Source organism: Rhizobium phaseoli (genome assembly GCF_003985125.1).
Taxonomy (GTDB): Bacteria; Pseudomonadota; Alphaproteobacteria; order Rhizobiales; family Rhizobiaceae; genus Rhizobium; species Rhizobium phaseoli.
Genome location: NZ_ML133567.1, coordinates 1 through 56496, shown reverse-complemented (window position 1 = coordinate 56496; position 56496 = coordinate 1). Strand labels below are relative to the sequence as shown.

Annotated in this window: 54 protein-coding genes, 1 tRNA gene and 1 pseudogene (1 of these 56 only partly in view); 28 read left to right on the top strand and 28 right to left on the bottom strand. The window is 62.0% G+C overall.

Going from position 1 to position 56496, the window contains the following annotated elements:
- Positions 1-705, bottom strand: the 5' portion of a protein-coding gene (locus tag EFD56_RS05860; protein WP_085743351.1) for a cell division protein FtsX. The gene continues 303 nt to the left of window position 1, outside the view; only the first 705 of its 1008 coding nucleotides appear in the window; the start codon lies at positions 703-705; its stop codon lies off the left edge, out of view.
- Positions 698-1357, bottom strand: a complete 660-nt coding sequence (ftsE, locus tag EFD56_RS05855) for a cell division ATP-binding protein FtsE (protein WP_004671394.1) — start codon at positions 1355-1357, stop codon at positions 698-700. The genes EFD56_RS05860 and ftsE overlap by 8 nt, the downstream gene beginning before the upstream one ends.
- A 206-nt stretch (positions 1358-1563) precedes the next feature.
- On the opposite strand from ftsE, the gene EFD56_RS05850 reads away from it, so the two are divergent.
- The 3 genes from EFD56_RS05850 (at position 1564) to EFD56_RS05840 (ending at position 3389) form a co-directional block, all read left to right on the top strand.
- Positions 1564-2205, top strand: a complete 642-nt coding sequence (locus EFD56_RS05850) for a hypothetical protein (RefSeq protein ID WP_085743708.1) — start codon at positions 1564-1566, stop codon at positions 2203-2205.
- Positions 2206-2316: 111 nt separating this feature from the next.
- A complete protein-coding gene (gene hpt / locus EFD56_RS05845; RefSeq protein ID WP_037141970.1) occupies positions 2317-2859 on the top strand; it encodes a hypoxanthine phosphoribosyltransferase in 543 nt (180 codons plus the stop codon).
- A 170-nt stretch (positions 2860-3029) separates the two neighbouring features.
- Positions 3030-3389 (top strand): response regulator, encoded by a 360-nt coding sequence (locus EFD56_RS05840; RefSeq protein ID WP_003543311.1) that lies wholly within the window; start codon positions 3030-3032, stop codon positions 3387-3389.
- A 76-nt stretch (positions 3390-3465) separates the two neighbouring features.
- Here the strand turns inward: EFD56_RS05840 and EFD56_RS05835 are convergent, their stop codons facing one another.
- The 4 genes from EFD56_RS05835 to argH all read right to left on the bottom strand — a co-directional run bounded on the left by EFD56_RS05835 (position 3466) and on the right by argH (position 9390).
- Positions 3466-6117 carry a TIGR02302 family protein gene (locus tag EFD56_RS05835; protein WP_126904927.1) on the bottom strand — a complete coding sequence of 884 codons (2652 nt, stop codon included), beginning with the start codon at positions 6115-6117 and terminating at the stop codon, positions 3466-3468.
- A 241-nt stretch (positions 6118-6358) separates the two neighbouring features.
- On the bottom strand, positions 6359-7627 hold the full coding sequence (gene lysA, locus EFD56_RS05830; protein ID WP_126904926.1) for a diaminopimelate decarboxylase: 1269 nt from the start codon (positions 7625-7627) through the stop codon (positions 6359-6361).
- An 11-nt stretch (positions 7628-7638) separates the two neighbouring features.
- Positions 7639-7833 carry an LPS translocon maturation chaperone LptM gene (lptM, locus tag EFD56_RS05825; protein WP_004671378.1) on the bottom strand — a complete coding sequence of 65 codons (195 nt, stop codon included), beginning with the start codon at positions 7831-7833 and terminating at the stop codon, positions 7639-7641.
- Between the two features lie 153 nt (positions 7834-7986).
- The gene (argH, locus tag EFD56_RS05820) at positions 7987-9390 is read right to left on the bottom strand and encodes an argininosuccinate lyase (protein ID WP_085743348.1); all 1404 of its coding nucleotides are present in this window, start codon (positions 9388-9390) and stop codon (positions 7987-7989) included.
- Positions 9391-9416: 26 nt separating this feature from the next.
- On the opposite strand from argH, the gene tlpA reads away from it, so the two are divergent.
- Positions 9417-10079: a thiol:disulfide interchange protein TlpA gene (gene tlpA / locus EFD56_RS05815; protein WP_004671372.1), complete on the top strand. Its 663-nt coding sequence runs from the start codon at positions 9417-9419 to the stop codon at positions 10077-10079.
- A 181-nt stretch (positions 10080-10260) separates the two neighbouring features.
- On the opposite strand, the gene EFD56_RS05810 is transcribed toward tlpA, so the two are convergent.
- From EFD56_RS05810 to EFD56_RS05780, 7 genes are all read right to left on the bottom strand, one after another.
- Positions 10261-11142 (bottom strand): 3-hydroxybutyryl-CoA dehydrogenase, encoded by an 882-nt coding sequence (locus tag EFD56_RS05810; RefSeq protein ID WP_004671370.1) that lies wholly within the window; start codon positions 11140-11142, stop codon positions 10261-10263.
- A 240-nt stretch (positions 11143-11382) separates the two neighbouring features.
- Positions 11383-12312, bottom strand: coding sequence for an electron transfer flavoprotein subunit alpha/FixB family protein (locus EFD56_RS05805; RefSeq protein WP_085743347.1), 930 nt, complete (start codon positions 12310-12312; stop codon positions 11383-11385).
- A gap of 25 nt (positions 12313-12337) precedes the next feature.
- Complete coding sequence (locus EFD56_RS05800; protein ID WP_126904925.1) at positions 12338-13087, bottom strand: electron transfer flavoprotein subunit beta/FixA family protein; 750 nt, start codon at positions 13085-13087, stop codon at positions 12338-12340.
- Positions 13088-13272: 185 nt separating this feature from the next.
- A complete protein-coding gene (locus tag EFD56_RS05795) occupies positions 13273-14061 on the bottom strand; it encodes a rhomboid family intramembrane serine protease (protein WP_085743345.1) in 789 nt (262 codons plus the stop codon).
- A 33-nt stretch (positions 14062-14094) separates the two neighbouring features.
- A complete protein-coding gene (locus tag EFD56_RS05790) occupies positions 14095-14673 on the bottom strand; it encodes a cob(I)yrinic acid a,c-diamide adenosyltransferase (RefSeq protein WP_004671743.1) in 579 nt (192 codons plus the stop codon).
- 272 nt (positions 14674-14945) lie between these two features.
- Positions 14946-15149, bottom strand: a complete 204-nt coding sequence (locus EFD56_RS05785; protein ID WP_126904924.1) for a twin transmembrane helix small protein — start codon at positions 15147-15149, stop codon at positions 14946-14948.
- Positions 15150-15163: 14 nt separating this feature from the next.
- On the bottom strand, positions 15164-15997 hold the full coding sequence (locus tag EFD56_RS05780) for an SDR family oxidoreductase (RefSeq protein WP_085743344.1): 834 nt from the start codon (positions 15995-15997) through the stop codon (positions 15164-15166).
- Between the two features lie 75 nt (positions 15998-16072).
- On the opposite strand from EFD56_RS05780, the gene EFD56_RS05775 reads away from it, so the two are divergent.
- Complete coding sequence (locus tag EFD56_RS05775) at positions 16073-16996, top strand: YihY/virulence factor BrkB family protein (protein ID WP_037114094.1); 924 nt, start codon at positions 16073-16075, stop codon at positions 16994-16996.
- Here EFD56_RS05775 and gluQRS read toward each other — a convergent pair.
- Entirely contained in the window at positions 16961-17842 is an 882-nt protein-coding gene (gluQRS, locus tag EFD56_RS05770; RefSeq protein WP_064822856.1) for a tRNA glutamyl-Q(34) synthetase GluQRS, read from the bottom strand. The genes EFD56_RS05775 and gluQRS overlap by 36 nt on opposite strands.
- Here gluQRS and EFD56_RS05765 point away from each other — a divergent pair.
- Together EFD56_RS05765 and EFD56_RS05760 are read left to right on the top strand one after the other, a co-directional pair.
- Positions 17841-18533, top strand: a complete 693-nt coding sequence (locus EFD56_RS05765) for a DNA-3-methyladenine glycosylase family protein (RefSeq protein WP_085743343.1) — start codon at positions 17841-17843, stop codon at positions 18531-18533. The two genes, gluQRS and EFD56_RS05765, sit on opposite strands and share 2 nt — an antisense overlap.
- Before the next feature lie 111 nt (positions 18534-18644).
- Positions 18645-19202, top strand: a complete 558-nt coding sequence (locus EFD56_RS05760) for an HNH endonuclease (RefSeq protein WP_004671754.1) — start codon at positions 18645-18647, stop codon at positions 19200-19202.
- Positions 19203-19311: 109 nt separating this feature from the next.
- On the opposite strand, the gene EFD56_RS05755 is transcribed toward EFD56_RS05760, so the two are convergent.
- Together EFD56_RS05755 and EFD56_RS05750 are read right to left on the bottom strand one after the other, a co-directional pair.
- Positions 19312-19827: a disulfide bond formation protein B gene (locus EFD56_RS05755; protein WP_085743707.1), complete on the bottom strand. Its 516-nt coding sequence runs from the start codon at positions 19825-19827 to the stop codon at positions 19312-19314.
- Positions 19828-19952: 125 nt separating this feature from the next.
- On the bottom strand, positions 19953-20543 hold the full coding sequence (locus EFD56_RS05750) for a YqaA family protein (RefSeq protein ID WP_010003194.1): 591 nt from the start codon (positions 20541-20543) through the stop codon (positions 19953-19955).
- A gap of 196 nt (positions 20544-20739) precedes the next feature.
- On the opposite strand from EFD56_RS05750, the gene EFD56_RS05745 reads away from it, so the two are divergent.
- Positions 20740-21030, top strand: a complete 291-nt coding sequence (locus tag EFD56_RS05745; protein WP_037114112.1) for a hypothetical protein — start codon at positions 20740-20742, stop codon at positions 21028-21030.
- Between the two features lie 64 nt (positions 21031-21094).
- Here the strand turns inward: EFD56_RS05745 and EFD56_RS05740 are convergent, their stop codons facing one another.
- Entirely contained in the window at positions 21095-22843 is a 1749-nt protein-coding gene (locus EFD56_RS05740; protein WP_126904923.1) for a cation:proton antiporter domain-containing protein, read from the bottom strand.
- Between the two features lie 212 nt (positions 22844-23055).
- On the opposite strand from EFD56_RS05740, the gene EFD56_RS05735 reads away from it, so the two are divergent.
- Both EFD56_RS05735 and EFD56_RS05730 read left to right on the top strand, forming a co-directional pair.
- Positions 23056-23340, top strand: coding sequence for a hypothetical protein (locus EFD56_RS05735; protein ID WP_064819107.1), 285 nt, complete (start codon positions 23056-23058; stop codon positions 23338-23340).
- 166 nt (positions 23341-23506) lie between these two features.
- Entirely contained in the window at positions 23507-23794 is a 288-nt protein-coding gene (locus tag EFD56_RS05730; RefSeq protein WP_064819487.1) for a hypothetical protein, read from the top strand.
- A gap of 118 nt (positions 23795-23912) precedes the next feature.
- On the opposite strand, the gene EFD56_RS05725 is transcribed toward EFD56_RS05730, so the two are convergent.
- Both EFD56_RS05725 and EFD56_RS05720 read right to left on the bottom strand, forming a co-directional pair.
- Positions 23913-23997: transfer RNA gene (locus tag EFD56_RS05725), tRNA-Leu, on the bottom strand.
- A 125-nt stretch (positions 23998-24122) separates the two neighbouring features.
- Positions 24123-25418: an MFS transporter gene (locus EFD56_RS05720; RefSeq protein ID WP_085743341.1), complete on the bottom strand. Its 1296-nt coding sequence runs from the start codon at positions 25416-25418 to the stop codon at positions 24123-24125.
- Positions 25419-25544: 126 nt separating this feature from the next.
- Here EFD56_RS05720 and EFD56_RS05715 point away from each other — a divergent pair, with 126 nt between their 5' ends.
- Positions 25545-26129: a TetR/AcrR family transcriptional regulator gene (locus EFD56_RS05715; protein ID WP_126904922.1), complete on the top strand. Its 585-nt coding sequence runs from the start codon at positions 25545-25547 to the stop codon at positions 26127-26129.
- Positions 26130-26131: 2 nt separating this feature from the next.
- On the opposite strand, the pseudogene EFD56_RS05710 reads toward EFD56_RS05715, so the two are convergent.
- Positions 26132-26928, bottom strand: a pseudogene (locus tag EFD56_RS05710) (class I SAM-dependent methyltransferase).
- Positions 26929-27093: 165 nt separating this feature from the next.
- Positions 27094-28074, bottom strand: a complete 981-nt coding sequence (locus EFD56_RS05705; RefSeq protein WP_126904921.1) for an aldo/keto reductase — start codon at positions 28072-28074, stop codon at positions 27094-27096.
- 221 nt (positions 28075-28295) lie between these two features.
- Here EFD56_RS05705 and EFD56_RS05700 point away from each other — a divergent pair, with 221 nt between their 5' ends.
- The gene (locus EFD56_RS05700) at positions 28296-29927 is read left to right on the top strand and encodes an AMP-binding protein (protein ID WP_126904920.1); all 1632 of its coding nucleotides are present in this window, start codon (positions 28296-28298) and stop codon (positions 29925-29927) included.
- A 4-nt stretch (positions 29928-29931) separates the two neighbouring features.
- On the opposite strand, the gene EFD56_RS05695 is transcribed toward EFD56_RS05700, so the two are convergent.
- The 3 genes from EFD56_RS05695 to secA all read right to left on the bottom strand — a co-directional run bounded on the left by EFD56_RS05695 (position 29932) and on the right by secA (position 35517).
- Positions 29932-31209, bottom strand: a complete 1278-nt coding sequence (locus tag EFD56_RS05695; protein WP_012485371.1) for a GNAT family N-acetyltransferase — start codon at positions 31207-31209, stop codon at positions 29932-29934.
- Positions 31210-32625, bottom strand: coding sequence for a lipopolysaccharide biosynthesis protein (locus EFD56_RS05690; protein ID WP_085743338.1), 1416 nt, complete (start codon positions 32623-32625; stop codon positions 31210-31212).
- Positions 32626-32802: 177 nt separating this feature from the next.
- A complete protein-coding gene (secA, locus tag EFD56_RS05685; protein ID WP_126904919.1) occupies positions 32803-35517 on the bottom strand; it encodes a preprotein translocase subunit SecA in 2715 nt (904 codons plus the stop codon).
- 246 nt (positions 35518-35763) lie between these two features.
- On the opposite strand from secA, the gene EFD56_RS05680 reads away from it, so the two are divergent.
- The 6 genes from EFD56_RS05680 (at position 35764) to EFD56_RS05655 (ending at position 39941) form a co-directional block, all read left to right on the top strand.
- On the top strand, positions 35764-36645 hold the full coding sequence (locus EFD56_RS05680) for a peptidylprolyl isomerase (RefSeq protein WP_004671783.1): 882 nt from the start codon (positions 35764-35766) through the stop codon (positions 36643-36645).
- Positions 36646-36705: 60 nt separating this feature from the next.
- Entirely contained in the window at positions 36706-37947 is a 1242-nt protein-coding gene (gene argJ, locus EFD56_RS05675) for a bifunctional glutamate N-acetyltransferase/amino-acid acetyltransferase ArgJ (protein WP_126904918.1), read from the top strand.
- Positions 37928-38734 (top strand): GNAT family N-acetyltransferase, encoded by an 807-nt coding sequence (locus EFD56_RS05670; protein ID WP_126904917.1) that lies wholly within the window; start codon positions 37928-37930, stop codon positions 38732-38734. Before argJ ends, EFD56_RS05670 begins: the two co-directional genes overlap by 20 nt.
- Positions 38731-39159 carry an 8-oxo-dGTP diphosphatase MutT gene (mutT, locus tag EFD56_RS05665; RefSeq protein WP_126904916.1) on the top strand — a complete coding sequence of 143 codons (429 nt, stop codon included), beginning with the start codon at positions 38731-38733 and terminating at the stop codon, positions 39157-39159. Before EFD56_RS05670 ends, mutT begins: the two co-directional genes overlap by 4 nt.
- A 229-nt stretch (positions 39160-39388) precedes the next feature.
- Positions 39389-39706, top strand: coding sequence for a hypothetical protein (locus EFD56_RS05660; protein ID WP_004671792.1), 318 nt, complete (start codon positions 39389-39391; stop codon positions 39704-39706).
- A 67-nt stretch (positions 39707-39773) separates the two neighbouring features.
- On the top strand, positions 39774-39941 hold the full coding sequence (locus EFD56_RS05655) for a Flp family type IVb pilin (protein ID WP_004671794.1): 168 nt from the start codon (positions 39774-39776) through the stop codon (positions 39939-39941).
- A gap of 17 nt (positions 39942-39958) precedes the next feature.
- Here EFD56_RS05655 and EFD56_RS05650 read toward each other — a convergent pair whose 3' ends face one another.
- Positions 39959-40843 carry a methyltransferase domain-containing protein gene (locus EFD56_RS05650; protein ID WP_004671796.1) on the bottom strand — a complete coding sequence of 295 codons (885 nt, stop codon included), beginning with the start codon at positions 40841-40843 and terminating at the stop codon, positions 39959-39961.
- 175 nt (positions 40844-41018) lie between these two features.
- On the opposite strand from EFD56_RS05650, the gene EFD56_RS05645 reads away from it, so the two are divergent.
- The 4 genes from EFD56_RS05645 to EFD56_RS05630 are packed head-to-tail and all read left to right on the top strand — an operon-like array spanning position 41019 to position 43377.
- Complete coding sequence (locus EFD56_RS05645; RefSeq protein ID WP_064828533.1) at positions 41019-41795, top strand: ComF family protein; 777 nt, start codon at positions 41019-41021, stop codon at positions 41793-41795.
- Between the two features lie 31 nt (positions 41796-41826).
- The gene (gene grxC / locus EFD56_RS05640; protein ID WP_010002303.1) at positions 41827-42084 is read left to right on the top strand and encodes a glutaredoxin 3; all 258 of its coding nucleotides are present in this window, start codon (positions 41827-41829) and stop codon (positions 42082-42084) included.
- A 10-nt stretch (positions 42085-42094) separates the two neighbouring features.
- A complete protein-coding gene (locus tag EFD56_RS05635; protein ID WP_064828532.1) occupies positions 42095-42952 on the top strand; it encodes a carbon-nitrogen hydrolase family protein in 858 nt (285 codons plus the stop codon).
- Complete coding sequence (locus EFD56_RS05630) at positions 42949-43377, top strand: DUF1178 family protein (protein WP_004671803.1); 429 nt, start codon at positions 42949-42951, stop codon at positions 43375-43377. The genes EFD56_RS05635 and EFD56_RS05630 overlap by 4 nt, the downstream gene beginning before the upstream one ends.
- 55 nt (positions 43378-43432) lie before the next feature.
- Here the strand turns inward: EFD56_RS05630 and ubiG are convergent, their stop codons facing one another.
- The gene (gene ubiG / locus EFD56_RS05625; RefSeq protein ID WP_085743334.1) at positions 43433-44179 is read right to left on the bottom strand and encodes a bifunctional 2-polyprenyl-6-hydroxyphenol methylase/3-demethylubiquinol 3-O-methyltransferase UbiG; all 747 of its coding nucleotides are present in this window, start codon (positions 44177-44179) and stop codon (positions 43433-43435) included.
- Between the two features lie 295 nt (positions 44180-44474).
- On the opposite strand from ubiG, the gene EFD56_RS05620 reads away from it, so the two are divergent.
- The 6 genes from EFD56_RS05620 to clpB all read left to right on the top strand — a co-directional run bounded on the left by EFD56_RS05620 (position 44475) and on the right by clpB (position 53978).
- A complete protein-coding gene (locus EFD56_RS05620; protein WP_004671807.1) occupies positions 44475-45749 on the top strand; it encodes an aspartate kinase in 1275 nt (424 codons plus the stop codon).
- Between the two features lie 89 nt (positions 45750-45838).
- A complete protein-coding gene (gene ptsP, locus EFD56_RS05615) occupies positions 45839-48106 on the top strand; it encodes a phosphoenolpyruvate--protein phosphotransferase (protein WP_004671809.1) in 2268 nt (755 codons plus the stop codon).
- Positions 48107-48135: 29 nt separating this feature from the next.
- Positions 48136-49215 carry a peptide chain release factor 1 gene (prfA, locus tag EFD56_RS05610; protein WP_085743333.1) on the top strand — a complete coding sequence of 360 codons (1080 nt, stop codon included), beginning with the start codon at positions 48136-48138 and terminating at the stop codon, positions 49213-49215.
- Positions 49212-50072: a peptide chain release factor N(5)-glutamine methyltransferase gene (prmC, locus tag EFD56_RS05605; RefSeq protein ID WP_037114104.1), complete on the top strand. Its 861-nt coding sequence runs from the start codon at positions 49212-49214 to the stop codon at positions 50070-50072. The genes prfA and prmC overlap by 4 nt, the downstream gene beginning before the upstream one ends.
- Positions 50073-50415: 343 nt before the next feature.
- Positions 50416-51126: a DUF4167 domain-containing protein gene (locus EFD56_RS05600; RefSeq protein ID WP_126904915.1), complete on the top strand. Its 711-nt coding sequence runs from the start codon at positions 50416-50418 to the stop codon at positions 51124-51126.
- A gap of 251 nt (positions 51127-51377) precedes the next feature.
- A complete protein-coding gene (gene clpB / locus EFD56_RS05595) occupies positions 51378-53978 on the top strand; it encodes an ATP-dependent chaperone ClpB (protein WP_004671816.1) in 2601 nt (866 codons plus the stop codon).
- A 99-nt stretch (positions 53979-54077) separates the two neighbouring features.
- Here clpB and EFD56_RS05590 read toward each other — a convergent pair whose 3' ends face one another.
- Together EFD56_RS05590 and EFD56_RS32910 are read right to left on the bottom strand one after the other, a co-directional pair.
- Complete coding sequence (locus EFD56_RS05590) at positions 54078-56018, bottom strand: M23 family metallopeptidase (protein ID WP_126904914.1); 1941 nt, start codon at positions 56016-56018, stop codon at positions 54078-54080.
- Between the two features lie 143 nt (positions 56019-56161).
- On the bottom strand, positions 56162-56496 hold a 335-nt coding region (locus EFD56_RS32910; protein WP_206513410.1), incomplete at its 5' end, for a hypothetical protein.

Genomic DNA, 56496 nt, shown 5'->3' with positions numbered 1-56496 from the left:
GAATTCGGTGGCGACGAAGGAACTTTCGGCGCCGACGAAATGCAGCACTTCGACGATGTGCCGGTTACCCGACAGCGCGCCGCGTGTGGCGAAGACGACAGTGAGCACCATTGCCGAAAAGACCAGGAGCAGGACGCCGGTGCCGATCAGCACCGTCGTGTGCGCCATGGACACGAGCCGGTCGACCCAGGTGCGGTGATCGTCGAGGCTCGCCTGCGGAATGCTGTCTTTCAGCAGGCCGCGCATTGCATCGAAATCCGGCGGGTTGCTCTCGTCGATGGTGATGACGACGAGCCGGGGGACGGGCAGATCCTTGAGGTCGAGACCGGGGCCGAGCCACGGTTCGAGCAGACGGGCGGTGGCTGCCTCGTCGACGATCTGGCCGCTCTTGGTGCCGACGAATGTCAGCGCCAGGTCGCGCGCCTGAGTCAGCGCCTTTTCCATGTCGAGATTGTCGTCAGGCTTGATCTGGATGGTGATCTCGCGGGAGATCTGACTCTCCCAGCTCGCCGCCGTCGAACGCACCATGCTGACGCCGCCGAGCGTCAGGCAGGCGAGAAAGGCCATGATCGATATTACCACCATCAGGGCGCTGCCCTGGATATTGGACGGCGGCAGGATCGGCGCGGTCGGGCGCACGCGCATTTCCGGCCGCTTCTGCTGGGCCGGCGTCTTCTCCCGGTTGCTGGATGGGGGCTCAGTCATAGATATCGAGATGCCCTTCCGAAAGGATCATGCGGCGGGCCTCCACCTGCTCCATCAGCGCCAGATCGTGGGTCGCGATCACGACCGCCGTGCCGAGCCGGTTGAGCTCGAGGAACAGATTGAGCAGGCGCCGGGCCATCGGCGGGTCGACATTGCCGGTGGGCTCGTCGGCCAGCAGGACTTCCGGCCGGTCCATCAGAGCCCGGGCAATGGCGGCGCGCTGCTTCTCGCCGCCGGAAAGCACCGGCGGCAGCACGTTGATGCGTTCGCCAAGGCCAACCCATTTCAACAATTCCAGCACGTCGGTCTTGTAGGAGCTTTCCTCCTTGCCGCGCACCCGTAAGGGCAACGCGACATTCTCATAGGTGGTGAGATGATCGAGCAGGCGGAAATCCTGGAAGACGATGCCGACGCGCCGGCGCAGCAGCGGCAGCTCGGGACGGGGAATTTCGGAAATGTCGCGCCCGAACATGCGGATCAGGCCCCGCGTCGGCTGCAGCGACATGAAGAGCAGCCGCAGCAGCGATGTCTTGCCGGCGCCCGACGGGCCGGTCAGGAACTGGAAGGATTTCTTCGGAATGTCGAAGGTCAGGTCCCGGAGGATTTCCGGGCCCATGCCGTAGCGCAAACCGACATTCTCGAAGTGGATCAACGGGCAGCTCAGTCTGTTCTTGGTTTCACCGCGTGACTTGTTAACCAACACCGTTAACAGCCGGTAAATTTTGCCGGAAAGACGCCCGTTTGATGGCGATCTTTGCGAAGCATTAACCATTAAAATTTACGACTGAGCAGGATTCGTTTCAATGCCAAGATTAGCGCTGGCAGCGAAACCATGTGGACATCTGCGAGGCAGTCACCATGGAAGCATCCTTCTTCAGCCGCCGGACACCGGGCCAGGCCTATGATTTCCTGCCGCCCGAACCCGTAAGCCGCCAGTACCGCAATCCGCGCCCGGCCGATATTGCCGACGCCGAATTCGTCACGCTCGGCAAGGTGCGGCCGCGGGAGTTCACTGCAAGGACCCATAACGACAACCGCAAGCGGGCAGGCACACAGCCACCGCTTCGGCTGGCGATCGCCGCTTCTCTTCTGCGGGAAACGGAGACCTGGCTGCAGCGCGCGTCGATGCGCAGCTTCGCCATACTGGTGCTGGCGCTTGTCGTGCTCGTCTTCGGGCTTGCGGGTGGCTTCTCCGGTCTGTCGGGCAGCCGAGTCTATTCCGGAGCGCCGCTGCATTTCACCCATGTGACGGCGACGCCGCGTGATGCGAACGGCATGCGCGTGCTCGTCATCAACGGCATCATCGAAAACGATAGCGGCACGACGCAGACGCTGCAGCCGATCCGCGCCGATCTCGTGACCGACGATCGGTTGACCGCGAGCATCGTCATCAACCCGCCTGTCGACGTCATCTATGGCGGCCAGAGCCGGGGCTTTTCGGCGCGCGTCCAGCATGCCGGCGGACCATTGCCGGAAGTCCGGCTTTCGTTCCTGCCTTAGCCGACTTTCCTGCCACAGGTCGTGGCAATCCGGTTAATTTCCTGGCTGGCGAGGCTGTTTCAAGCGCGCATATGTGCTAACGGCTTACCCTTCTTTTCAGGGAGCAAGCCTATGCCTGTCGTGCGCGGAAAAAACATCGAGCCGCTGTTCACCGCCGATCAGATCGCCGAACGCAATCATGCGATGGCGCGGGAGATCGCCAACGGTCCGACCAAGGACCTGCTCGTCATCGCCGTGCTCAAGGGCTCCTTCATTTTCGCCGCCGACCTGATCCGCGCCCTGCATGACACCGGGCTTGCCCCGGAGGTCGAGTTCATCACGCTGTCGAGCTATGGCAGCGGCACGGTCTCGCAGGGTGTGCGCATCGTCAAGGATATCGACAGCGATGTGCATGGCCGCGACGTCCTGTTGATCGACGATATTCTCGAATCCGGCCGGACGCTGCTTTTTGCCAAGGAGCTGCTGTTCGAGCGTGGCGCACGCAACGTCACGATCGCCGTGCTGCTCGACAAGCGCGTCAAGCGCAAGGAAAAGCTGGAGGCCGATTATGTCGGCTTCGAATGCCCCGACTATTTCGTCGTCGGCTACGGCATGGATGTCGCCTACGCCTTCCGTGAACTGCCCTTCGTCGGCGTGGTGACCGGCGACGCCTGAAAGATCGGGAGGACCGCAGCGCCGTCGCACGTCTGAAAAAGACGCGCGGGGCGGTGCTGTCGCTCGAGACGGGTTGTTAACCATTCCGTCCATCGCTTCGCCATCTTTACCGATCGAAAAGGAAAGTCTGGTGATTTCCGTCGCGGGGCTGAAGACGGAGCAATGCACATATGGCAAGAATTCTGATTACGGAAGACGAGGACTCCCTGCGGTCTTTCGTAGCCCGGGCGCTCAGGCTCGACGGTCATGAGACCGATGAGGCGGCCGACGGCGCCGAGGGACTGGAGAAGCTCAAGGACGGCGTCTACGATCTGCTGCTGTCCGATATCCGCATGCCTGTCATGGACGGCATCGAACTTGCCCATCAGGCAAAAGACGCCTTTCCCGGCCTGAAAATCCTGCTGATGACCGGCTATGCCGAACAGCGCGAACGGGCCGACGATCTTGCCGAGAAGATCATCGACGTCGTCGCCAAGCCATTCGCGCTTCCCGATATCCGCAAGGCGGTTGCCCGGGCGCTCGTCGCTTAAAGCGCGTTCACTCTTCGGAATTTCACGCGTAACCCCGGAAATCGATTGCGATTTTCGGGGTTACGCGCTCGAGAGCCTATTGGATATCCAGCAGCCGTTCGAGATATCGCCGTTCCATTTCCTGCGGCGGATTATTGCTGAGCTTTTCGCGAATCGCGTCGAGAATTTCCCGTGCCCGCTGAACGTCGATCTCATCGGGCACCTTGACGCTGTCGTCGAATTCCGGCCCCTGGATACGGCGCGGCCGGCCGAGCGGGTCGCGGCCGTTCTGCTCGCCCTGGCCGACCTGGCCGTTCGGGCCCTGGCCTTGCTGGCCCTGCTGCGCCTGCATCATCTGGTTCATCATGTCACGGGCGCCTTGGCGAAGCGCTTCCAGGGCGCGGCCCTGGTTTTCGATCGCCGGTTGGCCGTGGCCCTGGCCGAGTTCGCGGCCGGCGCCTTCCATCTCGCGCTGCGCCTGACCGAAACCGGGGCCGGGCTTCATGCCCATTTCGCCCAATTTTTTCTGCAACTCACCCAGCTGCTTGCCAAGCCCGTCCTGCTCAGCGCGCAGCTGTTTCAACGCCTCGCGCAGCTGTTCGGCCGTCATTTGGTCGGACGGCTGCTGGCCTTCCTGGCCTTGCTGACCCTGTTGCTGCTCCTGCGGCTCGCCGTTTTCGCCGGGGGCCATCTCGTCGAGCAGCGGATCGTTTTCGCCCATATCGGGTTCGCCGCGCTGCATGCGGTCCTTGAGCTGCTGATCGAGGCGGAAGGTCTGTTCCATCAGCTTCTGCTGGTCGCGCAGAATTTGGCCGAGCTTGTCGATCTGCTTGCGTGCCTCACTATTCTCCTGGCTCTGCTGACCGCGCTGCGGCCGGCCAGCCTGCAGATTGTTCATCATGCGCTGCAATTCCGACAGCATCTGCTGGGCCGCGTCACGGTTGCCGGAGCGGGCGAGATTTTCGATCTGGTCCATCATCCGCTCCAGATCCTGCTGGCGCAGGATGTTCTGGGCGTTCTGGTTTTGCTGCGTCGGCGCATTCTGCATGCGCTGGGCAAGCTCGCTCAGATAGTCCTGCATTGCCTTGCGCAACTCGTCCATCAGCTTCTTGATCTCTTCGTCCGGCGCGTTGCGGTTCAATGCGTCGGCAAGATTCTGCTGGGCCTGGCGCAGCTTGCGCTCGGCAAGGGATAGATCGCCGTCCTCCATGCCGAGAGCGATTTCCCAGAGATATTGGGCCGTATCCTTGAGCCCCTCCTCGCCCCTTGCGAGTTTCATCCGCGCCAGGGCGGATTCCAGCAGCAGGTAGTTGGTGAGCTTGGGGATGGTCTCCTCGGGGCGGATGGTCAGCGCCTCGTTCAGCGCGATCGCCTGCGGCATCCTGCGGGTGTCGAGGGCGAAAACCTGCCGTTCCTCGGCGACGGCCGCGGCAAGCGGCTCGTTGAAGGGCCGCGACGGCAGCGTCATCTCGTGCGGCGGACTGCGGCCGGTCTGGCCGGCTCCGTCCTTGGCAACGAGCGTCACGCGCACGCGTTTGCCGGCGAGCGGATGTTCGGTCAGGTTCCTGCTGGTCACACCCTTGGCGTCGCGGGCGTTGCGGCGGGGAATATCAAGCCTGTACTCCGGCAATGGGTAGAGAGGCGTTGCATTCGGATCAGTTTCGACCGGCACGATCTCGGCATGAGCCTCTTGGACGCCGTAGTCGTCCTTGACGGTGAAACCAATTTCAAGCGCGCCGTTGACGCTGGGCTTCGGCAAGCCGTCAAAGGCAATTTCCGGCGCCTTGTCGGGAAGGATGTCGAAGCTCCAGCGGCGGCCGTTGACTTCGAGCGCGCCGTTCTCCTCGAGCTTCATCGCATGCGTCTGCGCGACGGCGGGCTGGCCGGCCGTTGCGGCATCCGCCGGGTTGCCGGCTGTCGCAGTTGTCTGGCGCGGGCTTGCGTCCGCCTGCACGGCGATATCCTGCGCCTGACCATTTGCCTTGCGGAACACGACCTTTTCGGCGGTCTTTCCGCCGCTGACGCGTACGGTGAGGGCGGAAAACTGCGGAATGCCGATCGGCGCCTGTTCACTGCCGTCGGCGGTCAGGTAAACCGGCGCGCGGCCGGTATAGGAGGGTGGCGTCACCCAGGCGTCGATGCGCACCGCAGGATCGACCGTCACCTGTTCGGGTGCTGCCTGCAAGGCGTCACTGATCGAACCGCCATTGATCGACAGCGAATAAGCGTAGGCGGTGACCAGCACCAGAGCCGGAATGGCGCGAAGGGCGAAACGGTCATGCCCGGCAATGTCGGGCCTCGGCATGCCCGCATCGAGCGCTGCGATCTTTTCGGCCATGCGCAACTGGTGCTCGCGCCAAAGCGCCCGGGCGAAGGGCGCATTGAAGGCCGGTTCGTCTTCCTGGACGGTGACCGGCTGGTGCGGCAGGCCGTTGCGCTCTTCCAGCATGCGGTCGGCTTCGGCGATCCTCGGCCAGCGCAGATTGCGGAAAGGAAGAAGCGCGACGAGCAAAGCGAAAGCGAAGGCGATCAACAGAAGGATGCGCAACCAGTCGGGCGCGCTGCGGAACACACCGAACCAGGAGGCGGAGAGATAAAGCGCGACGACCGACAGGACCGTCACCAGAGGCGGCAGCAGCTGCTCGCAAAAAAGCACGACGCGCGCCAGCAGACGTTTTGTCGTCACCAGCCGGGCAAGGGCAGGGCGGAGCGCAAATGCACCCTTCTTCTGCCTGAAGGGGCTTGTCATCGGTCCGGTCTCCGCGATCTCAAGTGGAACAGAGGGCGCTTCCGGCGATTGCGAGGCAATATGCTCATGCTGACAAGGATAACACTCTTTGTGGCGAAGGCGAGGGCGGGCGGCCGGCAATACCGGCTTTTCACGTTTATTCGCCAAAAAGTGATGCTCTACCTTGAAGCGCGTCGCGATTTTTTCAGGTTGCTTCCCGCGCTTCAGATCTTTGTTTTATGCATGTCTTGCGCAACAAGCTTCAGTCGAGCCAGGCGGGAACAGAGTCGAGGCTGATCAGCTCGGCATAGGTTCGACGCGGTCGTATCGCATGGAAGTCGCCGCCCTTGACCAGGACTTCGGGGACCAGCAGGCGGCTGTTATAGGTGCCGGCCTGGACGGCGCCATAGGCGCCGGCCGTGCTGACGGCCAGCAGATCACCGGGCTTCGGCATCGCCATTTCGCGGTCGAGCGCCAGATAGTCGCCGGTCTCGCAGACGGGGCCGACGACGTCGGCGCGGATGCGCGGCGCGTTCGCCGCCGAAATCGTCACAGGGCGGATTTCGTGATAGGCCTCGTAGAGGGTCGGGCGAATGAGATCGTTCATCGCGCCGTCGACGATGACGAAGGTCTTTTCGCCGCCGTCCTTCACATAGAGCACCTCGGTCACGAGGATACCGGCATTGCCGACGATCAGGCGGCCGGGCTCGGTGATGACCTTGCAGTTCAGATCGCGCAGCTGGTTCTTGACGATCGCCGCATAGGCATCCGGCAGCGGCGGCGGATTGTTGTCGTCCTTATAGGGGACCCCGAGGCCGCCGCCGATGTCGACGTGATCGATCGTGTGGCCATCGGCGCGGAGCGTCGCGACGAGGTCGCGCAGCAGCTTGAAGGCGTCATCGAAAGGCTGCAGCTCGGTGATCTGGCTGCCGATATGCATGTCGATGCCGGTGACGTCGATGCCTGGCAGCTTGGCGGCATGGGCATAGATCGCGCGGGCGCGCTCCCAGGAGATGCCGAACTTGTTTTCCTTCTTGCCGGTTGAGATCTTCGAATGCGTCTTGGCGTCGACATCCGGGTTGATACGGAAGGAGACGGGAGCCTTCTTTCCGGCGCTGACGGCGCGCTGGTTGAGGATTTCAAGCTCGGGTTCGGATTCGACGTTGAAGCAGTAGATGCCGGCCTCGAGAGCGAAATCCATCTCGGATGGGGTCTTGCCGACGCCTGAAAACATGATGCGGCTTGCCGAAATGTCGGCTGCGAGCGCGCGGCGCAGTTCCCCTTCCGAGACGACGTCGATGCCGGCGCCGAGGCGACCCAGCGTCTTCAGTACCGCCTGGTTCGAATTCGCCTTCATCGCGTAGCACACCATCGAGTCCATATCGACGAAGGCTTCGGAGAAGACCCGGTAATGGCGTTCCAGGGTCGCGGTGGAATAGACGTAGAACGGCGTACCGACCGCCTTGGCGATCTCGGGAACGGGAACGTTCTCGGCGTGAAGGATGCCGTCGCGGTACTCGAAATGGTTCACGGGCTTATGCCTTAAAGAAGAGGATCGAGAAGGAAGGGCTTGTCAACGGTTCCCGGCTGTTTCGTCGGCTTGGAAACGTCGCCTTCTTTCGTTGCCGCAGCACTCGGCGGATCGAGATCGCCTTTGCGCCCGCATCCGGCAACGGCAAGGCCGATGACGGCGATGACCGCCGTCAAGCGAATGAGGTGCGGCAAGCTCTTCTGCATGGATATCCTCTTGTGCGAGATATGGCGGACATCATTCGTTCCGAACGATGGACCTCTTCATAGCGAAGTTTCTCCGCCTTGTGCACCCTGATTGTTGGACGGTCTTTCCCCGTGCGAGGGAAGGGCGAAGCGGCTTTTCGCCTCGCCTTTCTTTCAGTTGCGGGCGCGCCAGAAGGCGATCTGCTTGCGCACCTCGGAGGGTGCGGTACCGCCGAAGCTCTTGCGGCTGGCGACCGAGGCTTCCACCGTCAGCACGTCATAGACCTTGTCGGTGATATCCGGATGGATCGCCTGCAGGTCGGCGAGCGGCAGTTCGGCAAGGTCGCAGCCCTTGCTTTCGGCCAGCGCCACGGCGCGGCCGGTCACGTGATGGGCATCGCGGAAGGGCAGGCCGGCTTCGCGCACCAGCCAGTCGGCAAGATCGGTCGCCGTCGAGAAACCAGAACCGGCCGCCGCCTTCATGCGCGCGGTGTTGACGGTCATGTCGCGCACCATGCCGGTCATGGCGGCGATCGCCAGTTCCAGGCTCTCGGCCGCGTCGAAGACCTGTTCCTTGTCTTCCTGCATGTCCTTGGAATAGGCGAGCGGCAGGCCCTTCATGATCGTCAGCAAGGCGATCAGCGAGCCGTTGATGCGCCCGGTCTTGGCGCGCACCAGTTCGGCCGCATCCGGATTCTTCTTCTGCGGCATGATCGAGGAACCGGTCGAAAAGGCGTCGGACAGGCGCACGAAACCGAATTGCGGGGTCGACCAGATGACGATCTCTTCGGCCAGGCGCGACAGATGCATGCCTGATATCGCGGCGATCGCCAGAAATTCGATGGCGAAATCGCGGTCGGAGACGGTGTCGATGGAGTTGCGGGTCGGCTCGCGGAAACCCAGCGCCTTGGCCGTCATATGGCGATCGATCGGATAGCCGGTGCCGGCAAGGGCGGCCGCGCCGATCGGGCTTTCGTCCAGATGCTCGATGGCGTGGCGCACACGCGAGCGGTCACGGCCGAACATTTCGACATAGGCCATGCAGTGATGGCCGAAGGTGACGGGCTGGGCGGTCTGCAGATGGGTGAAGCCCGGCATGACGCTTTCGGCATGTTCCTCGGCGCGGTCGAGGAAGGCGGCAATAAGGCCGGTCAGCATCTTCTCGGTCTTCTCAAGCTCTTCCTTCACCCAGAGGCGGAAGTCGAGCGCCACCTGGTCGTTGCGCGAGCGGGCGGTGTGCAGCCGGCCGGCGGCCGGTCCGATCAGCGTCGCCAGGCGCGCTTCGATGTTCATATGGATGTCTTCGAGCCGGCGCGAGAATTCGAAATTGCCGCTTTCGATTTCTGACAGGATCGTGTTTAGCCCGTGAACGATCTTGTCCTTATCGTCCGACGAAATGATCCCCTGATGGGCGAGCATCGTCGCATGGGCGATGGAACCGCGGGTATCCTGCGCGAATAGTTTCTTGTCGAAACCGATCGAGGCATTTATCTCCTCCATGATCGCGTCCGGGCCGGAGGCGAAACGCCCGCCCCACATCTGGTTGGAGGATTTGGTGTCCGTGTTGCTCTCGGCCATGAAAGATGCCCGTCCTGGAGAATGAAATGGCGACAAAAAAACCCTTCGGCCTGCCGTCCGTAAAACTGATCGCAATCGCCGCCGTTGCAGGCGTTATTGCCGGTGCGGCAGCGGTATACGTGAAGGAGACGGGGATTGGCAATGGCATCGGCAATACGGCTTCGGCAGAATGCCCGCTGGCCAGGGAACGCGCCGCCAATCTGGCGCCGCTGATGAAGGGGCAGGTTGCCGCGATGGTCGCCGCCAACGAGCCGCGCAAGCTGGCCGGGGTGTCCTTCAATGGCCCTGACGGCAAGCCGCTGACGCTCGACCATTTCGCCGGCAAGACCGTGCTGCTCAATCTCTGGGCCACGTGGTGCGTGCCCTGCCGCGAGGAGATGCCGGCATTGAACGCACTGGAAAAGCAGATGGGCAGCGACAAGTTCCAGGTCGTGCCGGTCAACATCGATACGGGGGACGACGAGAAGCCGAAGGCTTTCCTCGCCGAGACCGGCGTCGACGCGCTGCAGCTTTACCGCGACAATACGATCGGTGTCTTCAATAGCCTGAAGAAGGAAGGTCTCGCCTTCGGCTTGCCGGTGACGCTGCTGCTCGACGACAAGGGCTGCCTGATCTCCGCCATGAACGGACCTGCCGCCTGGGACAGCGAGGACGCCAAGACTTTGATCAAGGGTGCGATCGGATCGTAAGGATACCGGTCAGGAGTCGCCATTTCCTCTGATCAGGAAAACGCCGGCAATTCCAATAAGTACGCAGCACTGCAGCAGGAACATCGGTGTTTCGGTCGACATGGCGTTTCCCCCGTTCACGGCAAGGAAAGCATGTCGCGGGCGTTCGGTCCATTCGCCCGTTCTGGTGATGCTTGCTTACTTACCGCGTCGGGACGGGCACTTCGCCACGATAGTCGTAGAAGCCGCGGCCGGATTTGCGTCCGAGCCAGCCGGCTTCGACATATTTCACCAGCAGCGGGCAGGGGCGATATTTCGAGTCCGCCAGACCGTCATGCAGCACCTGCATGATCGACAGGCAGGTGTCGAGGCCGATGAAATCGGCAAGCTGCAGCGGTCCCATCGGATGGTTGGCGCCGAGCTTCATCGCCGTATCGATGGCGTCGACCGTGCCGACGCCTTCATAGAGCGTGTAGATCGCCTCGTTGATCATCGGCAGGAGGATGCGGTTGACGATGAAGGCCGGGAAGTCCTCGGCGACGGTAATGGTCTTTTCCAGCGTGCCGACGAATTCCTTGGCGGCGGAGAAGGTCTTCTCATCGGTGGCGATGCCGCGCACCAGTTCGACCAGCTTCATGACCGGCACCGGGTTCATGAAATGAATGCCCATGAAGCGTTCGGGGCGGTCGGTGGCGGCAGCAAGCCGGGTAATCGAAAGAGAGGAGGTGTTGGTGGCAAGCAGCGCTTCCGGCTTCATCACCGGACAAACCTGACTATAAATCTTGCGCTTGACGCTTTCATCCTCGGTGGCGGCCTCGATGACGAGATCGGACGGAGCGAGGTCGTTGACATCGGCCGAGCCTGATATGCGCGACAAGGTCGATTTACGTTCCTCATCCGTCATCTTGCCGTTCGTCACCAGCCGGGCAAGATTGCCATTGATGGTGGCGAGGCCGGATTCGATGCGGTCCTGCGAGAGATCGTAGATGTGGACCCTGTACCCTGCGGCGGCCGAAACATGCGCGATGCCGCAGCCCATCTGGCCGGCACCGATGATCCCAATATTCTTCAACACCGCACTCATCTCCAAACCCCCGCTCGGCAGTCGCCCCCGCGTTGCCGCATTATTTTAGCATTACTGCCGGACGAAAGATCGCCCGGCAGCAGATAAAAGACAATTTTCCAGTCATTCGCAAGTGCGAAAGAAAAGCATCGAGGGCTTTGAAGCGCGTTGCGATCTTTCCGATTCGCTTGTCGCGCTTCAGGTCTTTGCTTTTATGCATATGTCCTCGCAAAGCCGCCGTGCAGTTTTGCGCGGCATGCTTTACAGCGCCTTCTGCAATTCCGGCAGGGCGTCGAACAGATCGGCGACGAGGCCGTAGTCGGCGACCTGGAAGATCGGCGCCTCCTCGTCCTTGTTGATGGCGACGATCACCTTCGAATCCTTCATGCCGGCCAGGTGCTGGATGGCGCCGGAGATGCCGGCGGCGATATAGAGATCGGGCGCCACCACCTTGCCGGTCTGACCGACCTGCCAGTCGTTCGGGGCATAACCGGCATCGACGGCCGCCCGGCTGGCGCCGACGGCAGCCCCGAGCTTGTCGGCAACCGGCAGGATGACCTCCTTGAACTTTTCCGCCGAACCAAGCGCCCGGCCGCCGGAGATGATGATCTTGGCCGAGGTCAGTTCCGGACGGTCGGAGGCCGACAGCGCATCGGCGACGAAACGCGACAGACCCGGATCGGAGGCCGCTGCGATCGCCTCGACCGAGGCCGAGCCGCCTGTCGGTGCCGAAGCGAACGAGGCGGTGCGCACGGTGATGACCTTCTTCGCGTCGCTTGCCTGCACCGTCTGGATGGCGTTGCCGGCATAGATCGGCCGCTTGAAGGTATCGGGGCTGACGACCTCGATGATCTCCGAGACCTGGGCGACATCGAGCAGGGCGGCGACCCGCGGCAGCACGGTCTTGCCGACGGAAGTGGCGGCCGAGAGGATCGTGTCGTAGCTGCCGGCGAGCGAGACGATCAGATCGGCCAGCGGTTCGGCGAGATTGTTGGCAAGTGCATCGCTTTCGGCGAGCAGCACCTTGGCCACACCGGAAAGCTTGGCGGCCTGATCGGCCGCCGCCTTGGCGGCCTTGCCGGCGACGAGGATGTGCACGTCGGCGCCGATCTGGCTTGCTGCCGTCAGCGCCTTGGCGGTCTGGTCGGAGAGGTGATGGCCGTCATGGTCGGCCAGAAGAAGAATGGTCATGAGAATTGCTCCTGTTCCAACCCGATTACAGCACGCCGGCTTCGTTCTTCAGCTTGTCGACCAGTTCGGCGACCGACTTGACCTTGACGCCGGCCTTGCGGCCGGACGGCTCCTCGGTCTTCAACACCGTCAGCCGCGGCGTCGTCGAGACGCCGAAATCAGCCGGGCTCTTCTTGTCGAGCGGCTTCTTCTTCGCCTTCATGATGTTCGGCAGCGAGGCATAACGCGGCTCGTTCAGACGAAGATCGGTGGTGACGACCGCCGGCAGCTTGATCTCGATCGTCTGCAGACCGCCGTCGACCTCGCGGGTGACGGTCGCGCTTCCCTCACCGATCTCGATCTTCGAGGCGAAGGTCGCCTGGGCCGAACCGAGCAGCGCCGCCAGCATCTGGCCAGTCTGGTTGGAATCGTCGTCGATCGCCTGCTTGCCGACGATGATCAGCCCCGGCTGTTCGGCATCGGCGACCGCCTTGAGGATCTTGGCGACAGCGAGCGGCTCGACTTGATCGTCGGTCTCGACCAGGATCGCCCGGTCGGCCCCCATGGCGAGCGCCGTGCGCAGCGTCTCCTCGGCCTTGGCCGGACCGATCGACACCACCACCACTTCCTCGGCCTTGCCGGCTTCCTTCAGCCGCAGCGCCTCTTCCACCGAGATCTCGTCGAACGGGTTCATCGACATCTTCACATTGGCAAGCTCGACACCCGTGCCATCCGGCTTCACCCGGATCTTCACGTTGTAGTCGACAACCCGTTTGACGGGGACGAGAATCTTCATGGGGTCTCCTTCAAGAAAAACTGGCTTCAGCGAGGCTTTTAAGGAAAATGCGCGCTCGAGCGCCGCTTCGATTGTCGAATGGCGACATGGATACGCGTTTTTCCCCCAAATACAACGCTTGCATGACGCAGGCAGGGGATTGCGTCGGCAGTATATGGACGTTTACGTGCACGTCAATATATCTGTTAGCCGCGGCCGCGACCCCAGGGAAGACGCTCGACCCGTCCATCCGCGCCGGCCGCAACAGCCGTACCGGCGCCGGCTTCGTTCCTCACGGCGCGGGGCGTCACGATTTCCCGATCGAAGAGTGGTACGCCGCGACGACGCAGCACCAGGATCAAAACCGCGCCGGCAAGAATGCCGCCGACATGGGCGCCCCAGGAGACGTCGCCATCGGGTGCAATCGCCAGCATGAAGAACTGCTGGCCGATCCACAAAAGCAGCGGCACGAAGGCCGGCAGGGGCAAGGGGACGCGGAAGAACACCAGCACCCAGACCCTGACGCGCGGATGCAGCATGACATAGGCGGCAACGACTCCGGAGATCGCCCCCGAGGCGCCGACCAGCGGCGCTTCCGGGCTCGTCGTCAGCAAGCCGTGGCAAAGCGCGCCGGCGGCCGCGCAGAGGAGGTAGAAAAGCAGGAAGCGCATATGCCCCATCGCATCCTCGACGTTGTCGCCGAAGACCCAGAGGAAGACCATGTTTGAAGCCAGATGCCAGAAGCCCGAATGGACGAAGGCATAGGTGAGATAGGTCATCGGCTCCGGCACGATGTCCAATCCCTCAGCCAACCGAGCCTGTCCGAAGGCGATTGCCGGGATGTAGCCGAGGCCGACGGTCGTTGCCTGGGCAGCCTGTTCGCTCTCCAGGCTGGTGAAGAGCCAGACTGCAACATTGAGCGCGATCAAGGCGAGAGTCACCCACTGAACCTTGATGTGTTTCAGCGTATTGGCGTCGTGAAATGGTATGAACATAAAGGCCCCCCGGCAATCGTGATCGCGGCAAACCTATCTGTTTTTTCCCGGAACCCAAAGCACATCCGCACGACCTCGGTCATTTGCATGGCGGGCGGCGACGAAGAGGAAATCCGAAAGCCGGTTGATATATTTCATCGCGGCCCCGCCGACGATTTCGCCCTCCATGCGCGCCAGCGTGACCATCAGCCGCTCGCCTCGGCGGGCGATCGTGCGAGCCAGATGCAGATGCGCAGCGGCCGGGCTGCCGCCCGGCAGGATGAAGGATGTCAGCGGGTTGAGGTCGGCATTCAGCCGATCGATATCGCGCTCGATGCGCTCGACTTGCGTCTCGACGATCCGCAGCGGCTCGTAGGCCGGCGGCTCGCCGGTGTCGGGCGTGGCGAGATCGGCGCCGAGGTCGAAGAGATCGTTCTGGATCGACATCAGCATGGCGTCGAGGTCGGCCAAGTCTGTCGTGTAAAGCCGCGCCAGGCCGATCGCGGAATTGGCCTCGTCGATCGTGCCATAGGCCTCGACGCGCAGATCGTCCTTCCTGCGGCGCCGGCCGGAAGCCAGCCCCGTCGTGCCGTCGTCGCCGGTCTTCGTGTAAATCTTGTTGAGTTTCACCATGCGGCACCGCCGATCGAGGGGAGGGCGGTAGCGCGCCCCCAAGTTCCGTCATGCTCGGGCTTGACCCGAACATCCACACCGCATCCGTCAGCGGCTATGGGGATCGATCCTCGGGTCAAACCCTGGGATGACGGAGGGTGGGGTTGGCCTCGCCAAATTCGCCCCGGCATACTCACGCACACCGTGTCGGGGTGCTTCTTCAAGCCGGCGCTCACCTCTCCTCCGTCATTGCTGTCCGCGTGCATCATCAAAATCCCTGCTCCGTGGTTTCCTCAGCTCGGGCGGCCACCGCCGGTGATCCAGAGCGTCAGCATGATCAGGATGACGGCGACTGCCTGCAGCAGGACGCGAAGCTGCATCAGTTTGTTGGAAAGGTTGGCGTCGCCGCCCTTCATCATTTTGAAGAGGCCGCGAATCAGCACAAGGGCGACGACGCCCATGACGATGATCGCAAGGATATAGGTGACCGTAGACATGGCATTCAGCTTTCTCAGTCCGTCCAGCGCATCAGATTGTAGAAGAGGTCCGCCGGAAGCAGCCGCTTCAGGAACATGCCCTGTTTAGCCGGAGTCGTTACAGGATAATGTGGCCTTGGATTTTTCACGTTCAATGCGTGTTTCAACACCGCATAGACCGCCTCGGGGCCAAGTTTATGGCGGTTGACCGGCCCCGAACCCTCAAGCCTCGCCAACTGCCTGAGATAATCGGCCGCGTACGGCGAGTTCTCGACGTCGATATTCTCCTTGATCTTTGCCAGCGCATTGGCGGTGAAACGTGTGGCGATCGGTCCCGGCTCGATCAGGCTTACATGGATGCCGCTGCCGTGCAGCTCCATGCGCAGGGTGATGCTGAGGCCCTCGATCGCGAATTTGGAGGCGGTGTAGGCGCCGCGATAGCGGTAGGGGACCACGCCGAGTATGGACGAGCATTGCACGATCCGGCCCTGGCCCTGTCTGCGCATCGACGGAATCACTTGCCGCGTCAATTCGTGCCAGCCGAAGAAATTCGCCTCGAACTGGGCGCGCAGCGATGCCGTCGAAAGATCCTCGACGGCACCCGGCTGGCCATAGGCGCCGTTGTTGAAGAGCGCGTCGATGCGACCGCGGCTGCGTTCGAGAACCGCGCCGACCAGCTCGGTGATCGTCTCGGTTCTGGTATAGTCCATCAAGAAGGTTTCAATGCCGTCGGCTTCGAGGGCCGGCAGATCATCCGTTTTGCGCACCGTCGCAAAGACGCGCCAGCCATCGGCTTTCAGCGCCCGGGCGCAATGAGCGCCGATGCCGGAGGAACAGCCGGTGACGACGATTGTGCGCTGCTCCACCATGGAATGATTCCTGTACAAAATGGGACTCGTTTCCCATATTCGGCCAGAGGATACAATCTGGAAGCCGGAGACGGAATGCGGAAGGTGCTGCGCACGATCTACGACGTGGTCTATGACGCGATCTGTCACATGGTCGAGGACGACGGATTTGCGATGGCAAGCCACGTCGCGCTGTCAAGCCTGCTTGCCGTTTTCCCGTTCCTGATCTTCGGTACCGCGCTTGCAAGCTTTCTCGGCGCCGATCAGTTTTCCTCCACCGCCATCCATCTGATCTTCGACACCTGGCCCGAGGCGATCGCCAAGCCGCTTGCCGACCAGGTGCTGCAGGTTCTGACCATTCCGCGCGGCGGGCTGCTCACGATCTCGGTGCTGGCGGCCGCCTATTTCGCCTCGAACGGCGTCGAGGCGCTGCGGATTTCGCTGAACCGTGCCTATCGGGTGCAGGAAACCCGGCCGTGGTATTTCACCCGCATGGCCAGCCTTGGCTACGTGCTGATCGCGGTCATCATCTTCGCGGCGATCAGCATCCTGCTGGTGGCGGTGCCGTTGGCGCTCGATTATGCCCGGAATTGGTTTCCGCTGTTTGCCGATACGCTCGACATCGTCTTCAGCTGGCGCATCTACGGCACGCTGGTCGTGCTGACCGTCGGCCTGCTGGTCATGCATCTCTGGCTGCCGGCCGGCAAGCGGCGGGTTTTCGACGTCATTCCGGGGGTCTTGCTGACGCTGCTTCTCTGGCTCGCCGGCGCGTTGATCTTTGCCTATTATCTGGCCACCTTCGCCAATTACACCGCCACCTATGCAGGTCTCGCCTCGGTGATGATCGTGCTGATCTTCCTCTATATGGTCGGCGTCATCTTCATCATCGGCGCGGAGATCAATGCGGCGCTGATCAAGTTCCGCGTCTTCCGGATGTTCTCGCACACGCTTTCGATCGTCGGCAGAGAGCGTGTCGAACGGCGCTCAGAGCCCGACAAGGCGGCGAATGTCGGCCCCTGACATGCCCTGGGCACGCAATTCGGCGAGCCCGCTGTCACCTTCGCTCTTCGAAAGCTTGCGGCCATCGGCGTCGAGAATGAGCCGATGATGGTGATAGAGGGGCTGCGGCAGGCCGAGCAGCACCTGCAGCAGCCGGTGCACCGATGTGGCGTAGAAAAGGTCGAGCCCGCGCACGACATGGGTGACGCCCTGCAGCGCATCATCGACGACCACCGAAAGATGGTAGCTCGAGGGTGCGTCGGAGCGCGAGAGGATGACATCCCCCCAGACGCCAGGCTCGGCGGCGATCTCGCCTGTCCTGCTGTCGCCGGTTTCCGTCCAGAACAGCAGTTCACCGATCAGGTCGAGCGCCTTGCGCATGTCGAGCCGCCAGGCATGTTTTTTCCCGGAGGACAGGATGTCCCGCCATTCGGCTTCGGGCCGCTCGCGATCAATCGGCGGATAATGCGGCGTGCCATCGGGATCACGTGGCCAGGATTCGCCCGCTGCCTCATAGGCGGCGACACGCGCCTTCACCTCGCCGCGTGTCAGGAAAGCCGGGTAGACCAGGCCGCGTTCGATCAGCGCATGCAGCGCCGCCTGGTACTCCGGAAAATGTTCCGACTGGCGCCGCACCGGACTTTCCCAGTCGATGCCAAGCCAGTCGATGTCCCTGAGGATGCCGGCCTCGAATTCGGGGGTGCAGCGGGCCTGGTCGATATCCTCGATGCGCAGCAGCAGCCGGCCATGCAAAGCGTCGGCCATATCGCGGTTCAAAAGGGCCGAAAGGGCATGGCCGAGGTGCAGCGGTCCGTTGGGGCTCGGCGCAAAACGAAAGACAGGTTTTTGACGCTCGCTCGTGGTCATGCTTTCTTCTGCCACGGATTTTGGTTTTGAACCACTGGGAGGACGCGTGCAGATCATCCGCAACGACGAGGACGTCAGGCTGGGGCTCGAAGCGTTGCTTCGCCTGGATCCGCGGCTTGCACCGATCGCCGCGGATGCGGGTCCGCTGCCACTGCGGCTGCGCGAACCCGGTTTTGCCGGACTTGCCCATATCATCGTGTCGCAAATGGTCTCGCGCGCCAGCGCCGAGGCAATCTGGCGGCGCATGCTGCCGGCGGATGGCCCGCTGACGGCGGAAGCTTACCTGCTGCTTCACCCCGAGGCGTGGCGGGAATTCGGCCTGTCGCGCGCCAAGGCCGATACGCTGACGCGGATCGCTGACGCGGTTGCCTCCGGTCGCCTCGATCTTTCCGGTCTCTGCCTGAAGCCGCCGGGCGACGCGCTTGGCGAACTGACGGGGCTGAAGGGCGTCGGCCCGTGGACGGCGGAAGTCTATCTGATGTTCTGCGGCGGCCATGCCGACGTCTTTCCGGCCGGCGATGTCGCGCTGCAGAATGCCGTCGGCGCCGCGCTCGGACTTGCGGCGCGGCCGCAAGCGAAGGCGCTTGCCAAGCTCTCGGAAGTCTGGTCGCCGTGGCGCTCAGTGGCAGCCCGGCTTTTCTGGGCCTATTACGCCAGGAAAATGCGCCGCGACATGGTGCCGACCGGCTGATCGGCCACACTCTTCAAATTGCCTTTATCCTCTGAATTTATTGGACTTCACAATCCTGTAACAACCGGCCTAATATACAGGTGCAGATGCCGAATCGATCAGGAGAGTCCCTTGACGATTGCAGTCTCCCCGCAGGCCCTGCCAGCGCTCGTCCTGAACGCTGACTACCGGCCGCTGAGTTATTACCCCTTGTCGCTGTGGTCCTGGCAGGACGCGATCAAGGCGGTATTTCTCGACCGTGTGAACATCATCGCAGAATATGAACATTCGGTTTCCTCGCCGAGCTTTTCGATGCGGCTTCCGAGTGTCGTATGCCTGAAGACCTATGTGCAGCCGTCCCGCAATCCTGCCTTCACCCGGTTCAACGTATTCCTGCGCGATCGGTTCGAGTGCCAGTATTGCGGCGCCCATGACGACCTGACTTTCGACCATGTCATCCCGCGCGCCCATGGCGGCGAGACGACCTGGGAGAATGTCGTGGCGGCGTGCTCGCCCTGCAATCTGCGCAAGGGCAGCAAGCTTCCGAAGCAGGCAGGCATGTTCCCGGCGCAGAAGCCCTACCAGCCGACGGTGCAGGATCTGCACAATAACGGCCGGCTGTTTCCGCCGAACTATCTGCATGACAGCTGGCTCGACTATCTCTACTGGGATACCGAATTGCAGCCCTGATCGGACCCGTCTGCAGCGCGTCGCCTCGACCGTGGCCAAAACCGCGCTTTGGCTCTTTGCTTCCGTGTCGTTATCGATGGCCCGTTGCGGACGCCCGCGATGACTTGCGTCAGGCGGCTTTGCGCACGCCGAGGAAGGCGAAGGCTGCAAGCAGGATCCCCGCAATCACGTTCCAGCCGGCAAAAGACAGGCCGAGCACCCGGAGCGCCGCATCGGTGCAGGATGGGCCCTTGATCGTATTGAGTTCGCCGAGCAGATCGCCGGCATTGGTCGTCATGCTGCTTGCGGTGGTCGAGCAGGTGGCCGGGCCCGGCCAGAAGTGCCATTCGACGCCGGCGTGATAGATGCCCATGCCGGCGGTGACCAGCATCAGGACGCCGGCTGCGAGAAGCATCGCGCGGGAAATCCAGTTCGGCAGGCCGACGAGATCGCAGATCCCTGCCAGAATGGCGATCGGAATCGCATAATAATAGGGCTGGCGCTGCAGCAGGCAGAGGGCGCAGGGAATATAGCCGCCGATATACTGGAAACCGAGGGCGCCGCCGACCACCGCCGCCATGCCGATAGCGAGCAATATGGAATAGACGAAGCCGGGACGGGCGAGCGGCGAGGCGGTGGCAGTCATGGCGGAGCTCCGCGAGAGTTTGGCTTGGAGCAATTCCAGCAAAAGTGTGAAGCGGTTTTGCGTCCGGAATTGCGTAAAATTAAAGAGATAGAGCATCTTCGTTATTCGAAGAAAAACGAAATGCTCTAGTGAGCGAACGAGCGGTAGCCGACATATAGCACGATTGCCGCGGTGGCACCGATGCCGACGAGCTGGCCGAGGCGCTTCTCGATGAAGTCACGGATCGGCTCGCCATAGCGGCGCAGCAGCCAGGCGAGGAAGAGGAAACGCGCGCCGCGTGCAATAATCGCCGAGATAATGAAAAGGCCCAGATTGACGTGAATGACGCCGGACAGGATGGTGACGATCTTGATCGGCGGCAGATGCGCAAGACCTGATGTGACGAGCAGCAGCAGGATCCACTCGTAAGTGACATAGGCCTTCATCTGCTCGAAGGCATCGAGTTTGCCGTAGAATTCGAGAACTGGCCGCGCCACCGTCTCATAGGCGTAAAAGCCGAGCGCCCAGCCGGCGATGCCGCCGAGCACTGAGGCGACGGTCGCAATCAGCGCATAGCGATAGGAGCGCTCCGGTTTGGCGAGCGCCATCGGCAGGAACAGCACGTCGGCGGGGACGAGAAAGACGGAGCTTTCGACGAAGGCGATGACGGCAAGCCAGACTTCGGCCGATTTGCGCGCGGCCAGAGACATGGTCCAGTCGTAAAGTCTGCGGAGCATTCCGTTCCTTTCCTATTGCAATGCAAAAGAGCTTTAGGGGCCGTGCGCGGCGCTGTAAATGCTCGTCCGTGTCCTTCGTGCCACCCGGCGCTTAAAAATTTCGTGATGCGGGCATCGATGTCTCTCCCAAGATTTCATGGGATGGCGAATCGGCCATTCTGCGGCAAGCTGGTTTGAGGGCGACGTGCAGGGTGGCATGAGAATGTTCAAAGTGATCGAAGGCGGCCGCGGTCGTGCCGTTCAGATGGATGACGGGGTCGGAGCGGGACGGGGACCGAACAGGGACGATGTGCGTCGGGAAGCGGCCCGGCGGCTGAGCGAAAGCGGTTATCATCTGTCTCGCGTTCGGGAATTCGCGACCGGTGTGCCGATGCTGGCATCTTTGAAATACCTGTCGCTTCAGATCGACTTCGCAGCCGAGACGTTGTCGCGGCTCGATCCGATCCCGGAGGATTTCCGTTCGGACGGCTATTGGCCGGCAGGCTGAAGAGCCTTGCGCAACGGACTTGCAGGTCGATTTGCCATGCGCCTGACCTAGGAATGTCTGCGCGTCAGGACAAATCCATCGACTTTTCCCATTGCTGACGCAGCACGTTCATCTCCGTGCGCTTCTGGGCCATTTCGCTGACGATCGCGCGCAGATTGGGATGGTGCGACATGAACATGTTGAAATCGCGCCGCTCGAGCACCTCGAACTGGCAGAAGTCGACGGCGATGACATCGGCGGTGCGCCGTCCGCCGCTCAGCAGCGCCATCTCGCCGAAGAAGGCGCCCGGCTCGAGGCGGATCGCGCCGCTGGCGAGCCGCACTTCGACGGCGCCCGAGGATATAAAATACATGCTGTCGCCGCGATCACCGCGGCGGATGACGCGTTCGCCCGGAGGGGCGGACTTTGCCTTGAAGAGCAGCAGAAGCTCTTCCTGCGCGTCCTCGCCGACCTGGGAGAACAGAGGGAAAGTTTCGATCAGCTGCTGCATCTTCAGCTGGTGCTGGCGTTCGCGCTCCTCGCCGAGCGCCCTGATCTTTTCCAGTTCCCTGCCGAGCGTCTTCTGCTTCTTTCTGCCGTAGTTTTCGAAGAGGAGGGGCCATTTCGAATGCATGTATTTCTTCAGGCCGTCGCTCGCGAAGATCACGATCGGGTTGAGCGTGATCGACAGGATCGCGGCGGCAAGGATCAGATCCTGGCCCTCATGCGGCAGAAGTCCGAGCGAGACGCCGAGGCCGGCGAGGATGAAGGAAAACTCGCCGATCTGAGCAAGGCCGCCGGCCAAGGTCAGGCCCATGCTGATCGGATAGCGCAGCAGCATGACGATCGCAAAGGTGATGATGGCCTTGCCGAGGATGATGAGTGCCAGGGCTCCGATCACGGCCAGCGGCTGGCGCACCAGGATCGAGGGGTCGAAAAGCATGCCGACGGAGACGAAGAACAGCACGGAGAAGGCGTTCTGCAACGGCAGCGAATCGGCGGCTGCTCTGTGGCTGAGCTGGGATTCACTCATGACGACGCCGGCGAAGAAGGCGCCTAATGCAAAGGAGACGCCGAAGATCGCCGCTGAGCCGAAGGCGATCCCCAGCGCGATCGCCAGCACGGTGAGCGTGAAGAGCTCGCGCGAGCCGGTGCGGGCGATCATCGTCAGCAGCCAGGGCACGATCCGTGGACCGAGGAAGATCGCCATGGCGGCGAAAGCCGCCACCTTCAACAAGGTCAGCCCGACCGCCAGAGCCAGCGGCAGTTCGCCGAGACCGTGATTGGTCGTATCGACAGCATGGCCGCCGAGCAGTTCTGCCAGCGCCGGCAGCAGCACCAGCGCCAGCACCATTGCCAAATCTTCGACGATCAGCCAGCCGACGGCGACGCGTCCGCTTGCCGCATTGACGAGATTGCGCTCCTCCAGCGCCTTCAGGAGCACGACGGTGCTGGCCACCGACAGGCTGAGGCCGAAGACGATACCGGCGCCAAGGCTCCAGCCCCAGAGCTTGCAAAGGCCGATGCCCAGCAGTGTGGCGAGGCAAATCCGTCCGATCGCACCCGGTACGGCGATGCCGCGCACGGCGAGCAGATCGGAGGCGGAAAAATGCAGGCCGACGCCGAACATCAGCAGGATGACGCCCATCTCCGCAAGCTGGCCGGCAAGCGCGGTGTCGGCGACGAAGCCCGGAGTGAAAGGCCCCATCATGATGCCGGCCACCAGATAGCCGACGAGCGGCGGCAGCCGGAGCCGGTCCGCGCTATAGCCGAGGACCGCCGCGAAAACAAAACTGACGGCGACCGTCGCGATGAGTCCTACTTCCTGATGCACGTCTGGCCTCGCCTGATGGTAACGGTCGCCACATTGGACGAAGCGTAAACAAAATTAAACAGTTGATTTGCGTTTTGAGCGCCTGGTCGGCGCTCCTGTCCGATCGGCAACAGATAATGTCGGCAAAGGATCGCCACGGTCGGCGCGCCACCGATGTTGGAACCAGTTTTAGCTTACGTCGTTGCCCCTTCATCACGAGAAGGAGAAACGATATGCGGAAAATCATCCTGAACTGTACTGTGGCGGCGCTTGCCGCCTGCTCATTTGCAGCCCCTGTTCTCGCAGACAGCGTCTATGTCAGAGAGCGCACCTATGATGATGACGGCTATCGCCAGGAGCGCGTCAGGCCCGGCATCACCATCAGCGAGCGCGGCGTGACCTTTGGTGTCCGCGAACGCGAGCACCGTCGCTATCGCCACGATGGCTGCGAAACCAGGAGCGTCACCCGCCAGACGGAGGACGGCGAGGTTACCAGGACTGTGCGGCGCTGTTACTGATGAAAATATCGGAGAAAAGCGAGGCCCGGTTCCTGCGTGAGCCGGGTTTTCACCTTTTCGTGGCGCTGATGTCGCAATGTGGTGGTGGAAAACCTCCGGCGATGTTATCAGCACGCCTTCGGTCGAAGCGCATTCCCAGCGCAAGGACCCGCACAGGATTTTTAGTATGATTGAGCTTACCCCGTCCCAGATCGCCGGACTCAAACTCGCCAGGGACGGAGATCTCTATCCTCAGCCGGCCAATAAATGGACGCATCAAAACGCGACCGTAACCTACGCAAAAAACGATCGGTGGAAAGAGCGGCCTCAGAAGGTGAAATCGGTCACGGCGAAGACGCTGGGTGAGTTGAAAGAGCCGGGCTTCCTCGAGCGACGCCATCTGGACGACGACGCATCAAAGGATGTCTACGGCATCACCATGGCAGGCAAGATGTGGCTGTTGAAGAATAAATAGTTTCAGTTGGATGCGGATTGTTCCGTATCGGGGATCGAGGCGCGGCGAGTTGAAACCAGTCCGCCTTCGTTCCTGCCGGAACTACGGCTCGCCGAGCCGAAGCTCAAAGAGCGGAGGCTGGTGCCCCATGCCGGGGTCGAACCAGCACTTCTTTCGAAACTCGATTTTGAGTCGAGCGCGTCTACCAATTCCGCCAATGGGGCAACGGATACCGACGAGGCGGGTGTCTAACATGTGTGCGCCCGCGCATGCAAGACGGATGAGCGAAGTTATCGCGGCAATCCGGTGGAGAGATCCGGCCTGTTTCGAGGCCAGATCCTCTTTGCGATCAATGGGCCGCGGCAGGGGCGGCACTCGGCAGGCCTGATTTCTTCAGCGTGATCGCCAGGATCGAGGCCAGCAGGCAGAAGGCGCCGGCGACGAAGAAGGCGGGCAGATAGCTCGACAGTTCCGTGCGCGAGAGGCCGGCGCCATAGGCGGCGGTGGCGGCGCCCAGCTGATGGCCGGCAAAGACCCAGCCGAAGACGAGGCCGGCCTTTTCTCGGCCGAAGCGGTCGGCGGCGATCTTGACGGTCGGCGGCACGGTGGCGATCCAGTCGAGGCCATAGAAAATGGCAAAGATCGAAAGCCCGTAGAAGCTGAAGTCGCTGAAGGGCAGATAGAGCAGCGAGAGGCCGCGCAGGCCGTAGTACCAGAACAGCAGCCAGCGATTGTCGAACCGGTCGGACAGCCAGCCGGAGCCGATGGTGCCGAAGAAATCGAAGATGCCCATGACGGCAAGCACGCTGGCGGCGGCCACCGGCACGATGCCGAAATCGCCGCAAAGGGTGACGAAATGGGTCTGGATCAGGCCGTTGGTGCTGAGGCCGCAGATGAAGAAGGTGGCAAACAGGATCCAGAAGGTCGAGGTCGCCGAAATCTCGCGCAGCGTGGTGATCGGCGTCATCAGGGCAGCGCCGAGCGTCGGCCTGGCCGGTGCCGGCGTCACATGTGCCTCACCCAAAGAGGGCAAGTTGACGTCAGCCGGCCGGTCGCGCATGAAGGCGAGAACGGCAAGGGCGGCGACCATGATCATGGCGCAGACGAAAAACACCGTCGAGCGCCAGCCGTAACGCTCTGTCAGCTCCGCCATCAGCGGCAGAAAGACAAGCTGGCCGGTGGCCGAGCTTGCCGAAAGCATGCCGACGACGAGACCGCGATGCCTGGTGAACCAGCGCGTCGACACCGTCGCGGCGAGCACCATGGCCGTCAATCCGGTGCCGAAGCCGACGACGATGCCCCAGAGCAGCAGGAGCTGCCACAACGTCGTCATGAACAGCGAGCCGACGAAGCCTATGCCGATCAGCGTCAATGCAAAGACGATGACCTTGCGCACGCCGAAATAATTCATGAAGGCGGCGGCAAACGGCCCCATGAAGCCGAACAGGATCAGGCGGATCGCGAGTGCGGAGGAAATCTGCGACGTTTCCCAACCGAATTCGTCCTGCAGCGGCTTAATCAGCACGCCGGGGGCGCCCATGGCGCCCGCCGTCACCAGCATGGTGAGGAAGGTGGCGGCAACGACGACCCAACCGTAATGAATGTTGCGCCGGGCAAGGGTTGAGGCAAGGGCGGTGGAAACCATGAGCGAGATTCCGTTTCGGATTTTCGGGGAAAATACTGGACCGATTTACATGATGGTCATCATATTTCTTGCGTATTGATGATGGACATCATATAATTTGTCAAGCCACTATTTCCGGAGACGATGATGCGGGTCAGCCGCGAGAAATTTGCCGAAAACCGTGAGAAGATTCTGAGTGTAGCCGGCGTGCTTTTCCGGGAAAACGGTTTTGACGGCGTTGGCGTTGCCGACATCATGAAGGCGGCAGGGCTGACGCATGGCGGCTTTTACGGACACTTCGGCTCCAAGGACGAACTGGCGCTTGAGGTCAGCCGCAGGCTGATCGATCGGGTGGAAGAGCGCTGGAAGGAGCATATTGCCAGCTCGCCGGACCGGCCGCTCGAAACGCTTCTCGACCATTATATCCACTGGCGCACGGTTGATGATCCTGGCGGTAGCTGCGTCTTCGCGACGCTGATCCAGGAGGTGAGCCGCAGCCGCGGCGCGGTTCGCGCCGTCTTCAGCGATGGGTTGTCCGTGCTGGTTGACACGCTAGCCGAGATTGTTCCCGGCGACAGCGAAGAGGAACGCCGCGCCAATGCCGCGACGACGCTTTCATCGATGATGGGCGCCGTCATTCTCGCCCGCGCCGTCGAGGACAGGGCCGTCGCCGAGCAGTTTTTGGTGACGATGCGCCGACAACTCGATCCCAAACCCGGCAATCAGAAATAGGCTCAGTCGCGGAAGGCGATGAGGGCGTTACTCTCGACGATCTCGGTGAATTTTCCATCCGGTGAAAGAGCGGCCAATTCGTTTCGCAGCGTCTGCTCGAATTGCATCGTCCTGCCGCCGAGCGCCTGCGGCGACGTGACGGACATGGAGAAGGCGCGGCCGACGATCTCATCGGCATCGATGGTCCGCTCGACGACAATGCCGATGCGTTCCAGGTTGCGGAATGCCGAGCGCAGCAGAAATTCCTCGTGCTTTCCAAAGTCAGGCCCGCGGCGGAACTGCCGCTCGCTACGCATCTCTTCCGGCGACAGGTGTTCGGATACGCTGTCCACGGCCTCGCGCCAGGCCGGCGAGGCGGAGATGTGCCGGTCGCCGAAAAGAACGACAGTTCCTTCCGGCTCAGTCAGCTTGTCCAGCATCGCCAGTGTCGCGGCGCGATCCATCCAGTGGAACGAGCGGCCCATTGCGTCATCTTGAGCGGCCCGAAGGCGGGGCCGAGATCATACGAAGAGCCGAGAATGAATTCGGCGCGGATACCGGCCGCCGCCGCTCCCTCGCGGGCCGCATCCAGCATTTCCGGCTCCGGGTCGAGGCCGGTGACATCGGCGCCGGCAAGGTGGGCGAAGGCGATGCCGATCTGGCCCGGCCCGCAGCCGAGGTCGAGCAGACGGTCGCCGGGGCGAAGGCCGATTCGGCCGGCCACCCGTTCGATCAGTGCGTCGGGATAGGGAACGCGGAAACGGCTGTAATACGCGGCGGTGCTGCGGAAGCGGCGGGGCTCGAAAGGAACGGTGGTCATGGCAAACTATTCCTCAATGTTCCGGCAATCGCTAGGGCCGAACTAGGACTGTCTTGTGATGCCGGACGGCCTGCCGATGCAACGGTGCTGCGACAATTTTGCTCCCTCGCCGCGCGAACGGGAGGGATCTGTTCTGGCGATTGAAGGCCGAAAGCGGGCTGGTGGTTATTTGAAGCCGGCGACGGCATGCGGGATATAGGGTGCTTCCAGTAAGGCGATTTCCTCGGCAGTGAGCCTGACCGTGAGCGAAGCGACAGCGTCCGCCAGGTGGTTCGGTTTGGACGCGCCGATGATCGGTGCGGTCACGACGCTCTTCTGCAGAATCCAGGCGGTGGCGACCTGGGCGCGGGAAATGCCGCGGGCTCTGGCGATGTCGGCTACGGCCTCGACTATTCTGCGGTCGGCATCGATCGATTGGGTGTAGAGCGTCTTGCCGAATTCGTCGGTCTCGCTGCGCGGCGTCGTCTCGTCCCAGTCGCGGGTGAGGCGGCCGCGGGCCAGCGGACTCCAGGGGATGACGGCGATCTTCTGGTCTTCGCAGAGCGGCAGCATCTCGCGCTCTTCCTCGCGGTAGAGCAGATTCAAGTGATTCTGCATGCTGACGAATTCCGTCCAGCCGTTCAGACGGGAGACGTAGAGCGCCTTGGCGAACTGCCAAGCATACATGGATGAGGCGCCGATATAACGCGCCTTGCCTGATTTGACGACGTCGTGCAGCGCTTCCAGCGTTTCCTCGATCGGCGTCGTATAGTCGAAGCGATGGATCTGGTAGAGATCGACGTAATCCGTGCCCAGGCGGCGCAGGCTGTTGTCGATCTCATCGAAGATCGCCTTGCGCGACAGGCCGGCGCCGTTCGGGCCCGGCCGCATGCGGTTGAACACCTTGGTCGCCAGCACGATGTCCTCGCGCTTGGCGAAATCCCGGATGGCGCGGCCGACGATCTCCTCCGAAGAACCGTTGGAATAGGTGTTGGCCGTGTCGAGGAAATTGATGCCGAAGTCGATCGCCTGCTTGATCATTGCCCGGCTTTCCTCTTCCCGCAGGCTCCAGGCATGGTTGCCGCGGCCAGGATCGCCGAAGGTCATGCAGCCCAGGCAGATTTTCGACACTTCGAGACCGGTCTTTCCGAATTTTGCGTATTCCATGAAACGACTCCGTGATGAATCTGACGGTGCTCCCCAGCGGCTTTCCATCATCTAGTGCGGAGCAGGCGAAGGCGCAGGGAGCGCGACGAAGAATTTGTGCTGCATATGCACAATCATCGGTGACCACCTTGAAGCCGCGTTCCGCGCCATTTCGCGCTCCTGCTTGCACATCGGTGCCGCAAGGTGTTAGCTGCTGCAGCATTTTTTACCGGAATCCGACGATGCAATTGCCCTCTCACGATCGCTATGACGATCTCTATCGTGATTTCTCCTGGCGGATTCCGGAGGATTTCAATATCGGCCGCGCCGTCAGCGACGATTGGGCAGCCCGGGCGCCGGAGCGCGTCTGCCTCGAGCATTTCAGCCCCGACGGCCGTCATCGCTCGATGACCTACCGCACGCTCGCCGACCGTTCCTCGGCCTTCGCCAATGCGCTGGTTTCGCTCGGGATCGGACGCGGCGATCGTGTCGCGCTGCTCTTGCCGCAGTGCTTCGAGACGGTAATCGCGCATGTGGCGATCTACAAGGCCGGCGCGGTTGCGCTGCCGCTGGCGCTGCTCTTCGGCGTCGAGGCGCTGGAATACCGGCTGAAGGCGGCAGGGGCCGCGGCCGTCCTCACCAATGGTTTCGGTCTTGATCGCATCCGGCAGATCCGTGACCGCCTGCCGGTGCTGAAACATGTGGTCAGCATCGACGGGGCAAATGACGAGGCGCTGGGATTTGCCGAGCTGGTGGATGCTCACCCTTCGGTCTTCGATGTCGCCGAGACCGGTCCGAACGATCCGGCGCTGATGATCTTTACCTCGGGCACGACAGGGCCGCCGAAGGGCGCGCTGCATGGCCACCGTGTTCTGCCCGGGCATATTCCCGGCATGCAGTTCGCCCATGAGGGCTTTCCGCGTGCCGGCGATAAGGTCTGGACGCCGTCCGACTGGGCCTGGGCCGGCGGCCTGCTCAACGCGCTGCTGCCGAGCCTTCTGCTCGGCGTTCCCGTCGTCTCCTCGCCGGCGCAGAAATTCGATGCTGACATGGCCTACCGGATCATGGCGGAGATGAAGGTGCGCAATGCCTTCATTCCACCGACGGCGTTGAGGCTGATGCGCTCGGTTTCCGATCCGCGTTCGAAATATGATCTCGTGCTGCGCACGATCGGCTCTGCCGGGGAGGCGCTCGGCCGCGAGACCTATGAATGGGCGCGGCGCACGCTCGGCATCACCGTCAATGAATTCTACGGCCAGACGGAATGCAATTTCGTGCTCTCATCGAGTGCTGCCTATGGCGTGACCAGGGCCGGTGCCATCGGCAGGGCGGTACCGGGACACCGTGTCGCGATCGTCGGTGAAGCGGGGGATGAGCTGGCGGCCGGCGAGCCGGGCCAGATCGCCATCGCCAGTCCCGATCCCGTCATGTTCCTTGGCTATTGGAACGATGAGGCGGCGACCGAGAAAAAATTCGTCAAGGGCTGGCTGCTTACCGGCGATATCGGCCGCCAGAATGAAGAGGGCTACGTCACCTTCGAAGGCCGCGACGACGACGTCATCACCTCTTCGGGATATCGCATCGGCCCGGCCGAAATCGAGGACTGCCTGATCGGCCATCCCGCCGTGCAGCTTGCCGCTGCCGTCGGCAAGCCCGATGCCGTGCGGACGGAGATCGTCAAGGCCTATATCGTGCTGGCACCGGGCCATTCGCCGAGCGAGGCGCTGGCCGCCGACATCAGGGAATGGGTGAAGATGCGGCTTTCGATGCACGAATATCCGCGCGAGGTGGAATTCGTCGAGTCACTGCCGCTGACGACCACGGGCAAGGTGATCCGCCGGCTGCTGCGGGAAAAGGCGGCAGCCGAAGGCTGAGGCGTCAACTCCGGCTGGCGAGCGACATGATCTTCTCGCGCAGCATTTTCGCCATGTTGCGCGTGCTGCGGTACATGTGCAGCTGGGCGGCGACCTGGCGCATGTCGCGGTCGCCGTTCTGCGTCAGGCCGATCACCAATGTTCCCATCTCCTCGCGCTCCTGCCAGAAGCGGCTCATGATCGGGTGGTCGGAGACGGCGCAGGAATCGGAGCGGACGATATTGGCGTCGTCGAGATGCCATTCGGTGAGTTCGCTCATCAAAAGCTTGCCCGGAGAATAGCGGGCATAGTTTTCGTCATAGGCCGTCTTCCAGGTATAGGCCTCGCCGCCCATCATCAGCACCACGACGGCGGCGATCGCCTTGCCGTTGAGGTCGATCGAATGAATCCGCACCGCGTCGACGGCGGCAAGGTTCGAGACGGCCTCGCGGGCGAAGGCGGTATGATAGCGGTCGGTGACAAGGGCGCTTCGCCGTTTGCCTTTCCAGCCGCCGGCTTCCATCGCCAGGAATTCCTCGAAACGGACGTGGATTTCACGCGGCTGGCGGGCGACGGCATAGACCGCCGTTCCGAGTTCTTCCAGCTGACGCCACTGGCGGCGCATCTCGCGCATGTGTGATGAGGAGATGGTTTTGCCGAGATAGGCCGGCGCCTCGTCCTCGCTCTGCAGCATCGGGCGCAGATAGGGATTGGTCACGGTGAGCGGCAGATTGCGGCCGAGCGCGACAGCCTTGAGCATGCGCACAAAAATTCCGTTCAATCTCAGATCCGGCAGGACCAGGGTGCCCGGCAGGTTGAGATCACGGACGGTAAGCGCTTCGAAGAGATTGTCGAGGGTTTCGGCCGCGTCCTCGCTGTCGACGAGCGGCGTGCCGAGCGGGCCGAAGCTGTTCGACCAGCCGCGGATGATCGAGGGACCGACGGCAAAACCCGGTTTATCGACCGAAAACGGCAGGAGGAAGCGCATGCGGCTGCGGCCGGCATTGTGGTCGCGGATCAGGGCGAAATTCACCTGCCTGTCTTCGAGCCGCGGCATGGCGGGCGCTAGGAAGCGGCCGGAGAAGAAGACGTTCGGCTCCATCGCCCGGTTGGAGAGGAAGTCTAGCTCATCCTGAAGCTCGTAGCCGAGCTTGCCGGGATAGAGGCAAAGTTCGCGTCCGGGTCGGCCGATCTCCGTACGGGCCTCGGCCTGCGGTGCCTCGAAATGCAGCGACGCGAGATCATGGATCATGCGGTTGGTGATGCTGTCGGTGCTTTCGGTGACGGGGGGCGGACGCACCATCTATCGAACTCTCATTTCTGGGGTTGCGGCGGCGGGGCTGGCGAAGGCGAAGAGAACGATGCCGAGCGTGCGGCGCACGGCGATATGCAGAAGCACAGCCTCGACCGCCATGGCCGAGGCTGTGGCAATCGCGGTGCCTTCGATGCCGTAATGCGGAATCAAAGCGAGGTTGAGACCGATATTGGCGGCCAATGCACCGGCATAAAGCGCGACGCAGAGATTCTGCTTGCCGGCCATCATCAGCAGCGTCTCGGCCGGACCGACCAGCGACTTGGCGAGAATGCCGGCAAGCAGGATCGCCATGACCAGATAACCCGACGTAAAGGCGCCGCCGAACAGCGACAGCAGCAAGTGACCGGCCGCGAGAACGGCAAGACCGACGCCGAGCGCTGGCCAGAAGGTCCAGCGGGCGGCGTCAGCTGCGGCATTCGCCAACTGCGCATGGTCGCCTTGAGCGATGATCGAGGAAAAGCGCGGGCCGGCGGCGGCTTTGACGGAGAAATTGATGAAATGCACCAGCGCCATGGTCTTGGCGGCGGCGAAATAAATGGCGACGTCGTGTGGTTCGAGGAAAATGCCGACGACGATGACATCGGAATTGGTCAGCAGGAAGCTGACGCCCTCGATCAGGAAGATCGGAAAGGCGACGCTGAGCCAGGCGAGGAAATCGACCTTGCGCGGGCCGTCGTCATAATGCCGGCGAAGGCGGTAAAGCGTCGCGCTATATTGGCCGAGGGCCGTGACGAAGGTGGCCACGAGCGCCGCCTGCATGGCGGTGACGGCGGTATGCTCCGCGCCGCTCGCAATCGCAATCAGCATGCAGCCGATGATGAGGATCGGCCGGATAATATAGACCGGGCCCAGCGCCATCACCGGCCAGTGGTTCGCTCGCGAGGTGCCTTCCAGAATATCGCCCAGCGCGATCATCGGCATGGCAAACAGGCCGAGGAAGATCGGGACGAGATAATAGGGCTCGATCATATCCCCGAATAAATGCAGCCCGAGCATGCCGGCGGCAAGCATCGCCGTGCCGGACAGTAGCGCGAAGATGCGCGCCGTACCCGTCAGGCCGCGGATTTCCTCGAAGGCGCCCGCCGCCTTGTACTGCGGCAGAAAGCGGATGATCGCGGTGTGGAAGCCAAGGCAGGAGAGGTCGCCGAAGACGACGACCAGCACCCAGACGAAAACGAAGATGCCATATTCATATTCGCCCATCAGCCGTGCGAGCACGATCTGGGAGACGAAGGCGAGTGCGGCACTGAGGATGCGGATCGAAAAGGCCGTCAGCGCCATACGCTGAGCGGCGGCCTTCTCGCCGCCTTCTGTCAGCACGGCCGCGAGCATGCGCAGCGTACGGCCGCCGATCGGGCGCAGGCCCGCCGGCAGCATCTTCTCCGCTGTTTCTATGACCGCCATGATGAACACGCAAAACTCTGAGGTCAGGCAAATCGTCCCCGAAGTCTTGACAGAGCAGGGTTAAGAAACGGTTCCGGAACGGCCCTGGCCGCGGGCCTGGAATTGCAGCTGCCCGGCGTTGCCGCAGAAAAGAAAATGCCGCCCGAAGGCGGCATTTTCAGAGTTGTCGTATTGGCCTCAGACCTGTTCGAAGGCCCCGTGGCAGTGCTTGTATTTCTTGCCTGAGCCGCAGGGGCAGGCCTCGTTGCGGCCGACCTTGCCCCAGGTCGTGGGATCCTCGGGATTGCGGTTCTCGGGCGCGACGATCACCTCGGAGGCCTGGTAGATCGGAGCGAAATCGTCCTCACCCGTCATCGGATCGAGGTGATGGGCCTGCATCAGCGGCGGTTCTGGTTCGGCCGGCGCCTGCTGCACCAGTTCGACGCGCATCAGCTGGGCGGTGACGGCCTCGCGCAGATTGTTAAGGAGGCCGGTGAAGAGTTCGAAAGCTTCAGACTTGTATTCCTGCAACGGATCGCGCTGAGCGTAGCCGCGGAAGCCGATGACCGAGCGCAGGTGATCGAGGTTGACGATATGCTCGCGCCAGAGATGATCGAGTGTCTGCATGACGATCGAGCGCTCGACATAATGCATGATGTCGTCGCCGAAACGCTCGGCCTTCTCAGTAAAGGCGGCATTGGCGGCTTCCGTCAGGCGCTCGCGAATATCGTCCTCGCCGATGCCTTCCTCCTTGAACCAATCCTCGATCGGCAGATCGAGATTCAGGATATTTGTGACGCCGGTCTTTAGGCCGACGGCATCCCACTGTTCGGCATAGGCGCGTTCGGGGATATGCTTTTCTACCAGATCCTCGATCACCTCTCGGCGCATGTCGGAGACGGTCTCGGAAATATTGGTCGATTCCATCAGTTCGAGACGCTGCTCGAAGATCACCTTGCGCTGATCGTTGAGAACGTCGTCATACTTCAGCAGGTTCTTGCGGATATCGAAGTTGCGGGCTTCGACCTTCTTCTGCGCACGCTCCAGCGCCTTGTTGATCCAGGGATGGACGATCGCCTCGCCCTCCTTGAGGCCGAGCTTGGTCAGCATGCTGTCCATGCGGTCGGAGCCGAAGATGCGCATCAGGTCGTCCTGAAGCGAAAGGTAGAATTTCGAACGGCCGGGGTCGCCCTGGCGGCCCGAGCGGCCGCGCAGCTGGTTGTCGATGCGGCGGCTTTCATGGCGTTCGGTGGCGATGACATAGAGGCCGCCGGCGGCGAGCGCCTTCTGCTTGAGTTCCTTGATCTCTTCGACGATCGCCTGGATCCGGGCATCACGCTCCGGACCGGCTTCGATCTCGCCGAGCTCGCGCTCGATGCGCATCTCCAGGTTGCCGCCGAGCTGGATGTCGGTGCCGCGGCCAGCCATGTTTGTGGCGATCGTGACGGCGCCCGGCACGCCGGCCTGGGCGACGATATAGGCTTCCTGCTCGTGGTATCGGGCGTTCAGCACCTGGAAGTCGGTGAAGCCCTGCTTGCGCATGCGGTCGGCAAGGAGTTCCGACTTCTCGATCGAGGTCGTGCCGACGAGCACCGGCTGGCCGCGTTTGTGGGCGTCGAGGATTTCCTCGATGATCGCCTTGAACTTCTCGTCGAAGGTCCGGTAGACCTCGTCGTCCTCGTCGATGCGCTTGATCGGCAGGTTGGTCGGAACCTCGATGACGTCGAGATTGTAGATATTGCCGAATTCTTCCGCTTCCGTCTGCGCCGTGCCGGTCATGCCGGCGAGCTTGTCGTACATGCGGAAATAATTCTGGAAGGTGATCGAAGCCAGCGTCTGGTTTTCCGGCTGGATCTGCACCTTTTCCTTGGCTTCGAGCGCCTGGTGCTGGCCTTCCGAATAACGCCGGCCCGGCATCATGCGGCCGGTGAACTCGTCGATGATGACGACTTCGTCGTTGCGGACGATATAGTCCTTGTCGCGCTGGAAGAGCTTGTGGGCCTTCAGCGCATTGTTGATGTGGTGGACGATCGCGACGTTCTCGATGTCGTAGAGCGCGTTGCCCTTCAGGAGGCCGGCCTGGCGCAGCAGGTTTTCCAGCTTCTCGGTGCCTTCTTCGGAGAAGTTGGCGGAGCGCTGCTTCTCGTCGATTTCGTAATCGCTGGGGACGAGCAGCGGAATGAAGGCGTCGATCGTATTGTAGAGTTCGGAGCGGTCGTCGAGCGGGCCGGAAATGATCAGCGGCGTGCGCGCCTCGTCGACGAGGATCGAGTCCACTTCGTCGACGATCGCGAAATTATGGCCGCGCTGAACCATCTGGTTCTTCTCGTACTTCATATTATCGCGCAGATAATCGAAGCCGAGTTCGTTATTGGTGGCGTAGGTGATGTCGCAGGCATAGGCGGCGCGGCGCTCCTCGTCGGAGAGGCCGTGGACGATGACGCCCGTGGTCATGCCGAGGAAGCCGTAGACGCGGCCCATGGTGGCGGCGTCGCGCTGGGCGAGATAATCGTTGACGGTGACGACGTGCACGCCCTTGCCGGAAAGCGCGTTCAGATAGACAGGCAGGGTGGCGACCAGGGTCTTGCCTTCGCCGGTCTTCATCTCGGCGATCGCATTCGAGTGCAGGATCATGCCGCCGATCAGCTGTACGTCAAAAGGTCGCAGGCCGAGAACGCGGCGCGAAGCCTCGCGCACGACGGCAAAGGCGGGAATCAGGATGTCGTCGAGCGTCTTGCCTTCGGCGAGAAGTGCGCGGAACTCCGCGGTCTTTGCCGCGAGCTGCTCGTCCGTCAGGGCCTTCGTCTTCTCTTCGATGGAGTTGATCGCGGTGACGTTCGGCTGGAAGGACCGCACGCGGCGATCATTGGACGACCCAAATAACTTGCGGGCTATACCGCCAAAGCTGACCATGTGACTGGTCCTTTCTCAATATTCATCCGCGACGTTTCTTGTCCGCGGCCCAGCCGAAAATCAGGCGCACGCCTTGAAACGCCCGGAAACTGTTCTGGACGCGAGGTTGCGTGACAGATAAGAGGGGGGTCGAATGATGTCAACGGATTTGGCGGATACAGAAAGGCCACAATCCGGTGTTGATGGCTATTTTGAGCTGGAATAGGCGATGCTGACGCCGGCGATGTAACTGTGAAGGGTTATTTGATGTTGAGCACCAATAAATTCGCCCTGCTGGCGTTTGCGACCTTCGTTGCATTCCAGGCTCCGGCCCATGCAGAGGACGCCGTCGTCGCCAAGGTCGGCAATCTGGAAATCCACCAGTCGGAACTCGATCTTGCCGTCGCCAATCTCGATCCGCAGCTGGCGCAGCTGCCCGACGACCAGAAGAAGGTCGCAGCCCTGTCCGCCGCCATCGACGTGAAGCTGCTTGCCGCCGACGCCATCGCCGAGAAGCTCGACCAGACCGACGAATTCAAGAAGCGCATGCAGTATCTTTCCGATCGCGAGCTGCACAACGCCTATTTCAAGAAGCATGTCGTCGACACCGTGACGCCTGACGAGGTCAAGGCGCGCTACGACAAGGAAGTCGCAGCCCTGCCGAAGCAGGAGGAAGTCCACGCGCGCCATATCCTCGTCAAGACCGAGGACGAAGCCAAGGAAATCATCAAGCAGCTCGACGCCGGCAAGGATTTCGCCGAACTCGCCAAGGAAAAATCCACCGATCCGAACAAGTCGGAAGGCGGCGATCTCGGCTATTTCTCACGCGGCCGCATGGTCAAGGAATTCGAGGACGCAGCCTTCGCGCTCGAGAAGGGCGCCTATTCCAAGACCCCTGTGAAGACCGACTTCGGCTATCATGTCATCAAGGTCGAGGACAAGCGCGACGCTCCGCCGCCGCCTTTCGATCAGGTGCAGGATCAGGTTCGTCAGCTCGTCATGCGCGACAAGTATCTTGCACTCCTCAACCAGGCCAAGACGTCCGCCAAGATCGAGATCTCGGACGAGACACTGCGCAAGGGTTATGATCAGGCCAACAAGCAGCCGGAACCGGGCAGCGAGCCCGCCCAGCCGGCGCCGCAGCAGTAATATTCGCATCGGGCCCGGTTCTTCCGGGCCCTTCATTATCTTCCATTGGCAGGTTTCATTATGTCCGGTTCTGTTTCTCCGCTTGCTCCGAAATCCTTCGTTTCCATGCCTGCGCTGCGCGGCGTGCGCATGGCGACGGCTTCCGCCGGCATCAAGTACAAGAACCGCACCGACGTGCTGATGATGGTCTTCGACAAGCCGGCCGCCGTCGCCGGTGTTTTCACCCGCTCCAAATGCCCGTCGGCACCGGTCGATTTCTGCCGTGCCAACCTGCCGCATGGCGTTGCGCGCGCCGTCGTCGTCAATTCCGGCAATGCCAATGCCTTTACCGGCATGAAGGGCCGCCAGGCGACCGCGCTGACGGCGAAATCGGCCGCGGCGGCCGTCGGCTGCGGCGAGAACGAGGTCTATCTGGCCTCGACCGGCGTCATCGGCGAACCGCTCGACGCCACCAAATTCTCAGGCGTCCTGGAGCGGATGCAGGCCGAGGCCACTGGCGATTTCTGGCTCGAGGCCGCCAAGGCGATCATGACGACCGACACCTATCCGAAAGTATCGACGCGCAGCGCCGAGATCGGCGGTGTTGCCGTGACGATCAACGGCATTGCCAAGGGCGCGGGCATGATTGCGCCCGACATGGCGACGATGCTCTCCTTCGTCGTGACCGATGCGGACATCGCGCCGGCCGCGCTGCAGGCGCTGCTGTCCGATGGCGTCGGCCCGACCTTCAATTCCATGACCGTCGACAGCGACACCTCCACCTCCGACACGCTGATGCTGTTTGCGACGGGTGCCGCGACCGAAGACGGCCAGGCCCGCATCGAACGCGCCGATGATCCGCGCCTTGCGGCCTTCCGGGCCGCTCTCAACGAAGTGCTGAAGGATCTGTCGCTGCAAGTGGTGCGCGACGGCGAGGGCGCCACCAAGATGCTCGAAATCACCGTGACCGGCGCCGAGAGCGATGCCGCCGCCAAGCGTATCGCGCTGTCGATCGCCAATTCGCCGCTGGTCAAGACGGCGGCTGCCGGCGAAGACGCCAATTGGGGCCGGATCGTCATGGCTGTCGGCAAATCAGGCGAGATGGCCGACCGCGACCGGCTCGCCATCTGGTTCGGCGACGTCAGGGTCGCCGTCAACGGCGAGCGCGACCCCGACTATTCCGAGCAAGCCGCCTCGAATGTGATGAAGGCGCAGGATATCCCCGTCAAAGTCGATATCGGCCTCGGCACCGGTTCGGCAACCGTCTGGACCTGCGACCTCACCAAGGAATATGTTGCGATCAATGGCGACTATCGGAGCTGATCGTTCGTTGGAGCAGGCATCTATTTCCTCGCAGAATTTGCCGCTGGTCCGCAGGCTGGAGGCTGTCGGTTTTCGCGCCTGGCCGGCGGCATCCGTGCAATATGACGGCAGTTGGCAGGTCCGGTTGACGGCCGGCCACCCGTCCAACCGGCTGAATTCCATCGTGCCGCTCGATCCGTCGGACCATCGCGACGTCGAGATCCGCCTGGAAAAGGCGAGCCGCAAGTTCGAAGCCTATGGTCGCGCCGCCGTCGTCCGGCAGACGCCGCTCGCGTCGCCTGTCTTGATCGAGCTTCTCGGCGCGCAGAACTGGACGCAGTTCGACGAAACGGTGGTGATGACCTGTGATCTCACCGAGGCTGCGCTGCCGGATACGCTCGATCATCTGCCGACCCACGACGTCGGCCGTTTCGTCGATGCCAACCTTGCCGTCGATGGAGCGCCTTTGACGCTGAAGCCGGCACTTGCGGAGATCATTTCCGCGATCAAGCCGCCGTCGGGCCTCTTCATGATTGAAAATGCGGTGGACGGCCCGCTTGCGACCGTGCTCTGCGTCCAGGACAACGATCTTGCCGGCATCATGTCGCTTTCGGTCTGCGAACCGCGGCGACGCGAAGGACTAGGCACCGAAATCCTGACTTCGGCGCTGCGCTGGGCACGCATGCGCAGCGCCCGATCGGCCTGGCTGCAGGTCAAGATTTCCAACCGCCCGGCGATAGCACTTTACGAGCGCCTCGGTTTTCGCGACGCCTATCATTATTGTTATTGGCAGCGGGAGCCGCGATGAGCGAACCTCTCATACAGTGCAATGGCCGGAAGATATTGCTGGTCGCCGCCTGTGCGCTGATCGATGCCGACGGGCGTATTCTATTGGCACAGCGTCCCGAGGGAAAATCGCTTGCCGGGCTGTGGGAGTTTCCCGGCGGCAAGGTCGAGCCCGGCGAGACGCCGGAGGAAACACTGGTGCGCGAGCTCGAGGAAGAGCTTGGCATCAAGACGAAGATCGCCTGCCTCGCGCCGCTGACTTTCGCCAGCCATTCCTACGAGACGTTCCACCTGTTGATGCCGCTTTACATCTGCCGGCGCTATGATGGCATTGCACAAGGCCGCGAGGGGCAGGCCTTGAAATGGGTGCGTGCGCAGGCGCTTCGGGATTACCCGATGCCGCCGGCCGACGAGCCGCTCATCCCGATGCTGCAGGATTTACTTTAGAGCGCGTCTTGTTGAACTTAATGCGCGCGACGCGCTTTAAATTCTTATTTCATTGCATGTCGTTCTCCAGGAACTGCTGCGCCCTTCCAGTCGACATGTATTAGCGTTAGCTGATTATTATTGTCCCACGCCGTTTTCGGCTGTGGATATTAATGGATCGTTTAACACCTTCTGCCAAAGATCGGCCTCAATCAAGCATCTGACGTGCGTATTTAAAAGGCTTGACCTCATGGACGATGATTTCTGGAAAGCTGTCCGGGAAAAGGAACGGGCTTCGTCTGCCTCGCGCAGGACGGGTGCGCTCAATATCGCCCTTCTCTTTGGCACGGCGGTGGTCGCCCTGACACTGATCCTGACGCCGATGCTTGCCGATTCCTCGAAGAAAAGCGTCTTTGCCAGCGCGCCGGTGGATTTCGACACGATCACCACAGGATCGATCCCGAAGAACGAAGGCGGCAAGCGCTATACGATTCGCCGCAGCGTCCTGCAGGAGACGCCCGGCTCGGTCTGCGTCGTCGAGGGATACGGCGTCGGCGCCGGTTGCTGAAAATGCCGGCCATCGCCCGATGGCCGGCAATTAGTCATTGCAGTCGATTCACGCAAAGGTTGGGGTAATGCGTCTTTTGAAAGCATTTTTTGCGGACGGCACGGGTGCAACGGCGGTCGAATACGGGCTGATCGCCGCCGTCATCTGCACGGCGCTGGTCTCGGGTCTCGGCTTCTTTACCGGCAGCCTGCAGAACGTCTTCAGCGTTGTCAGCAACAATATCACCGTCAATTAAACAGACGGCCGTCTACGCTATTGCCTGAGCTTGTGCTCGTCCACTTTCAGCGCATCGGCAAGGCGTGCCTTGGCCGAGCCCGGCTGGAGCGGCTTCTGCTGGCTCTCGTGAGCCGCCCATCCGGAGACATAGATGATCGAAAAGGTCGCGCGAATGCGTCCGTCGGGATCGGAATAGCGCTCGGCATAGATCTCTGCTGCGCGCAGGAAGAAGGTGCGGGTCAGGGGCATGCGGCCGCGGGCCGCGAGCGGATTGCTCATGCCCATGGCCCGGAGATCGCGCATCAGCGGAAACAGAGAATCATATCGTACCGTATAGGTCTCAGCGTCGATCACCGGCAGGGTGAAGCCGGCGCGCTGCATGAGACTTCCGACATCGCGCACATCGGCAAAGGGGATGACGCGCGGGCTGGCGCCGCCGGTCATTTCGACTTCGGCGGTCAAGAGCGCGTCGCGCAGTTCCTGCAGCGTGCCGGCGCCGGGAATGCCCGCCAGGAACAGACCGTCCGGTTTCAGGGCGCGGCGAATCTGGATGAAAACACCCGGTGTGTCATTGGTCAGGTGCAGGCTGAGCGGCGCCAGAATGAGGTTGGCCGATTGCGGATCGAGAGGCACGTCCTCGAGCGGCGCTTCGATAAAGCTTTCGCTTGAGGCCGCATAAGCCTTCTCGCTCTCGACGCGGATCATCTTGCCGATCTTGCCCGTCGCCATTGCCGCGCGGGCCGCCGCCCCGGTCGTGCCATGCAATTCGACGGCGGTTTCGAAGCGCCGTTCAACGACCGCCAGCCTCTCGGCCATTTCCTCTGCCGCGATGTCCAGTAGGAAGGCGGCTTTCGGGTCGTTGTTGACAAGCGCGCGATGGCGATGTGCGGCGATCAGGGCTCTGTCGAAGATCGTTTCCATGCGATGTCCTTACTGCATAATTCCTGAAATCGGAATCGATTTCAGGGACTATGCAGCCACCGAAAGCGTTGCAGCTTCCTTGTCCGTCTTTTCAGACGCGCGGCGCTGCAGCCCCGGCGTCGCTGACGCTGCAAGGCGATTTTCCTTTCGAAGAGAACCGGCTAATCTCAGCGGCATGCGACCGATCGATTTCGAAAGACCGGCGGAGTTCCTGCGGACGCAGCTCTTGCGGCCGTTTTCGGCACTTGCCGATTTTCTCTATCCGCCGGCCTGTTCGGTCTGCGGCGTTTCCACCGGCGGCCATCGCGGGCTCTGCGCGAAATGCTGGGCCGGCATCCGCTTTATCGAACGGCCCTATTGCGAGGTGCTCGGCATTCCCTTCTCGCACGATCTCGGCGCCGGCATTCTCAGCGCCGAGGCAATCGCCAATCCGCCGCCTTTCGACCGGCTGCGGTCGGCGGCGACCCACGACCACGCGGTCCGCGACCTCGTGCATGGGCTTAAATATCGCGATCGCACCGATCTGGCGCCGATGATGGCCGGATGGATGTTGCGCGCTTCCGATGGGACGGTCGAAAGCTGCGATGCGCTGATTCCGGTGCCGCTGCACCGCACGCGCATGCTGACCCGCAAGTTCAACCAGGCTGCCGAGCTTGCCCGCCATATGGCAAGGCTTTCCGGCAAACCGCTGCTTGCCGCCACCCTTGTCCGCGTCAAACGTACCAGCCAGCAGGTCGGCCTCGGCGCCAAGGCGCGCGAGGACAATGTCAGAGGCGCTTTCGCGATTGCCAAGGGTCGCGAAAACGACATTTTCGGCAAGCGCATCGTCCTTATCGACGACGTTTATACGACAGGGGCGACGGTTGCCGCCGCAAGCCGGACGCTGCGCAAGGCGGGCGCGGCCGAGATCACGGTTTTGACCTTTGCAAGGGCTCTCTCCGAGCCTATATGACAGAAATACCCGGCATCCGTCTGGAGATATCATGGTACCCGTCACGATCTATACACGGCAGTTCTGCGGCTATTGCAGCCGCGCCAAGTCCCTTCTTGAAGAAAAGGGCGTCGACTACGTCGAGCACGACGCGACCTATTCCCCGGACCTTCGCCAGGAGATGATCGGCAAATCGAACGGACGGACCACCTTCCCGCAGATCTTTATCGGCGCCGAACATGTCGGCGGCTGCGACGATCTCTTTGCGCTCGACCGTGCCGGCAAGCTCGATCCAATGCTGGCGGCGTGAGGACGAACCGATGAGTTTCAAGGCTGCCGCCATCCAGATGTGCTCCGGGGTCGATCCGGTCAAGAATGCCGCCGCCATGGCAAGGCTGGTGCGCGAGGCTGCCGCCCAAGGCGCGATCTATGTGCAGACGCCCGAGATGACCGGCATCCTGCAGCGCGACCGGGCCGCGGCACGCGCCGTGCTCACAGACGAGGCGCATGACGTCATCGTCAAGACCGGCTCCGAGCTTGCCAGGGAGTTCGGAATTCACATGCATGTCGGCTCGACGGCGATCGCGCTTTCCGACGGCAAGATCGCCAATCGCGGTTTCCTGTTCGGTCCCGACGGCAGGATTCTCAATCGCTACGACAAGATCCATATGTTCGACGTCGACCTCGACAATGGCGAAAGCTGGCGTGAAAGTGCGGCCTATACGGCGGGCTCGGAGGCGCGCGTCCTGTCGCTGCCTTTTGCCGAAATGGGTTTCGCGATCTGCTACGACGTGCGCTTTCCCGCGCTTTTCCGAGCTCAGGCCGTTGCCGGCGCCGAGGTGATGACGGTTCCGTCCTCCTTCGCCCGGCAGACGGGGGAAGCGCATTGGGAGATACTGCTGCGCGCCCGCGCGATCGAGAACGGTGTCTTCGTCATCGCCGCGGCGCAGGCCGGCCGGCACGAGGACGGGCGCGAGACCTTCGGCCATTCGATGATCATCGATCCCTGGGGCACGGTGCTGGCCTCCGCCGGCGCCACCGGAGAGGCGGTCATTCTCGCCGAGATCGATCCCGGCGCGGTCAAGGCTGCGCATGACAAGATCCCGAACCTGAGGAACGGCCGGGAATTCTCGGTCGAGAAGATTGCGGGGGCAGTCGCAGGAGGCGTCGCCGCTTGATCCGCTATTCCCTCACCTGCGACAATGCCCATGAATTCGAAGGCTGGTTTTCGGAAAGCGCCGACTTCGACCGTCAGGTCGCGACCGGTTTCCTGACCTGCCCGGTCTGCCAGTCCGCCGCCGTCTCCAAACTTCTGATGGCGCCGTCGGTAGCGACGGCGCGCAAGAAGGACGAGAGGCAGACGCTGGCGATGGATGCAATGCGGCAGGAGGCCCTGCAAAAACTAAAAGAGGCCGTCGCCGCCGTTAAAGCCAATTCCGAGGATGTCGGTACAAAGTTCCCAGAGGAGGCCCGCAAGATCCATTATGGCGAAGCGGATGCCCGCGGCATCATCGGCCAGGCGACGCTCGACGAGGCGCAAGCGCTGGTGGAAGAAGGCATAGAGATCGCGGCTATTCCGGTTCTGCCGGAGGATGTGCACTAATAGTCAGCCGATGCGGTTTGGCTCGCCGAAATGTAGCCGGCTTATGAGTGCGAAATCAAGCCGGCCGCTTCCCCAGCAGCATGTAGTTCACGTCCATATCTCTCGATAGGTTCCACTGGTTCGACAGTGGATTGAAGAAGACGCCGGTGCGGTCGGTTATCTCGAGGCCGCTTGCGGCAAGCGGCTTTTCCAGTTCTTCCGGACGCACCAGCTTTTCATATTGATGGGTGCCGCGCGGCAGCCAGCGCAGGATGTTCTCGGCGGCGAAGATGGCAAGCGCTGCCGCCTTCATCGTCCGATTGATGGTGGCAACGAAGAGCAGGCCGCCGGGGCGGACCATCTTCGCGCAGGTCGTCATGAAGAACTCGACATCGGCGACGTGTTCGACCACTTCCATGTTCAGAACGATATCGAAGGTCTCGCCGGCCTCGGCGAGCTCCTCGGCGGTGACGGCGCGATAGTCGACCGGGACGCCGGAGGCTTTCGCATGGGTCGAGGCGATGCCGATATTCTTCTCGGAGGGGTCCGCACCGACGACGGAGGCGCCCATGCGGGCGACCGGTTCGGACAACAGGCCGCCGCCGCAGCCGATATCGAGCACGCGCAGACCCTCGAGCGGCCGAGGGCTTTTCGGATCGCGGCCGAAATTCGCGCAAGCCTTGTCTCTTAGATAGGCGAGGCGGACGGGATTGAACCTGTGCAGCGGTTTGAACTTGCCGGTCGGGCTCCACCATTCCGCCGCCATCGCCGAGAAGCGGTCCACTTCGCCCTGGTCGATCGTGCTTCTGGCGCCTTCCGTCATCGTCCGCTCCTTCGTTCGTCAGATGTGAAGTCGGATGATCGGCAGCATAAGTCAAGGGGCGCGGAGCAGGAGGCCGGCAGGCGTGGAGCAGCCCGGCAACTGCTTTTATCGCACGCGCTTGCCTCCCCCGGCCAAACTCGCTAAGAGACGCCGCAACTTGGGGCCTTACAGGCCTGGGCTTTTAGAGCGGTTCCAGAAATTGTAACTCGGCTCTTTCGCCAAGCGGTCCGCCCCAGAGCTTTCGTGATGCCGGGTGCGGGTTTCCGTTTTCCGGCGCCAGTCGTGGTAGAGGCATATGGCACGCATCGTAATGAAATTCGGCGGCACGTCCGTCGCTGACCTAGACCGCATCAAGAACGTTGCCCGCCACGTGAAACGCGAAGTCGATGCCGGCCACGAGGTGGCGGTGGTCGTTTCGGCTATGTCCGGCAAGACCAACGAGTTGGTCGGTTGGGTGCAGGGCACGCCGAAGGTGATCGGCGCCAACTCTCCGTTTTACGATGCGCGGGAATATGACGCAGTCGTCGCCTCCGGCGAGCAGGTAACATCGGGGCTGCTCGCCATCGCGCTGCAGGCGATGGATATCAATGCGCGCTCCTGGCAGGGATGGCAGATCCCGATCCGCACCGACAACGCCCATGGCGCGGCGCGCATTCTCGATATCGACGGTTCCGACATCATCAAGCGCATGGGCGAGGGGCAGGTTGCCGTCATCGCCGGTTTCCAGGGATTGGGACCCGACAACCGCATTGCGACACTCGGGCGCGGCGGGTCGGATACATCGGCTGTCGCCATCGCGGCCGCTGTCAAAGCGGATCGCTGCGATATTTATACCGATGTCGACGGCGTCTACACGACCGATCCGCGCATCGTGCCGCAGGCGCGCAGGCTGAAGAAGATCGCTTTCGAAGAAATGCTCGAGATGGCCTCGCTCGGCGCCAAGGTGCTGCAGGTGCGCTCGGTCGAGCTTGCCATGGTGCACAAGGTGCGTACCTTCGTGCGCTCGTCTTTCGAAGATCCCGATGCTCCGGGCATGGGCGATCTGTTGAACCCGCCCGGAACGCTGATTTGTGACGAGGATGAAATCGTGGAACAGGAAGTAGTCACCGGCATCGCCTATGCCAAGGATGAGGCTCAGATCTCGCTTCGCCGTCTTGCCGACCGGCCGGGCGTCTCCGCCGCGATCTTCGGGCCGCTTGCCGAATCCCATATCAATGTCGACATGATCGTCCAGAATATTTCCGAGGACGGATCGAAGACCGACATGACCTTCACCGTGCCGTCGGGCGACGTCGAGAAGGCGATCAAGGTGCTCGGCGACCATAAGGAGAAGATCGGCTACGACGTCGTGCAAAACGAATCGGGGCTGGTGAAAGTCTCGGTCATTGGCATCGGCATGCGCAGCCATGCCGGCGTGGCAGCGACTGCGTTTCGTGCACTTGCCGAAAAAGGCATCAACATCAAGGCGATCACCACCTCCGAGATCAAGATTTCCATCCTGATCGACGGTCCCTATGCAGAACTCGCTGTCAGGACTTTGCATTCCTGCTACGGTCTGGATAAGAATTGATTCCCAGCGGGCGGCCTGCCCCTTCAGGTTGAGGAGACGAAGGCAGGCCGGCCGGGACAGAGTGCCTTGTTTCGGGAGCTTGAGACGTCATGAGAGACCTTTCCGGCGGTCCGCGCGTGCTGCTCAGGCGGCTGCGCGAGTTGATGGCAGAGCCGCTGGAGCCGCAGGATCGTCTCGACCGGATCGTCCGCCAGATCGCCAGCAACATGGTGGCGGAGGTTTGCTCCGTCTACGTGCTGCGCGCCGACGGCGTGCTTGAGCTCTACGCGACCGAAGGCCTCAACCGCGAGGCCGTGCACCTGGCGCAGCTGAAGATGGGGCAGGGCCTCGTCGGCACGATCGCGGCTTCAGCGCAGCCGCTCAACCTTTCCGACGCACAGTCGCACCCGGCGTTCCGCTACCTGCCGGAGACGGGTGAAGAAATCTACCATTCCTTCCTCGGCGTGCCGATCTTGAGGACCGGGCGCTCACTTGGCGTTCTCGTCGTGCAGAACAAGGCGAGCCGCAACTATCGCGACGAGGAGGTGGAAGCGCTCGAAACGACGGCGATGGTGCTCGCCGAAATGATCGCCACCGGCGAACTGAAGAAGATTACCAAGCCGGGCCTCGAACTCGACCTGACGCGTTCGGTGACGATCGACGGCGATACCTATAATGACGGCATCGGCCTCGGTTACGTCGTATTGCACGAGCCGCGCATCGTCGTCACCAACCTGCTGAATGAGGATGCGGAGAAGGAGATCCGGCGGCTGGCGGAAGCCATGGGTTCGCTCAGGATCTCGATCGACGACATGCTGTCGCGTCGCGACGTCTCGATGGAAGGCGAGCATCGCGAGGTGCTCGAAACCTACCGGATGTTTGCGCATGACCAGGGCTGGGTGCGCAAGCTCGAGGAGGCGATTCGCAACGGCCTGACAGCGGAAGCGGCGGTCGAGAAGGTGCAGAGCGACACCAAGGCGCGGATGATGCGGTTGACCGACCCTTATCTGCGCGAACGCATGCATGATTTCGAAGATCTGGCGAACCGGCTGCTCCGACAGCTGACGGGTTATACCGGCCGGACGACGGCCGAAGGTTTTCCCAACGACGCGATCATTCTGGCGCGCGCCATGGGGGCGGCGGAACTGCTCGATTATCCGCGCGCCAATGTGCGCGGGCTGGTGCTGGAAGAAGGGGCGGTGACGAGCCATGTGGTGATCGTCGCGCGCGCCATGGGCATTCCAGTCATTGGCCAGGCGGCGGGCGTGGTGGCGCTCGCCGAGAACGGCGATGCCGTGATCATCGACGCCGACGAGGGGCATGTGCATCTGCGGCCGATGGCCGATCATCGCCGTTCCTATGAGGAAAAGGTGCGCTTCCGCGCCAGGCGGCAGGAACAGTTCCGGGCGCTGCGGGCCATCGAGCCGGTCACCAAGGACGGCCAGCGGATTTCGCTGATGATGAATGCCGGGCTTCTGGTCGATCTGCCGCAGCTGTCGGAATCGGGTGCAGAGGGCATCGGTCTCTTCCGCACCGAGCTGCAATTCATGATCGCTTCCACCATGCCGAAGGCGGACGAGCAGGAACAGTTCTACCGCAATGTGATCAAACAGGCGGCAGGCCGCGTTGTAACCTTCCGCACGCTCGATATCGGCGGGGACAAGGTCGTGCCCTATTTCCGCGGCCACGAGGAAGAAAACCCCGCACTCGGTTGGCGCGCCATCCGGCTGTCGCTCGACCGGCCGGGGTTGCTGCGCACCCAGCTGCGCGCCCTGCTGAAGGCGTCGGCCGACACCGAGCTGAAGCTGATGGTGCCGATGGTGACCGAGGTATCCGAGCTGAGGATGGTGCGCGAGCTCCTGCAGAAGGAAGTGCAGCATCTGTCGCGCTTCGGCCACGGGCTGCCGCGCAAGCTGCAATTCGGCGCGATGCTTGAGGTGCCGGCGCTGCTGTGGCAGCTCGACGAGCTGATGGCGGCGGTCGATTTCGTTTCGGTCGGTTCGAACGACCTCTTCCAGTTCGCGATGGCCGTCGACCGCGGCAATGCGCGCGTGTCGGATCGCTTCGATCCGCTGGGCAAACCGTTTTTGCGCATCCTGCGCGACATCGTGCGCGGCGCCGATCGGAACAAGACGCCGGTAACGCTTTGCGGCGAACTGGCTGGCAAGCCGCTTTCGGCAATGGCGCTGCTCGGCATCGGTTTCCGCTCGATTTCGATGTCGCCGGCCTCGATCGGGCCGGTGAAAGCGATGCTGCTCGGGCTCGATGTCGACGCGCTGGCGAAGGCGATGAATGAAGTGCTGGATGACAACAGCGCCACGGTGCCGATGCGCGAGGTGCTTGCCCGCTTCGCCGAGAGCCACAATATTCCCCTTTAGGCATACATTAAGAAGAATCGGAGTGAAGGGTGGCGAAGCTTCCCGTTGAAAAGATGCGCGAGCTGGAACGCCGTTTCGATGAGATCGAAGCGCGCATGTCGGCAGGCCCGGCCGCCGACGTCTACGTGAAGCTTGCATCCGAATATTCCGAGCTGCAGCCTGTCGTCACGAAGATCCGCGCCTACGAGAAGGCGGTCGCCGAGCTTGCCGATCTCGACACACTGCTCGAAGACAAGACAGTAGATCGCGAGATGCGCGATCTTGCCGAACTCGAACTGCCCGAGGTGAAGGAGCGGATCGAGGCGCTGGAACAGGAAATGCAGATCCTGCTTCTGCCGAAGGATGCGGCGGACGAAAAAAGCGCGATCCTGGAAATCCGCGCCGGCACCGGCGGCTCGGAAGCAGCCCTTTTTGCCGGCGATCTCTTCCGCATGTATGAGCGCTTCGCAGCCGAAAAGGGCTGGAAGGTCGAGGTGCTCTCGGCAAGCGAGGGCGAAGCCGGCGGCTACAAGGAAATCATCGCGACGATCACCGGGCGCGGCGTCTTTGCCAAGCTGAAATTCGAATCCGGCGTCCACCGCGTGCAGCGTGTGCCGGAAACCGAGGCGGGCGGCCGCATCCATACCTCGGCCGCGACGGTGGCGGTGCTGCCGGAGGCAGAAGAGATCGACATCGAAATCCGGCCCGAAGATATCCGCATCGACACGATGCGCTCCTCGGGTGCTGGCGGCCAGCACGTCAATACGACGGACTCGGCGGTGCGCATCACCCACCTGCCGAGCGGCATCGTCGTCACCAGCTCTGAGAAATCGCAGCACCAGAACCGCGCCAAGGCGATGCAGGTTCTGCGTTCCAGGCTCTACGATGCCGAGCGGCAACGGGCCGACAGCGAACGTTCGGCCGATCGCAAGAGCCAGGTCGGCTCCGGAGATCGCTCGGAACGTATCCGCACCTATAATTTTCCGCAGGGACGCGTGACGGACCATCGCATCAATCTGACGCTCTATAAGCTCGACCGGATGATGGAGGGTGAGATCGAGGAGGTCGTCGATGCGCTGATGGCCGATTATCAGGCAAGCCAGCTGGCGCAGCTCGGCGAGCAGCTATGAGTGCCACGGTCGCCGATATGCTTGCCGAAGCGCGCCGCCGCTTCACGGAGGCAGGCATCGCCGATCCGGCAACCGATGCGCGGCTGCTTGTCGCAGGCCTCTTGAAGCAGTCGTCAACCGAGTTGTTGACGCGATCGGCCGAGAAACTTTCTCCTGACCAGATCGCGATGATTTCCAAGGCGCTCGAGCGCCGGCTCGGCCATGAGCCGGTGCATCGCATTCTCGGCGAGCGGGAATTTTACGGTTTGCCGCTTCAGCTCTCGGCGGAAACGCTGGAGCCACGCCCGGATACGGAAATCCTCGTCGATACGGTGCTTGCCTATCTCAAGGACCTTGCAAAGGCGCATGGCGATCTCCATATTCTTGATATCGGAACCGGGACCGGGGCGATATGCCTTGCGCTTTTGAGCGAATGTCCTGAGGCGTCAGGTATCGGCAGCGACATATCGGCGGATGCCCTTGGAACGGCAAGATCAAACGCAGAAAGACACGGATTGCAGGATCGCTTTCAGGCCGTACAGTCGAGTTGGTTCGAGAACATCCGGGGCTCCTTTCACGCGATTGTCTCAAATCCGCCCTATATTGCCTCCAATGTCATTCACGATCTCGCTCCCGAAGTGACGAAATTTGATCCGGTTGCGGCTCTGGATGGCGGCCCGGATGGGCTTGACGCCTACCATGCGATAGCCAAGGATGCGGCAAGGTTCATGAGGCCCGATGGGGTTCTCGGACTGGAAATCGGCTACGATCAGCGAAACGATGTGACGGCGATCTTCGAAGCGAAAGGCTTCAGGTGCCTTAAATCCGTGAAAGATTATGGTCAGAACGACAGGGCGCTCATGTTCGCGCTCGCGTAAAAGGCGATAATTGCGGCATTGGACGGGATATTATTGTTATTGCGAAGAAAAGGCTTGGATTTCCCAGGGAAGCAATATAGGTTGCGGACACGTGTTGGGCAGATAGGAATGAACGAGATTCGTTCGGTACTTGGTTTGCCTCGGGGGTCCGCTCTTTTAAACGAGAGTTTCAACGGTTGAACACGACCCAACGCGTGAATCAGTCAAACTGACTTGAGAACCAAGCGGCAGGTCGGCGCAGAGGCGCAGTATGCTCGCGGCACAAAGGTCCTGACCCGGTTTTCCGGTCATGGCGGTTGGTGCCATGTATCCATCACAAACAGAGAATTCAGGTGAACGATCTATGAGGCCAGGACAGCAAAACAAGCGCGGTCGAGGGCGTGGTAACAACAATAACAATGGCGGCGGTGGAAATAACAATAACAACAATTTCAACCGCAAGGGCGGCAATCCGCTGACCCGGACCTATGACAGCTCCGGCCCCGACGTGAAAATTCGCGGTACTGCCCAGCATATTGCCGAGAAATACGCGCAGCTTGCCCGTGACGCCCAGAGCTCCGGCGACCGCGTGATGGCCGAGAACTATCTTCAGCACGCCGAACACTACAATCGGATCATCGCCAGCGCCCAGGCGCAGATGCAGGAGCGTTTCCAGCGCGACGATCGCGGCGAATACAATGACCGCGACGCGGCGGATCGCGACAGTGACGATATTGATGCCAACGACAATGACGGCGATGATGTCGTCGTCGTCCAGCCGCCGCAGAGCCGGCAGCACCAGCCGCAGGCACAGCCGCAGCCGGCTCCCGCTGCGGCAGCTCAGCCCGAGGTCATCGATGGAACCGGGCCGCAGCCGGAGATCGAAGGCATTCCTGCCGAGGTCGCGATGGATGAGGAAGGTTCCGCCGGCCAGCCGCGCGAACGCCAGCCCCGCCGCCGCAGCGCCGGCAACCGTCCCCGTCGCCCGCGGCGTGGCGCAGAAGGCGATGCGGCCTCGGAAGGCGAGGGCACTTCCGCCGAGGCGCCTGTTCTGGCGGACGCCACATCGGAGTGAGGGATTTCGCCTCTCCTTCGGGAAGAGGCGGGACATTCACATGATCTGCCCGGATTTGCTTAAAAATCCCCGGCCCAGTGCCGGGGATTTTCATTTTGCGGGCTCTTTAAACTCCTGAAACAGGCTACCATATTCTCCTCGAACTGCTTCGCCCAAATCAAATGGGCCAAGCGCGGCCTGCCTTTTCAGGGGGTCGATCTCAATCATCGGTCTGCGCCTCGTGAGGGCAGGGCGATCCATGGAGGTGGAGTATGAATATCGAGAAATATTCGGAGCGGGTGCGCGGTTTCATCCAGTCGGCGCAGACCTATGCGCTGGCGCAGGGCCATCAGCAATTTTCGCCCGAGCATATCCTCAAAGTCCTGCTCGATGACGATCAGGGCATGGCGGCGTCGCTGATCGAGCGCGCCGGCGGTGATGCCAAGGCTGCTCGCCTTGCCAATGACGCGGCACTCGCCAAGTTGCCGAAGATCTCCGGCGGCAACGGCAACATCTATCTGGCGCAGCCGCTTGCCAAGGTGCTTTCGACTGCCGAAGAGGCGGCGAAGAAGGCCGGAGACAGTTTCGTCACCGTTGAACGCCTTCTGCAGGCGCTGGCGATCGAATCCTCGGCCTCTACCTATTCGACGCTGAAGAATGCCGGCGTCACAGCCCAGGGGCTCAACCAGGTCATCAACGATATCCGCAAGGGTCGAACGGCCGATTCCTCCAACGCCGAGCAGGGCTTCGATTCCCTGAAGAAATTTGCGCGTGATCTGACCGGTGAGGCCCGCGAGGGCAAGCTCGATCCGGTGATCGGCCGCGACGACGAAATCCGCCGCACCATCCAGGTCCTGTCGCGGCGCACCAAGAACAATCCGGTGCTGATCGGCGAGCCGGGCGTCGGCAAGACGGCGATCGTCGAAGGTTTGGCGCTGCGCATCGTCAATGGCGACGTGCCGGAATCGCTCAAGGACAAGAAGCTGATGGCGCTCGACATGGGCGCGCTGATTGCCGGTGCGAAATATCGCGGTGAATTCGAAGAGCGGCTGAAGGCCGTGCTCAACGAAGTGCAGGCGGAAAACGGCGAGATCATCCTGTTCATCGACGAGATGCACACGCTGGTCGGCGCCGGCAAGGCCGATGGGGCGATGGATGCCTCCAACCTTCTCAAGCCCGCGCTTGCCCGCGGCGAGCTGCATTGCGTTGGTGCGACCACGCTCGACGAATATCGCAAACATGTCGAGAAAGATCCGGCGCTTGCCCGCCGCTTCCAGCCCGTGGTTGTCGACGAGCCGACGGTCGAAGATACGATCTCGATCCTGCGCGGCCTCAAGGAAAAATACGAGCAGCATCACAAGGTGCGCATCGCCGATGCGGCGCTTGTCGCCGCCGCGACGCTGTCCAATCGCTACATCACCGACCGTTTCCTGCCCGACAAGGCGATCGATCTGATGGATGAGGCGGCAGCGCGGCTGCGCATGCAGGTGGATTCCAAGCCGGAGGAGCTCGACGAGCTCGACCGCCGCATCATCCAGCTGAAGATCGAGCGCGAGGCGCTGAAGAAGGAAACCGACGTCGCGTCCGCCGACCGGCTGAAGCGGCTGGAGACCGAACTGACCACTCTTGAAGAGGAAGCCGATGCGCTGACGGCCCGCTGGCAGGCGGAAAAGCAGAAGCTCGGCCTTGCCGCCGATCTCAAGAAGCAGCTTGACGACGCCCGCAACGAGCTGGCGATTGCCCAGCGCAAGGGTGAGTTTCAGCGCGCCGGCGAGCTGACCTATGGTGTCATTCCGGACCTCGAAAAGCAGCTCGTCGACGCCGAGAAGCAGGATGGCGAGCGTGGCGCGATGGTTCAGGAGGTGGTGATCCCCGACAACATCGCCCACGTCGTTTCCCGCTGGACCGGCATCCCCGTCGACAAGATGCTGGAGGGTGAACGCGACAAGCTGCTTCGGATGGAAGACGAGCTCGCGAAATCGGTGATCGGCCAGGGCGATGCGGTTCAGGCCGTGTCGCGCGCGGTCCGCCGCGCCCGCGCCGGCCTGCAGGATCCGAACCGGCCGATCGGCTCGTTCATTTTCCTCGGCCCGACCGGCGTCGGCAAGACGGAGCTCACCAAGGCGCTCGCCCGCTTCCTGTTCGATGACGAAACCGCAATGGTGCGCATGGATATGTCGGAATACATGGAGAAACACTCCGTTGCCCGGCTGATTGGCGCGCCTCCCGGCTATGTCGGTTATGACGAAGGTGGAGCGCTGACGGAGGCGGTCCGCCGCAGACCTTATCAGGTCGTGCTGTTCGACGAGATCGAGAAGGCGCATCCGGACGTCTTCAACATCCTGCTGCAGGTGCTGGACGACGGACGTCTGACCGACGGCCAGGGCCGCACGGTCGATTTCCGCAACACGATGGTCATCATGACTTCGAACCTCGGCGCCGAATATCTGACGCAGCTTAAGGACGGTGACGACAGCGACACGGTTCGCGAACAGGTGATGGAGGTCGTGCGCGGGCATTTCCGGCCGGAGTTCCTGAACCGTATCGACGAGATCATCCTCTTCCATCGCTTGAAGCGCGAGGAGATGGGCGCGATCGTCGATATCCAGCTGAAGCGGCTTGTGGCCCTGCTGTCGGAGCGCAAGATCGTCATCGATCTCGATGAGGAAGCCCGCCACTGGCTGGCGAACAAGGGGTATGATCCGGTCTACGGCGCACGGCCGCTGAAGCGGGTGATCCAGAAGTTCGTGCAGGATCCGCTGGCCGAGCAGATTCTGTCCGGTCAGGTGCCGGATGGATCGACGGTCAAAGTGACAAACGGGTCGGACCGGCTGCAGTTCCGGACCCGGCAGACGGTCAGCGAAGCGGCATAGCCTGAGCCGCCGGATGAATGAGAGATGGCGGCCTTGGCCGCCATTTTTTCTGGGCCGAGACGCCCCGGCAGTTCGTCAGCCTGGCGGCCGCCACGGCGATTACTTGCTCGCCACCTGATCCGGTGTCTGGTTGTTCAGCAGCGTATCGATGCGCTTGCGCTCATCCTCGAACTTTGCCAGTGCCTCGCCCTGCAAGGATTTGCCGCCCGGCAGGCGAATGCGCAGGGGGTCGACCTTGGTGCCGTTGACGATCAGTTCGTAATGCAGATGCGGGCCGGTGGATTCGCCCGTCGTGCCGACCCAGCCGATCACCTGGCCCTGGCGAATCTTGGCGCCGGGCACGACGCCCTTGGCGATGGCGCTTTGGTGATTGTAGGAGGATTCATAACCGTTCGCATGGCGAATGATCGTCTGGTTGCCATAGCCACCGGAATCCCACCCAGCCTTCTCGACCGTACCGTTACCGGCAGCGATGATCGCCGTACCGCGGGGTGCGGCCCAATCGACGCCGGTATGCATGCGGGCGAAACCGAGGATCGGGTGCCGGCGCATGCCGAAGCCGGATTTGAAGATGCCGTTCGGAACCGGGTTGCGCAGCAGGAACTGGCGGATGCTCTTGCCGTTCTCATCGAAATAATCGACCGTGCCGTCCTCGGGATCCTGGAAACGATAGAAGCGGGTCTGCGTATCGCCGAAACGGGCGTTGACGTAGAGCAGTTCGGAATCCTCGGTCGCCTGACCAGCACTGTCGGCGACGGAGAAGAAGGCCTCGAGCGTATCCGTCGGTCGCAACTGCGCCTGGAAATCGACATTGCTGGCGAGCAGCTTGATGATCAGCGCGGTCATATCCTTGGTCATGCCGTAGGAAAGGGCAGCGCGAAAGATGCCGTCATAAACGCGCGGCAGGTTTTGCCCGGGCGCCGGGGCGAAGGAATTGTCATCGAAGGCCGTGGCGACGGCATCCAGCATCGGCGGCTCGCTGCCGGGCACATATTTGCCCTTGTCGTCGACGGCCACGGTGACCAGATGGCGGGTGCCGCGATAGACGCTCGCCCGAATGATCTTTGCCTGTTCACCCTTCTGGATGATGCCGATACGCAGTACGTCGCCTTTTTCCAGGTCGCTGGCTCCCAACTGCTGGGCGATGATGCCGGCAATGCCATCGGCATATTGCTGCGGGTAGCCGGAATCTGTCAGCGCCTTGGCGATTGGTGCGTCGGCGCGCACCGGCAGGATGTCGTCGGCGAATTCTTCGGTCTGCGGTGTGATCGATTCCGGTGCGGAGACCGTCATATTCTGCTCGAGCACGCGGGCGGAGAGACCCGCGGTCAGATCGACATCGGCATCCTCGTTAGAGAAACGTCGCGGGTCGACGTAATAGAGCGCTGCGAGCTGCGTGTTGCCGTCAGTCAGCACGGAACCGTTGGAGCGCACATTTTCTTCGACCTCCTCCAGTGACAGGCCGGAGGCCATCTTCATGCCGGTCTTGCCGGTCGGGAAGGCAATGGTTTTCAGGCTGACTTCGGATTCAACGTCGGAGCCGTAAATCGCGCCGGTGCGGCTTTGCGGGGCCGGCTGCGGCTCGTCAGCAGAGAAGATCGCCAGCGGATCAAAATCGGGATAGTCCTCGGTCGCGACATGGTTGGCGGCCAGCGTCATCTTCACATGCGCGAAGGGCTGGCGGCGCACGACCTCTTTTTCGCCGTCGTGGACAACGGTCGAAACTTCCATGATCGCCCGGTCGGACGGCTTTGCGGCGATGGCGGGCGCGATCAGCCGGCCGCCGCGCACGACAGTCGTATCCTCATGTGCCTCTGCGGCAGCACTCGCATAGGCTTCGGCAGGGATCGCCAGCTGCTGGCGGCCATCAAGCGCGGCAAACAGGGCGACACCCATCAGGACGGAAGATGTAATGCCGGTGAGGAACGTGCCCGAGAGCCAGCGCAAGGAAACCTCGCGCTTGTCAGGCGCGCGCCTGCCGTCGGCCAGAAGCGGAGGCTCGTTGCCCAACGAGCGGATCATCATTTTCTCCGTCATCATGGCAGTCGGGTCCGCATCCTTACAGTTGATGTCTCTGGGAGCATGTCCTGGCCATCCTGGCTGGGGCGAAAGATGTGCATATTTTGGGCATGGAAGTCAAATCAGCCCCGGAAAGGCAGTCTGCGCGCATTTGCCTGTGTGAATCATGTGTCTCTTAAGACCAGCAGATTGTGATCATGTCGGGGCGCGGGAGACGAAAGAGCGTTCTTTCCCGCGAAAAGTCGAAGAATGTTCACTTCTCCTGCTCTGTCAGGCCGGTCGGAATCCGGGAAACGACCGCATCCGAGCGCCGTCCGAAATTTCACCCGTAAAAACAATGATTTGAAAGAAAAATGATTTTTTTCGAAAAGCGCTGTTGACTTGGAAAAGGGGTTGGTTCTATAAGCCCACTCACTGACGAGGGCGGCGGCGCTGCTGGCGACGAAGTCTCTCGTTCTAAAGAAACTCAAGCGGATTGGCGGATTGCTGGTTTGTGTTC

Bases quoted from the DNA above. Each gene is read 5' to 3' on its own strand.
- EFD56_RS05850 (WP_085743708.1), top strand. From the start codon at position 1,564: ATGGAAGCATCCTTCTTCAGCCGCCGGACACCGGGCCAGGCCTATGAT.
- hpt (WP_037141970.1), top strand. From the start codon at position 2,317: ATGCCTGTCGTGCGCGGAAAAAACATCGAGCCGCTGTTCACCGCCGAT.
- EFD56_RS05840 (WP_003543311.1), top strand. From the start codon at position 3,030: ATGGCAAGAATTCTGATTACGGAAGACGAGGACTCCCTGCGGTCTTTC.
- EFD56_RS05835 (WP_126904927.1), bottom strand. From the start codon at position 6,117: ATGACAAGCCCCTTCAGGCAGAAGAAGGGTGCATTTGCGCTCCGCCCT.
- lptM (WP_004671378.1), bottom strand. From the start codon at position 7,833: ATGCAGAAGAGCTTGCCGCACCTCATTCGCTTGACGGCGGTCATCGCC.
- argH (WP_085743348.1), bottom strand. From the start codon at position 9,390: ATGGCCGAGAGCAACACGGACACCAAATCCTCCAACCAGATGTGGGGC.
- tlpA (WP_004671372.1), top strand. From the start codon at position 9,417: ATGGCGACAAAAAAACCCTTCGGCCTGCCGTCCGTAAAACTGATCGCA.
- EFD56_RS05810 (WP_004671370.1), bottom strand. From the start codon at position 11,142: ATGAGTGCGGTGTTGAAGAATATTGGGATCATCGGTGCCGGCCAGATG.
- EFD56_RS05805 (WP_085743347.1), bottom strand. From the start codon at position 12,312: ATGACCATTCTTCTTCTGGCCGACCATGACGGCCATCACCTCTCCGAC.
- EFD56_RS05800 (WP_126904925.1), bottom strand. From the start codon at position 13,087: ATGAAGATTCTCGTCCCCGTCAAACGGGTTGTCGACTACAACGTGAAG.
- EFD56_RS05795 (WP_085743345.1), bottom strand. From the start codon at position 14,061: ATGTTCATACCATTTCACGACGCCAATACGCTGAAACACATCAAGGTT.
- EFD56_RS05790 (WP_004671743.1), bottom strand. From the start codon at position 14,673: ATGGTGAAACTCAACAAGATTTACACGAAGACCGGCGACGACGGCACG.
- EFD56_RS05785 (WP_126904924.1), bottom strand. From the start codon at position 15,149: ATGTCTACGGTCACCTATATCCTTGCGATCATCGTCATGGGCGTCGTC.
- EFD56_RS05780 (WP_085743344.1), bottom strand. From the start codon at position 15,997: ATGGTGGAGCAGCGCACAATCGTCGTCACCGGCTGTTCCTCCGGCATC.
- EFD56_RS05775 (WP_037114094.1), top strand. From the start codon at position 16,073: ATGCGGAAGGTGCTGCGCACGATCTACGACGTGGTCTATGACGCGATC.
- EFD56_RS05765 (WP_085743343.1), top strand. From the start codon at position 17,841: ATGCTTTCTTCTGCCACGGATTTTGGTTTTGAACCACTGGGAGGACGC.
- gluQRS (WP_064822856.1), bottom strand. From the start codon at position 17,842: ATGACCACGAGCGAGCGTCAAAAACCTGTCTTTCGTTTTGCGCCGAGC.
- EFD56_RS05755 (WP_085743707.1), bottom strand. From the start codon at position 19,827: ATGACTGCCACCGCCTCGCCGCTCGCCCGTCCCGGCTTCGTCTATTCC.
- EFD56_RS05750 (WP_010003194.1), bottom strand. From the start codon at position 20,543: ATGCTCCGCAGACTTTACGACTGGACCATGTCTCTGGCCGCGCGCAAA.
- EFD56_RS05745 (WP_037114112.1), top strand. From the start codon at position 20,740: ATGAGAATGTTCAAAGTGATCGAAGGCGGCCGCGGTCGTGCCGTTCAG.
- EFD56_RS05735 (WP_064819107.1), top strand. From the start codon at position 23,056: ATGCGGAAAATCATCCTGAACTGTACTGTGGCGGCGCTTGCCGCCTGC.
- EFD56_RS05730 (WP_064819487.1), top strand. From the start codon at position 23,507: ATGATTGAGCTTACCCCGTCCCAGATCGCCGGACTCAAACTCGCCAGG.
- EFD56_RS05720 (WP_085743341.1), bottom strand. From the start codon at position 25,418: ATGGTTTCCACCGCCCTTGCCTCAACCCTTGCCCGGCGCAACATTCAT.
- EFD56_RS05715 (WP_126904922.1), top strand. From the start codon at position 25,545: ATGCGGGTCAGCCGCGAGAAATTTGCCGAAAACCGTGAGAAGATTCTG.
- EFD56_RS05705 (WP_126904921.1), bottom strand. From the start codon at position 28,074: ATGGAATACGCAAAATTCGGAAAGACCGGTCTCGAAGTGTCGAAAATC.
- EFD56_RS05700 (WP_126904920.1), top strand. From the start codon at position 28,296: ATGCAATTGCCCTCTCACGATCGCTATGACGATCTCTATCGTGATTTC.
- EFD56_RS05695 (WP_012485371.1), bottom strand. From the start codon at position 31,209: ATGGTGCGTCCGCCCCCCGTCACCGAAAGCACCGACAGCATCACCAAC.
- EFD56_RS05690 (WP_085743338.1), bottom strand. From the start codon at position 32,625: ATGGCGGTCATAGAAACAGCGGAGAAGATGCTGCCGGCGGGCCTGCGC.
- secA (WP_126904919.1), bottom strand. From the start codon at position 35,517: ATGGTCAGCTTTGGCGGTATAGCCCGCAAGTTATTTGGGTCGTCCAAT.
- EFD56_RS05680 (WP_004671783.1), top strand. From the start codon at position 35,764: ATGTTGAGCACCAATAAATTCGCCCTGCTGGCGTTTGCGACCTTCGTT.
- argJ (WP_126904918.1), top strand. From the start codon at position 36,706: ATGTCCGGTTCTGTTTCTCCGCTTGCTCCGAAATCCTTCGTTTCCATG.
- EFD56_RS05670 (WP_126904917.1), top strand. From the start codon at position 37,928: ATGGCGACTATCGGAGCTGATCGTTCGTTGGAGCAGGCATCTATTTCC.
- mutT (WP_126904916.1), top strand. From the start codon at position 38,731: ATGAGCGAACCTCTCATACAGTGCAATGGCCGGAAGATATTGCTGGTC.
- EFD56_RS05660 (WP_004671792.1), top strand. From the start codon at position 39,389: ATGGACGATGATTTCTGGAAAGCTGTCCGGGAAAAGGAACGGGCTTCG.
- EFD56_RS05655 (WP_004671794.1), top strand. From the start codon at position 39,774: ATGCGTCTTTTGAAAGCATTTTTTGCGGACGGCACGGGTGCAACGGCG.
- EFD56_RS05650 (WP_004671796.1), bottom strand. From the start codon at position 40,843: ATGGAAACGATCTTCGACAGAGCCCTGATCGCCGCACATCGCCATCGC.
- EFD56_RS05645 (WP_064828533.1), top strand. From the start codon at position 41,019: ATGCGACCGATCGATTTCGAAAGACCGGCGGAGTTCCTGCGGACGCAG.
- grxC (WP_010002303.1), top strand. From the start codon at position 41,827: ATGGTACCCGTCACGATCTATACACGGCAGTTCTGCGGCTATTGCAGC.
- EFD56_RS05635 (WP_064828532.1), top strand. From the start codon at position 42,095: ATGAGTTTCAAGGCTGCCGCCATCCAGATGTGCTCCGGGGTCGATCCG.
- ubiG (WP_085743334.1), bottom strand. From the start codon at position 44,179: ATGACGGAAGGCGCCAGAAGCACGATCGACCAGGGCGAAGTGGACCGC.
- EFD56_RS05620 (WP_004671807.1), top strand. From the start codon at position 44,475: ATGGCACGCATCGTAATGAAATTCGGCGGCACGTCCGTCGCTGACCTA.
- ptsP (WP_004671809.1), top strand. From the start codon at position 45,839: ATGAGAGACCTTTCCGGCGGTCCGCGCGTGCTGCTCAGGCGGCTGCGC.
- prmC (WP_037114104.1), top strand. From the start codon at position 49,212: ATGAGTGCCACGGTCGCCGATATGCTTGCCGAAGCGCGCCGCCGCTTC.
- EFD56_RS05600 (WP_126904915.1), top strand. From the start codon at position 50,416: ATGAGGCCAGGACAGCAAAACAAGCGCGGTCGAGGGCGTGGTAACAAC.
- clpB (WP_004671816.1), top strand. From the start codon at position 51,378: ATGAATATCGAGAAATATTCGGAGCGGGTGCGCGGTTTCATCCAGTCG.
- EFD56_RS05590 (WP_126904914.1), bottom strand. From the start codon at position 56,018: ATGATGACGGAGAAAATGATGATCCGCTCGTTGGGCAACGAGCCTCCG.